Source organism: Pseudomonas sp. LAIL14HWK12:I10, assembly GCF_900184205.1.
In the GTDB taxonomy this organism is placed as follows: domain Bacteria; phylum Pseudomonadota; class Gammaproteobacteria; order Pseudomonadales; family Pseudomonadaceae; genus Aquipseudomonas; species Aquipseudomonas kermanshahensis.
Map to the genome: position 1 here is coordinate 228,388 of NZ_FXWU01000005.1, position 57,671 is coordinate 286,058.

General features: G+C 61.3%; 49 protein-coding genes and 1 pseudogene (2 of these 50 only partly in view). 28 read left to right on the forward strand and 22 right to left on the reverse strand.

Annotated elements, in window-relative coordinates:
* The 7 genes from QOS90_RS13560 to QOS90_RS13590 all read right to left on the reverse strand — a co-directional run.
* On the reverse strand, positions 1-109 hold the start of the coding sequence (locus QOS90_RS13560) for an HpcH/HpaI aldolase/citrate lyase family protein (RefSeq protein WP_085272896.1). It extends 722 nt beyond the left edge of the window; only the first 109 of its 831 coding nucleotides appear in the window; the start codon lies at positions 107-109; its stop codon lies off the left edge, out of view.
* On the reverse strand, positions 106-948 hold the full coding sequence (locus QOS90_RS13565) for an HTD2 family dehydratase (protein WP_085272895.1): 843 nt from the start codon (positions 946-948) through the stop codon (positions 106-108). The genes QOS90_RS13560 and QOS90_RS13565 overlap by 4 nt, the downstream gene beginning before the upstream one ends.
* A gap of 40 nt (positions 949-988) precedes the next feature.
* Positions 989-2,191, reverse strand: a complete 1,203-nt coding sequence (locus QOS90_RS13570) for a CaiB/BaiF CoA transferase family protein (protein WP_027593334.1) — start codon at positions 2,189-2,191, stop codon at positions 989-991.
* 63 nt (positions 2,192-2,254) lie between these two features.
* Positions 2,255-3,418 carry an acyl-CoA dehydrogenase family protein gene (locus tag QOS90_RS13575; protein WP_085272894.1) on the reverse strand — a complete coding sequence of 388 codons (1,164 nt, stop codon included), beginning with the start codon at positions 3,416-3,418 and terminating at the stop codon, positions 2,255-2,257.
* 69 nt (positions 3,419-3,487) lie between these two features.
* Complete coding sequence (locus QOS90_RS13580; protein WP_085272893.1) at positions 3,488-4,084, reverse strand: thiamine pyrophosphate-dependent enzyme; 597 nt, start codon at positions 4,082-4,084, stop codon at positions 3,488-3,490.
* On the reverse strand, positions 4,072-4,602 hold the full coding sequence (locus QOS90_RS13585; RefSeq protein ID WP_027593331.1) for a thiamine pyrophosphate-binding protein: 531 nt from the start codon (positions 4,600-4,602) through the stop codon (positions 4,072-4,074). Before QOS90_RS13585 ends, QOS90_RS13580 begins: the two co-directional genes overlap by 13 nt.
* A 201-nt stretch (positions 4,603-4,803) precedes the next feature.
* Positions 4,804-6,171, reverse strand: coding sequence for an MFS family transporter (locus QOS90_RS13590; RefSeq protein ID WP_027593330.1), 1,368 nt, complete (start codon positions 6,169-6,171; stop codon positions 4,804-4,806).
* A 190-nt stretch (positions 6,172-6,361) separates the two neighbouring features.
* Between QOS90_RS13590 and QOS90_RS13595 the strand changes: the two genes are divergently transcribed.
* Positions 6,362-7,285, forward strand: coding sequence for a LysR family transcriptional regulator (locus QOS90_RS13595; protein ID WP_027593329.1), 924 nt, complete (start codon positions 6,362-6,364; stop codon positions 7,283-7,285).
* On the opposite strand, the gene QOS90_RS13600 is transcribed toward QOS90_RS13595, so the two are convergent.
* On the reverse strand, positions 7,282-8,481 hold the full coding sequence (locus QOS90_RS13600; protein ID WP_085272892.1) for an MFS transporter: 1,200 nt from the start codon (positions 8,479-8,481) through the stop codon (positions 7,282-7,284). The genes QOS90_RS13595 and QOS90_RS13600 overlap by 4 nt on opposite strands.
* Before the next feature lie 92 nt (positions 8,482-8,573).
* A complete protein-coding gene (locus tag QOS90_RS13605) occupies positions 8,574-9,509 on the reverse strand; it encodes a LysR family transcriptional regulator (RefSeq protein WP_027593327.1) in 936 nt (311 codons plus the stop codon).
* A gap of 106 nt (positions 9,510-9,615) precedes the next feature.
* Here QOS90_RS13605 and QOS90_RS13610 point away from each other — a divergent pair.
* Positions 9,616-9,888: pseudogene (locus QOS90_RS13610) on the forward strand (PepSY domain-containing protein).
* Positions 9,889-9,895: 7 nt separating this feature from the next.
* On the opposite strand, the gene QOS90_RS13615 reads toward QOS90_RS13610, so the two are convergent.
* Positions 9,896-10,819, reverse strand: coding sequence for a LysR family transcriptional regulator (locus QOS90_RS13615; protein ID WP_085272891.1), 924 nt, complete (start codon positions 10,817-10,819; stop codon positions 9,896-9,898).
* A 102-nt stretch (positions 10,820-10,921) separates the two neighbouring features.
* Between QOS90_RS13615 and QOS90_RS13620 the strand changes: the two genes are divergently transcribed.
* Positions 10,922-11,674 carry an SDR family NAD(P)-dependent oxidoreductase gene (locus QOS90_RS13620; protein ID WP_085272890.1) on the forward strand — a complete coding sequence of 251 codons (753 nt, stop codon included), beginning with the start codon at positions 10,922-10,924 and terminating at the stop codon, positions 11,672-11,674.
* A 50-nt stretch (positions 11,675-11,724) separates the two neighbouring features.
* On the opposite strand, the gene QOS90_RS13625 is transcribed toward QOS90_RS13620, so the two are convergent.
* Both QOS90_RS13625 and QOS90_RS13630 read right to left on the reverse strand, forming a co-directional pair.
* Entirely contained in the window at positions 11,725-14,271 is a 2,547-nt protein-coding gene (locus QOS90_RS13625) for an HWE histidine kinase domain-containing protein (protein ID WP_085272889.1), read from the reverse strand.
* Positions 14,272-14,457: 186 nt separating this feature from the next.
* Positions 14,458-15,465, reverse strand: a complete 1,008-nt coding sequence (locus tag QOS90_RS13630) for a zinc-binding alcohol dehydrogenase family protein (protein WP_085272888.1) — start codon at positions 15,463-15,465, stop codon at positions 14,458-14,460.
* A gap of 234 nt (positions 15,466-15,699) precedes the next feature.
* Between QOS90_RS13630 and QOS90_RS13635 the strand changes: the two genes are divergently transcribed.
* Positions 15,700-16,644 carry a GlxA family transcriptional regulator gene (locus QOS90_RS13635; protein WP_085272887.1) on the forward strand — a complete coding sequence of 315 codons (945 nt, stop codon included), beginning with the start codon at positions 15,700-15,702 and terminating at the stop codon, positions 16,642-16,644.
* A gap of 392 nt (positions 16,645-17,036) precedes the next feature.
* Here the strand turns inward: QOS90_RS13635 and QOS90_RS13640 are convergent, their stop codons facing one another.
* The 4 genes from QOS90_RS13640 to QOS90_RS13655 all read right to left on the reverse strand — a co-directional run bounded on the left by QOS90_RS13640 (position 17,037) and on the right by QOS90_RS13655 (position 22,036).
* The gene (locus QOS90_RS13640; RefSeq protein ID WP_027593320.1) at positions 17,037-18,413 is read right to left on the reverse strand and encodes an amino acid permease; all 1,377 of its coding nucleotides are present in this window, start codon (positions 18,411-18,413) and stop codon (positions 17,037-17,039) included.
* A 331-nt stretch (positions 18,414-18,744) separates the two neighbouring features.
* Entirely contained in the window at positions 18,745-20,133 is a 1,389-nt protein-coding gene (locus tag QOS90_RS13645) for a tripartite tricarboxylate transporter permease (RefSeq protein WP_085272886.1), read from the reverse strand.
* Positions 20,130-20,606, reverse strand: coding sequence for a hypothetical protein (locus tag QOS90_RS13650; protein WP_085272885.1), 477 nt, complete (start codon positions 20,604-20,606; stop codon positions 20,130-20,132). Before QOS90_RS13650 ends, QOS90_RS13645 begins: the two co-directional genes overlap by 4 nt.
* A 143-nt stretch (positions 20,607-20,749) precedes the next feature.
* Positions 20,750-22,036: a hydroxymethylglutaryl-CoA reductase, degradative gene (locus QOS90_RS13655; protein WP_085272884.1), complete on the reverse strand. Its 1,287-nt coding sequence runs from the start codon at positions 22,034-22,036 to the stop codon at positions 20,750-20,752.
* A gap of 138 nt (positions 22,037-22,174) precedes the next feature.
* On the opposite strand from QOS90_RS13655, the gene QOS90_RS13660 reads away from it, so the two are divergent.
* The 4 genes from QOS90_RS13660 (at position 22,175) to QOS90_RS13675 (ending at position 27,863) form a co-directional block, all read left to right on the forward strand.
* On the forward strand, positions 22,175-23,554 hold the full coding sequence (locus QOS90_RS13660) for an aminotransferase-like domain-containing protein (RefSeq protein ID WP_085272883.1): 1,380 nt from the start codon (positions 22,175-22,177) through the stop codon (positions 23,552-23,554).
* A gap of 85 nt (positions 23,555-23,639) precedes the next feature.
* Entirely contained in the window at positions 23,640-24,062 is a 423-nt protein-coding gene (locus QOS90_RS13665; RefSeq protein WP_085272882.1) for a PA0061/PA0062 family lipoprotein, read from the forward strand.
* A 14-nt stretch (positions 24,063-24,076) separates the two neighbouring features.
* Positions 24,077-24,694, forward strand: coding sequence for a dTMP kinase (locus QOS90_RS13670; RefSeq protein ID WP_085272881.1), 618 nt, complete (start codon positions 24,077-24,079; stop codon positions 24,692-24,694).
* A 319-nt stretch (positions 24,695-25,013) separates the two neighbouring features.
* A complete protein-coding gene (locus QOS90_RS13675) occupies positions 25,014-27,863 on the forward strand; it encodes an HD domain-containing phosphohydrolase (RefSeq protein ID WP_085272880.1) in 2,850 nt (949 codons plus the stop codon).
* A gap of 109 nt (positions 27,864-27,972) precedes the next feature.
* On the opposite strand, the gene QOS90_RS13680 is transcribed toward QOS90_RS13675, so the two are convergent.
* From QOS90_RS13680 to QOS90_RS13690, 3 genes are all read right to left on the reverse strand, one after another.
* On the reverse strand, positions 27,973-28,614 hold the full coding sequence (locus tag QOS90_RS13680; protein WP_027593312.1) for a 3-oxoacid CoA-transferase subunit B: 642 nt from the start codon (positions 28,612-28,614) through the stop codon (positions 27,973-27,975).
* A gap of 8 nt (positions 28,615-28,622) precedes the next feature.
* On the reverse strand, positions 28,623-29,318 hold the full coding sequence (locus QOS90_RS13685; RefSeq protein WP_027593311.1) for a 3-oxoacid CoA-transferase subunit A: 696 nt from the start codon (positions 29,316-29,318) through the stop codon (positions 28,623-28,625).
* 246 nt (positions 29,319-29,564) lie between these two features.
* The gene (locus QOS90_RS13690) at positions 29,565-30,470 is read right to left on the reverse strand and encodes a LysR family transcriptional regulator (protein ID WP_371097316.1); all 906 of its coding nucleotides are present in this window, start codon (positions 30,468-30,470) and stop codon (positions 29,565-29,567) included.
* Positions 30,471-30,584: 114 nt separating this feature from the next.
* Here QOS90_RS13690 and QOS90_RS13695 point away from each other — a divergent pair, with 114 nt between their 5' ends.
* The 6 genes from QOS90_RS13695 to QOS90_RS13720 all read left to right on the forward strand — a co-directional run bounded on the left by QOS90_RS13695 (position 30,585) and on the right by QOS90_RS13720 (position 37,775).
* Entirely contained in the window at positions 30,585-31,775 is a 1,191-nt protein-coding gene (locus tag QOS90_RS13695; RefSeq protein WP_027593309.1) for a CaiB/BaiF CoA transferase family protein, read from the forward strand.
* 16 nt (positions 31,776-31,791) lie between these two features.
* Positions 31,792-32,757, forward strand: a complete 966-nt coding sequence (locus QOS90_RS13700; protein WP_085272879.1) for a hydroxymethylglutaryl-CoA lyase — start codon at positions 31,792-31,794, stop codon at positions 32,755-32,757.
* A complete protein-coding gene (locus QOS90_RS13705) occupies positions 32,754-33,131 on the forward strand; it encodes a VOC family protein (RefSeq protein WP_027593307.1) in 378 nt (125 codons plus the stop codon). Before QOS90_RS13700 ends, QOS90_RS13705 begins: the two co-directional genes overlap by 4 nt.
* A 38-nt stretch (positions 33,132-33,169) precedes the next feature.
* Positions 33,170-34,111 (forward strand): D-2-hydroxyacid dehydrogenase, encoded by a 942-nt coding sequence (locus tag QOS90_RS13710; RefSeq protein WP_027593306.1) that lies wholly within the window; start codon positions 33,170-33,172, stop codon positions 34,109-34,111.
* 37 nt (positions 34,112-34,148) lie between these two features.
* On the forward strand, positions 34,149-35,447 hold the full coding sequence (gene dctA / locus QOS90_RS13715; RefSeq protein ID WP_027593305.1) for a C4-dicarboxylate transporter DctA: 1,299 nt from the start codon (positions 34,149-34,151) through the stop codon (positions 35,445-35,447).
* A gap of 258 nt (positions 35,448-35,705) precedes the next feature.
* The gene (locus QOS90_RS13720; protein WP_085272878.1) at positions 35,706-37,775 is read left to right on the forward strand and encodes a hybrid sensor histidine kinase/response regulator; all 2,070 of its coding nucleotides are present in this window, start codon (positions 35,706-35,708) and stop codon (positions 37,773-37,775) included.
* 47 nt (positions 37,776-37,822) lie between these two features.
* Here QOS90_RS13720 and QOS90_RS13725 read toward each other — a convergent pair whose 3' ends face one another.
* Complete coding sequence (locus QOS90_RS13725) at positions 37,823-38,770, reverse strand: AraC family transcriptional regulator (protein WP_027593303.1); 948 nt, start codon at positions 38,768-38,770, stop codon at positions 37,823-37,825.
* Between the two features lie 192 nt (positions 38,771-38,962).
* Here QOS90_RS13725 and QOS90_RS13730 point away from each other — a divergent pair, with 192 nt between their 5' ends.
* Both QOS90_RS13730 and arfB read left to right on the forward strand, forming a co-directional pair.
* Positions 38,963-40,156: an MFS transporter gene (locus QOS90_RS13730; RefSeq protein WP_027593302.1), complete on the forward strand. Its 1,194-nt coding sequence runs from the start codon at positions 38,963-38,965 to the stop codon at positions 40,154-40,156.
* Positions 40,157-40,183: 27 nt separating this feature from the next.
* On the forward strand, positions 40,184-40,597 hold the full coding sequence (gene arfB / locus QOS90_RS13735) for an alternative ribosome rescue aminoacyl-tRNA hydrolase ArfB (RefSeq protein ID WP_085272877.1): 414 nt from the start codon (positions 40,184-40,186) through the stop codon (positions 40,595-40,597).
* A 344-nt stretch (positions 40,598-40,941) separates the two neighbouring features.
* Here arfB and QOS90_RS13740 read toward each other — a convergent pair whose 3' ends face one another.
* A complete protein-coding gene (locus QOS90_RS13740) occupies positions 40,942-42,018 on the reverse strand; it encodes a Rieske 2Fe-2S domain-containing protein (protein WP_085272876.1) in 1,077 nt (358 codons plus the stop codon).
* Positions 42,019-42,054: 36 nt separating this feature from the next.
* Positions 42,055-43,008 (reverse strand): PDR/VanB family oxidoreductase, encoded by a 954-nt coding sequence (locus QOS90_RS13745; protein ID WP_085272875.1) that lies wholly within the window; start codon positions 43,006-43,008, stop codon positions 42,055-42,057.
* Positions 43,009-43,293: 285 nt separating this feature from the next.
* On the opposite strand from QOS90_RS13745, the gene QOS90_RS13750 reads away from it, so the two are divergent.
* The 12 genes from QOS90_RS13750 to QOS90_RS13805 form a co-directional block, all read left to right on the forward strand.
* Complete coding sequence (locus tag QOS90_RS13750; RefSeq protein ID WP_027593298.1) at positions 43,294-43,764, forward strand: MarR family winged helix-turn-helix transcriptional regulator; 471 nt, start codon at positions 43,294-43,296, stop codon at positions 43,762-43,764.
* Positions 43,765-44,133: 369 nt separating this feature from the next.
* Complete coding sequence (locus tag QOS90_RS13755) at positions 44,134-45,813, forward strand: DUF1302 domain-containing protein (RefSeq protein ID WP_085272874.1); 1,680 nt, start codon at positions 44,134-44,136, stop codon at positions 45,811-45,813.
* 12 nt (positions 45,814-45,825) lie between these two features.
* Positions 45,826-47,190 carry a DUF1329 domain-containing protein gene (locus QOS90_RS13760; RefSeq protein WP_085272873.1) on the forward strand — a complete coding sequence of 455 codons (1,365 nt, stop codon included), beginning with the start codon at positions 45,826-45,828 and terminating at the stop codon, positions 47,188-47,190.
* A 58-nt stretch (positions 47,191-47,248) separates the two neighbouring features.
* Positions 47,249-48,337 (forward strand): WD40/YVTN/BNR-like repeat-containing protein, encoded by a 1,089-nt coding sequence (locus QOS90_RS13765; RefSeq protein WP_027593295.1) that lies wholly within the window; start codon positions 47,249-47,251, stop codon positions 48,335-48,337.
* Between the two features lie 4 nt (positions 48,338-48,341).
* A complete protein-coding gene (locus tag QOS90_RS13770) occupies positions 48,342-50,807 on the forward strand; it encodes an efflux RND transporter permease subunit (protein WP_085272872.1) in 2,466 nt (821 codons plus the stop codon).
* 112 nt (positions 50,808-50,919) lie between these two features.
* On the forward strand, positions 50,920-52,125 hold the full coding sequence (locus tag QOS90_RS13775; RefSeq protein WP_085272871.1) for an MFS transporter: 1,206 nt from the start codon (positions 50,920-50,922) through the stop codon (positions 52,123-52,125).
* Positions 52,126-52,171: 46 nt separating this feature from the next.
* Entirely contained in the window at positions 52,172-52,744 is a 573-nt protein-coding gene (locus QOS90_RS13780; RefSeq protein ID WP_085272870.1) for a cupin domain-containing protein, read from the forward strand.
* Positions 52,741-53,733: a fumarylacetoacetate hydrolase family protein gene (locus tag QOS90_RS13785; protein ID WP_085272869.1), complete on the forward strand. Its 993-nt coding sequence runs from the start codon at positions 52,741-52,743 to the stop codon at positions 53,731-53,733. The genes QOS90_RS13780 and QOS90_RS13785 overlap by 4 nt, the downstream gene beginning before the upstream one ends.
* Positions 53,724-54,704, forward strand: coding sequence for an NAD-dependent epimerase/dehydratase family protein (locus tag QOS90_RS13790; protein WP_027593290.1), 981 nt, complete (start codon positions 53,724-53,726; stop codon positions 54,702-54,704). The genes QOS90_RS13785 and QOS90_RS13790 overlap by 10 nt, the downstream gene beginning before the upstream one ends.
* An 11-nt stretch (positions 54,705-54,715) precedes the next feature.
* Positions 54,716-55,504, forward strand: coding sequence for a cyclase family protein (locus QOS90_RS13795; RefSeq protein ID WP_027593289.1), 789 nt, complete (start codon positions 54,716-54,718; stop codon positions 55,502-55,504).
* Positions 55,505-55,522: 18 nt separating this feature from the next.
* Positions 55,523-57,160 (forward strand): arylsulfatase, encoded by a 1,638-nt coding sequence (locus QOS90_RS13800; RefSeq protein WP_085272868.1) that lies wholly within the window; start codon positions 55,523-55,525, stop codon positions 57,158-57,160.
* Positions 57,157-57,671: the 5' portion of a formylglycine-generating enzyme family protein gene (locus QOS90_RS13805; RefSeq protein ID WP_085272867.1), read on the forward strand. Its footprint extends 493 nt past the window's final position; only the first 515 of its 1,008 coding nucleotides appear in the window; its start codon is at positions 57,157-57,159; the stop codon falls past the right edge of the window. The genes QOS90_RS13800 and QOS90_RS13805 overlap by 4 nt, the downstream gene beginning before the upstream one ends.

Sequence of the window (57,671 nt, forward strand, 5' to 3'; positions counted from 1 at the left end):
CTTCCAAATCCACAATCACCCGATCAGCGCCGCTGGCCAGCGCCTTGGCGATACGTTCCGGGCGGCTGGCGGGGACGAACAGGGCAGAGCGCACGATGGCCTGGCTCATTGGCTGGCCTCCAGGCTGAATTCGACTTCTGCGGTTTGCGCCATGCCCGCTTCGGCGGTTGCCCAAAGCTGCGCCTTGCCGCGTTCGAGCAGGCGCCCACCCACCTCGAAGGTGTTCGGCGAAATCAACGGCCGCAAGCCGCGGAAGCTGAATCGGCGTATCTGGGCGGCGGGGTTGGCACGGGCAAAGGCGCGCAGATTGAGCGTCGCAATCAAGGGCCCGTGCACCACCAGCCCCGGGTAGCCTTCGGTGTCAGTGACATAGGGCCAGTCATAGTGGATGCGATGGCCATTGAAGGTGACGGCCGAGTAGCGGAACAACAGGGTTGCGTCGGGCGTCACGGTCTCCTGCCAAGCGCCGGCGGGTGCCGGCTCGGTACCGCCAAGCTTGGGTGGGGTGGGCTCGCGGTAGACGATGTCCTGTTCTTCAATCAGCGCTTCATGGCCATCCTGGACATACACGTGCCTGACGGTGACAAACAGCAGCGACCCGGTGCGGCCCTGTTTTTCTTCGACGTTGAGAATCGTCGAGTGGCGTGCTACCTGCGCTTCCACCTGTAAAGGGCTGATGAAGGTCAGGCGGCTGCCGGCCCACATCCGGTTGCGGTTGTCTGCTGGCGGCAAGAAACCGCCGCGCGCGGGGTGGCCATCAGCGCCCAGCCCGGTGGCCTCGACGGGGTCCTGGAAGAACGCCCAGTGCCAGAGCAGGGGCAGGGGTTCTCCCGCCGAGGGTGCAGGCTCGCTAAGGGTCGCCGCGAGGCGCTTGACCAGGTTGTGGGTGATGCGATCGTGGCTGGTTTCGCTACGGCCAATCCAGCGGCTGAGGTCGTGTGTTGTCATTGTCGTGGTCCTCGATCATTCAACGCTGTGCCTGAAGCGGTCAGATGACCCCATCGCGGCGCAGTTCCTGTATACGTTCGGCAGACAGCCCTAGCTGGGCGAGGATGCATTCGCTGTGCTCCCCCAAGGCTGGCACCGGGTCCATGCGTGGGCGGTAGGCATTGCTGCTGGCCGGGGGCAGCAGGCTGGGTATGCTGCCGTTTGCCGTGGCTACCTGGCGCCAACGGTCGCGGGCTTGTAACTGCGGGTGCTGCCACACCCCCTGCATGTCGTTGACCCGTGCGTTGGCAATGCTGGCGCTATCAAGGCGCGCAACCACCGTGTCCAAGTCCAGGGCGGCGAACGCCTCGATGATCAGTGCACGCAAAGCCTCACGGTTGGCCACCCGCAGGTAGTTGGCAGAGAACCGCGCATCGTCGGCCAGCGCGGGTTGTAGCAGCACCTGCTCACAGAACAGGCGCCATTCGCGCTCGTTCTGCAAACCGAGCATCACAGTATTGCCATCGCCGGTGGGGAAGGGGCCGTACGGGTAGATGGTCGCGTGCGCCGCGCCGGCGCGTGGCGGCGGGGTCGCGCCTTCGTAGGCGTAGTACAGCGGGTAGTTCATCCACTCCACCAGGCTTTCCAGCATCGACACCTCCACATGGCTGCCTTCGCCGGTGCGGCCACGCAGCAGCAGGGCCGACAACACGCCGGTGTAGGCGTACATGCCGGCCGCGATGTCGGCAATCGAGTTGCCCGCCTTGGCCATCTGCTCGTCACCCGGGCCGCCGGTCACCGATAAAAAGCCGCCTTCGCTCTGAATCAGCAAGTCGTAGGCCTTTTTCTGTTCAAAAGGGCCGCCCGCGCCGTAGCCCGAAATGTCGCAGACGATCAGCGTGGGGAACCGCGCATGCAGCGCCTCGAACGACAGCCCCAGGCGCGCAGCGGCGCCCGGCGCCAGGTTTTGCACCAACACGTCGGCCTGCTCCAGAAGCTGGTCGAGAATGTCGCCGGCGATGTCCTGCTTGAGGTCCAGAGCGAGGCTTTCTTTCGAGCGGTTGGTCCAGACGAAGTGCGAAGCCAGGCCGTTGACCCGTTGATCGTAGCCCCGCGCAAAGTCACCGACCCCCGGCCGTTCGACCTTGATCACGCGGGCGCCAAGGTCCGCCAGTTGACGGGTGCAGAAGGGCGCAGCAATGGCATGTTCGAGGCTGATGACGGTGATGCCGTCTAGCGGGCGGATTGCCGTAGGCTGGCTCATGATGGTTATCTCTCTTGTCATGGCAGGGCCCCTTGGCGCCTTGGCGACCAGGGGCGGCATCGGTCAGAACGAGCGTGGCAATTCCAGCAGGTGCTCGGCGACGTACGACAGGATCAGGTTGGTCGAGATCGGGGCCACCTGGTACAGGCGCGTCTCACGGAACTTGCGCTCGACGTCATATTCGTTGGCAAAGCCGAAACCGCCGTGGGTTTGCAGGCAGGCGTTGGCGGCTTCCCAACTGGCCTTCGCCGCCAGGTACTTGGCCATGTTGGCCGCGGCGCCGGCGTTCTTGCCGCTGTCGTATTCGGCACAGGCACGCCAGCGCATCAGGTCGGCTGCTTCGATCTCGATGTGCGCCTCGGCGATCGGGAACTGCACGCCCTGGTTCTGCCCAATCGGGCGGCCGAACACCACGCGGTCGCGGGCGTACTGGCTGGACTTTTCGATGAACCAGCGGCCATCGCCGATGCACTCGGCGGCGATCAGCGTGCGCTCGGCGTTGAGGCCGTCGAGGATATAGCGGAAGCCTTTGCCTTCTTCGCCAATCAGGCTGCTGGCAGGGATTTCCAGGTTGTCGAAGAACAGCTCGTTGGTCTCATGGTTGACCATGTTGGCGATGGGCTGCACGGTCAGGCCGTTGCCGATGGCTTCGCGCAGGTCGACGAGGAAAATCGACATGCCTTCGGATTTTTTCTTCACCTCTGCCAGCGGTGTGGTACGGGCCAGCAGGATCATCAGGTCGGAGTGCTGGACGCGCGAGATCCAGACCTTCTGGCCGTTGATGACGTACTTGTCGCCCTTGCGCACGGCCGTGGTCTTGATCTTGGTGGTGTCGGTGCCGGTGGTGGGCTCGGTGACCCCCATCGACTGCAGGCGCAGTTCGCCACTGGCGAGTTTTGGCAGGTAATAGCCTTTTTGTTCTTCGCTGCCGTTACGCAGCAGTGTGAACATGTTGTACATCTGGCCGTGAATGGTGCCGGAGTTACCCCCGCAACGGTTGACTTCCTCAAGAATCACCGAGGCCTCGGCCAGGCCCAGGCCGGAGCCACCGTACTCTTCCGGGATCATCGCCGAAAGCCAGCCCGCATCGGTCATGGCCTTGACGAAGGCCTCCGGAAAGGCCTTTTCTTCGTCGATCTTGCGCCAGTATTCGGCAGGGAAATCACCACACAGGGCACGCACGCCCTCGCGGATGGCGTTGAGTGCTTCGTTGTCGTAGTCGCTCATTATTGTTCTCCAGGCGGCGCAGGCTGGCAGCCTTGTCGTGGCTCGGTTGCCAACCTGCGCCTGACACGGTCAAAGAGGCTGGAAGCCCAGGGCAGCGCGGAAGCGGTTCTTGATGTAGTGGCCGTCACGCGGCGGCAGCACGCGCGGTGGGTTCTCGGCCTTGATCTTGACGGTAGCCAGCTTCACACCTTCGCGGCTGGCGAAGCGTTCGCGCAGGTCATGCACGCCTTCCATGTCGCGAATCTCGCGGGTCCAGCTGAAACCGCAGGTCTGGGCAACCTGGTCGAGCTTGATGCCGAAACCGGCGTGGCTGACCTGCATGCCGGTCTCGCCGAAGTGGCCGTTGTCCAGCACCACAATGGTCAAATTGGCAGGCTTCTGCAGGGCGACAGTCGCCAGCGCGCCGAAGCCCATCAGCAACTCGCCGTCACCAGTGATGACCACCACCGACTTGTCGGGTTGCGCGTTGGCCAGGCCCAGGCCTACGGTGATGGCGCTGCCCATGGCCGCCCAGAGGTAATAGTTGCCATCGTGGTCACCGGCAGCCATGACGTCGTAAGACGCCGAACCCAGGCCGGTCACGACCAGTACATCCTGGCGATCAGCGAGCAGGGTACGCACCACCTCACGGCGGCACAGCGTGTGGTTGGCGCTTACTTGACCCATTTCTTTTCTCCGATCAGGCGCTGGCCGAGCAGCAAGGCAGTGGCGGAATCACCATTGAAGGCCATGGTGGCGGCGCCATGCAGCAGTGGCGCAACGTCTTCTGGCACATCGGCACGCCAGGTCATGACCTTCATCAGTTGCAGCGAGGCCTCGGTGGCCTGGCCCATGGGGTTTTGCCAAGCGTTGAACTCGGCCCAGTCACCGCGCATGGTCACCACCATCAGCAGGGGGAAACCCGCGCAGTTCTGCAGGGCCAGGGTGTTGATGCAGTTACCGACGCCGCTGGACTGCATCAACAGTGCACCGCGTTCGCCGCCCAGCCAGGCGCCGGCCAGATAACCAATGCCTTCTTCTTCGGTGGTGAGGACGACGGCCTTGATATCAGGGTCCTGGTACGACATGCGGATCGCGGCCGAATGGCCGGCGTCCGGAACGAACACGACATGCTTGACGTCGTGGGCCTTGAGGACGCGGAAAACGTCTTCTTGCCAGCTTTGTTCAGCTTCTTGCGATGACATGGTTGTCTCCAGTGCTGCTCTTGTTTTGCCTCATCATGCAGGCAACGCGGGGTACCGACGACTACCGTTTTTCTCTTTGAGATATGCCGGCATGGCATAGCTCGCAGAGTGGCCGGCCAGGCAAAACGAAGCGGCCCTGGTGGCTTTCTTGGGGAAGCCATCAGGGCCGCGCGGGTCAATAAAGGGGCAATGTTGGCGAGGTCAGGCCTTGGCGGTCTGCACCTTGCTGGCCGGCATGCCGGTATTCTCCTCGACCCTGCCATCGCCACTGATGTACCCATGCCGCGTCAGGTTGGGCATTAGCATCGATGCGATGAAGGTCACGCACAGGACGGCGGCCACGTAGAAGAAGAAGTAGTCCTCGGCCCCTTCGGCCCTGAACGACAGCGCGACATATTCAGCGGTCCCGCCAAACGCCGCATTACCTATGGCATACGGGAACCCGACCCCCAGCGCACGCACTGCGGGGGGGAACAATTCGGCTTTGACGATGCCCGCGATCGGGGTGTAGAGCGAGGCGATGACCAGCCCGCCGAAGACCAGCGCAAAGGCCATGAAGGGGTTGTGGGTATGCTTGATGGCGAACAGCAGCGGGATCACCAGCAACACGCCCAGGCTCGAGAACATCAGCATGTGCGTTCTGATCCCGAGCCGGTCTGCCATCAGGCCGAACAGCGGCTGGCAAAGCATGAAGCCGATCAGCGCCGAGGTCATGATGAAACTCACCGTGGCCGCGTCGAAGCCTGCCGATATCACCAGAAACTTCTGCATGTAGGTGGTGAAGGTATAGAAGTACAGCGACCCACCGATGGTAAAGGCGATCACCAGCCCGACGGCACGCTTGTGCTTGAACATGCCGCGCAACGACCCGGCACCCTCGCGGTGCATGTCCTTTTTCGAGGCGGTTTCGTGCATCGAGCGGCGCAGGTACACGACAACCACGGCGCTGATGGCGCCAATGAAAAACGGAATGCGCCAGCCCCATTCACGCAACTGCTCATCGCTGAGGGTCTGCTGCAGGATGACTACGGTGAACAGGGCCAGCAATTGCCCGGCGATGATCGTGAAGTACTGGAACGAGCCATAGAAGCAACGCCGGCCTGGTGTCGCGATTTCGCTGATGTAGGTTGCGCCGGTGCCGTACTCGGCACCCACCGAAAGACCCTGGATCAGCCGTGCCACGACTAGCATGATCGGTGCGGCGATACCTACCGTTTCATAGGTCGGCATCACCGCGATCAGCAGTGACCCGGCGCACATCATGAACACCGAGATAATCATCGACACCTTGCGCCCACGGGTATCGGCCAGCCAGCCGAAAATCCACCCACCCAGGGGCCGCATGAAGAAACCGACGGCGAACACACCCGCAGTGGCCAGCAACTGCGTGGTGGTATCGCCTTTGGGGAAGAACGACGCCGCGAAGTAGATTGCCGTATAGGCGTAGATGAAAAAGTCATACCACTCGACCAGGTTGCCGGAGCAGGCCCCCATGATCGCTCTGACACGATTGGGTTGGCGGGCGGGGGCATCTTCAACGAGGGTGGTGCTGGAGCGGGGAGTTGGCATGGTAGTCAGCCTCTGGTCTTATTCTTGTAGCGGGCGTCCGATCGGTGATCGACCCTGTTTTCACGCTACTCCAGAGTGGGCCCGTCAATAAGGGGACTAGCTGACTAACTGATATGCTGAAATTCTATAGCTGCTGACAGGTGTGCTGTTTAGACTGCCAGTTACCTTCTGCCTCGACACGGGCCTGCCGATGGACGTCGTTCAACTCAAAACCCTGATCCATGTTGCCGAGCTTGGCAGCCTCAGCAAGGCGTCCGACCGGCTGCACATTGCACAGCCCGCCTTGAGCCGGCAGATCCGGCAACTGGAGAAGGAGCTTGGGGTCTACCTGTTCGAGCGCCATGGCCGCGGCATGATCATCACCGACGCCGGCAGCGAAGTGCTGCAGCACGCCACGCGGATCATGGATGAACTGGAGGCCATTCGCAGTTCGGTAGTGGGCGGGCATGCATCGTTTCGCGGGGCCGTGGCGATCGGCACCACACCGACCATCGCGGAAATCGTCACCGTGCCCCTGGTGACCCGGATCCGCGAAGCCCACCCGGACTTGTCGATCCGTTTCTCGTCGGCCTTCAGCGGTTACCTGGTGGACTGGATTCAGCGTGGCGAACTGGAGCTGGCGATCTCTTATGACCTGGAGCCGCTGCACACTTTGCGCATCGTGCCGGTGATGATGGAGAACCTGGTATTGGTCGGGCCGCCCAGCGCAGGCTTGGCGTGGGACAACCCGGTAAACTTCGCAACCCTGGCCCAGCAGCAGTTGGTGCTGCCCAGCCCGCGCCATGGCTTGCGCAAGATCATGGACCACTGCGCCGCGGACGTCGGCTTCAAGATTGCCGCCAATGTCGAGGCCGATTCGTTCGGGGCGATGATCGACCTGGTGCGTCATGGCTTCGGCTTGACCGCGCTGCCCTTGGCCTCGATCTACACCCACCTGCAGAATGGCACCTTGTGTGCAGCGCCACTGATCGAGCCGACTCCGATGCGCAAGCTGGTCATGGTGTCGCCTGCGGACAGGCATGTCAGCCCAGCCACGCGCTATGTGGGTGAAACCTTCGTCGAGCTTGCTTCAGAGCTGGTAGCGCAGGGCATCTGGGCGGGGCACATGCTTTAAGCGCTGGGTGCCTGACGCTGCAGCCGCGCCACGGCGGGCACACACAGCAACGCCAACAGCGCCACCCCGGCGGCCACATAGCCCAGCGTCGACACCCCGAATGTCGGGATGACCAGCCCACCCAACAGCGCACCCAAGCCAATACCGGCATTGGCGGCAGACACGTTGGTGGTGCCAGCCAGAGCCTGAGAGTGCGCCACCGAATGCATCACGCGCACCTGGCAGATGGGGTAGAGCGCCGTATTGGCGATGCCCCACAGTGCCAGTGCGCCCCAGAGCGTTACAGGCGCAGCGGCCAGCGGGCTGAAGGCCGCCATACCCATCGCCAGCAACACAAGAAACAGCGCAGTGGCCTTGATCGGCGAATGCCTGACAGCTCGCCCCCCCAGCCAGTTGCCCAGCAAACCAATGGCACCGAAGCCCATCAGCCACCAGCCGACATCCGCAGTTGCAACACCTGCGGTACGCTCGAGCATGTCGGCCAGGTAGGTGTAGGCAATGAACATGGCGGTGAACACCATGATCGACAGCGCCACATTGGCGAGGAAGTTCGGTTCACGGAAGATCCGCGCCTGGTGGCGCAAGTCAACCCTGGGCAGGCGCGCAACCACTGGCATCCAGGTGAGCACGGCAAAGGCCATGGCCGCCGAAGCAGCAGACAATATCCAGAAAGCGCCGCGCCAGCCTATGGCGTCAGCCGCCAACGTCCCTAATGGAATGCCCAGCAACAGCGCAGCTGAGATGCCGAGGTAGACCCGCGCGACGGCCTGCCCTTGGCGATCGGGGCTGACCATGCTGGCGGCCGTTTCGCTGGCTGTACCCCAAAAAACAGGCAGTGCCAGGGCGGGCAGGAAACGCGCCACTGCCAAGACCCCGATGTTTGGCGCAAGGGCCGCCAGCGCATTGGACGCCGCGAATAAGGCGAGGATGGCTGCGAACAGCTTGCGCCTGTCCAGGTGGGCAAGTGCTGCCGTCAACGGCGGGCCCGCCAGCATCACGGTGAAGGCAAACAGCGTGATCAACTGCCCGGCAGTCGAAATCGAGACATCAAGGTCGCGTGCCAGCCCGGGCAGCAGGCCGACCATCAAGAACTCGGTAGTGACAATCAAAAAGGCGGAGGCGGCGAGGACCAAAGTCCCCAAGGTCGCGCGTCGGTCGGTCGCCAAGCCCACGGGTGGGCGTTCAACAGCAGTCATGCAGGCAGTTCCTCAATCAGGGGCTGCCATTGTATTGATTCTTAAAAAGCCTATTACGGGCAATATTTCAGATGGCACGCGAATTATATTCACTAATCGCAGGGTGCGAGGCGGTGGCCGTCTGTTCGCAGTGCGTTCAGCAGCACATCCAGCAGCGCCCTGACGCGGGGAAGGGCCTCACGTTTTTTGAGCCACACTACGTTCATCGGCAGCCCATCTGTTGCCAAGTGCGGCAACACTTCAATCAACGCGCCACTTTCCAGCTGTTGATTGACCAGCCAGGTGGGCACCTGAGTGACCCCCAAACCCTGTACGACTGCCTGTACCACCCCTTCGCCATCGCCGATGGCAAGCCGCGCCGGCATGAAGCGCCGCTCCATTTCACCCGGTTGCATACCGGTCATGTGCCAGGGGCTGCCCACCCCGTCGGGCTGCCCGTAAACCACACAGTCATGGGCTTGCAGGTCCGCCTCATCGAGCGGTGTGCCACGGGCTTGCAAGTAGCCCGGTGAGGCACAGAAGATGAACCGTTGAGCACCGATGAACTGGTGCCCCAGGTCCTCCGGCCAAACGTCCGGGCCGCCGATACGTACCACGATATCGATACCCTGCTCGGTCGGGTTGACGAAGCTGTCGGTAAAGGACACGTGTGGCTGCAACTGGGGATGGCGTTTGAGGTAGTCGAGAATGACCGGCAAGACGTGCAGCCGCCCATACGCTGCGGGCAGGTCGATGCGCACCCGGCCCCGTGGCTCGAAGTAGTCTTCATGCAGGGCCAATTCCGATGCTTCGAGGTCGGCCAGCACGCGTGAGCAGGTCTTGTAGAACGTTTGCCCCGCATCGGTCAGGGCAAGCCGACGCGTCGTGCGCTCGAACAGGCGTAAGCCCAGGCGAGCTTCCAGCCGCGCGACACCTTTGCTGACAGCCGAGCTGGTCAGGTTCAGGCGCTGCGCCGCCGCGGCAAAACTGCCGAGGTCTGCCACGCAGACAAAAACGTCAATGCCCTTCAAACGTTCGGAGGAGTGCACCGTCAACCCTTTGTGTAATGAACGTGGCTGCAAGCGTAACGATGATTGAACCGAAACGACAGCGCCCAGGTCGCATCCTTTAACTCAGACAAAAAGGATGTTGACGATGAAAACCATGACGCGCGTATTGACGGGGTTGGCACTGGTTGGCGCACTGGGCGCTAGTGCCGCGTGGGCTGACCAACCAGGTGCCGACTGGAAGGTGAACTAAGACCAGGCCGAGACGGTGCTTAAAGGCGCCGGCTACACCCAGATCACCAAGATCGAAGCGGATGACGGCCACTGGGAAGGCGAGGGCATCAAGGCCGATGGCAAGCAGTACGAATTCCACGTTGACCCACACTCCGGCAACATCACCAAGGATGAACTGGATAATTGAGCCACCGTCAGGTCACGTTTGGCGTCAGCCATTGTGACCCGGCCAGCCGCTCAATGAAAAAATCAGCCAAGGCCTGGACCTTTCTCGGCCGGCTTCGGGCTGAAGGTGTGACGAAATACAAGCCGCCTTGGGTCATGCTCCACGTGGGTAGCAGGTGCTCAAGGCGGCCGTCCGCCAAGTATTCGGAGGCGATGAAATCCGGTAATTCGGCGATCGCCAAGCCCTCCAGCAAGGGCGCCACCAACGCATCCGAATTGGTCACACGCAGGGGCCCCCGCGGCACGACGTCTTGTTCGGTGCCGTCACTGTGGGTGAACCGCCAAACCTGGCTGCGGGCGCGGTAGGCGTAGCTCATGCAGGCATGGTCAACCAGGTCGCGCGGGTGCTCAGGGCGCCCATGACGCGCAAGGTATGACGGCGCGGCTACCAGGTATTGGGTGACCGCGCAGATACGTCTCGCCACCAAGGACGAATCCGGCAGTGCTGCAATACGCAGTGCTGCATCGAACCCCTCGGCAACCAGATCGACTGTCGAATCTGACAAGTGAAGGTCGAGTTCCAACTGGGGGTACCTGGCCATCAACGCGGGCAGCAGCGGCGCTACCCAGCGCAAGCCGAATGACATAGGCACCGCCAGGCGCACCAAGCCCCGTGGCTGCACCGACATCTCCTGGGCGGCGCTTTCCATCTCTTCTGCCTGGCGGTACAACGCGCTGGCCTGTTCGACCATGCGCTGGCCGAACTCGGTGACGCAAAGCTGGCGTGACGTGCGATTGAACAGACGACCGCCCAAGCGTGCCTCCAGACGCGCCACCGCACGCGATACCGTCGGTACCGACACGCCCATGGCGCGCGCCGCCGCTGCGTAGGAACCTTCTTCCGCCACTTTGGCGAACATTGCCAGCCCTTCGAAATCGGGGATTCTTGCCATTTCAATTCTGCAATGATGAGTTTCAAATGATTCTATTTTGAAAATAACGGTGCGTCGATAAGCTTCTCCCACAGCCAATCACTACCCCACGGGAGAAACACCATGAGCAACAAACTTGAAGGCAAGATCGCACTGGTAACCGGCGGCACCACCGGTATCGGCCTGGCCACCGCCAAACGTTTTGCAGAGGAGGGCGCCCATGTGTACATCACCGGCCGCCGCCAGAGCGAGCTGGACAAGGCCGTAGCGCTGGTCGGTAACGCCACCGGCATCGCCGTCGATTCGACCCGGCTTGACCAGTTGGACGCGCTGTATGCCCAAATCGGCCAGCAACAGGGGCGTCTGGATGTGCTGTTCTCCAACGCGGGTGGCGGCTCGATGCTCCCTTTGGGAGACATCACCGAAGCCCACTACGACGATACGTTCGACCGCAACGTCAAAGGTGTGCTGTTCACAGTGCAGAAAGCGTTGCCGTTGCTGGCGCCGAACGCCTCCATCATTCTTACGGGCTCTACCGCCGGTAGCTCCGGGACTGCGGCATTCAGCGTGTACTCGGCGTCCAAGGCCGCCGTTCGGGCATTCGCACGCAGCTGGATCCTCGACTTGAAGGACCGCGGGGTCAGGGTCAACACCCTCAGCCCAGGTGCCACGCGAACCCCAGGCCTGGTTGACCTGGCGGGCCCCGATGCAGAGCAACAGCAGGGGTTGCTCGACTACCTGGCCGCCCAGGTGCCGCTGGGACGTGTGGGTGAGCCTGTGGAAATTGCCAATGCCGCCGTCTTCCTGGCGAGCGATGACTCAAGTTTCGTCAATGGCGCCGAGCTGTTTGTCGATGGCGGTCAGGCTCAGATCTAGAGCGTGAGCCTGGGCAGGGTAGGCAGCGGGCGATCGTTTGCTCCCGCAGCCTACTGCCCACTGTCGATCAGGCTTTCCAGATTCGTCAGAATCGTCAGGGCATCGTAGGGCTTGCGCACAACAGGGACGTGCTTCAAATGCGCAGGAATGCTGATGCTGTCGCCATAGCCGGTGGCGAACAGGAAGGGAATGTTTTTGCGCGTGAGTTCTTCGGCGACGGCAATCGACGTGCCCGTCCCCAGGTTGATATCCAGCACCGCGACATCTGGCCTGCGGCTGGCGAGCAGCTTCATCGTCTCGGCTTCGGAGCTTGCGGTGATCACGTCTTCGACCAGCGCATCGGCCAGAATCTGTTCGAGGCCTACTGCAATAACCAGTTGGTCCTCGAGAATCAGCACGCAGGATTTGACCAGGCCCGAGCCGCTGACATGAGGCGCAGCCGGTGGCGCCATTGGCGCAACGGCATCGACCGTTTCGACCTGGGTCAGGTGTTTGGCAGGGATCTTGAAATACCCCTGCAGCCCTTCTGGCCTGTATTCGAGCGTGCTGGTGCCGCCGAGGTCGAAGGGGATGCTGCGTTCGATCAGCACCGAACCGAAACCACTTCGGCTGGGTGGGCGAACCGTTGGCCCACCGCTTTCGCGCCACGTGATGTCGCACGCCCCACTCACATCGACCTGCCAACTCACGGCCAGCTTGCCACCTGCCCGAGACAGCGCGCCGTACTTGGCGGCGTTGGTCGCCAGTTCGTGGAGCACCAAGGCCAGCACCGAGTAGGCGCGGGCATCAAGCAGCAGGCTGGGGCCGTTCAGCTCGATGACATCGGCCGAGGTGCGGTAGGGCGACAGCTCGGCTTCCAGAAGCGTGGAGAAGCGCCCACCGCCATCACCTCGCACGACCTGGTCATGCGCCAGGGAAAGCGCCTGAATGCGGCCTTTGAGCGTTGCCACGTAGCTGTTGAGGGTCTGGTTTTCGGCGGTGGGGTGGGCCACCAGCGCACCGATCAGCGAAAGAATGTTCTTCACCCGGTGGTTGAGCTCTTCGTTGAGCATCCGTTGGCGGACGTCCGCCTTGGAGCGCTCGTCGGCCATGAGCTCACTGTTATGCAGCACCACCTCGACTATCGCGGCGCGGATGGCCTCGCCAAACGGGCGGTCTTGCTCGGACCAAGGCTGTGAGTGGTGGTGAACGGTCTGTTTCCACACCGCGAAGCTCTTGCGTGGCGTCAGGCGTTCACCTAACGGGCCGCTGTCGTAGGTTTTGTTGGGGTCGCCGGCCCAATCCAGGGTCTCGATCACTTCTTTGCGAAACAGCATCAGGTAATCCCGGGGCTGCTGTGACATCGGAATGACCAACACGCCTGAAACGTCGACGGCGTAATCCTGGGCAGGTGGGTGCGCCATCGAGAGGCAGTTCGAAGCCCAGGTACGGCCCTCGGCGACACCTTCGGCGAATCTCAACAAGCTGGGTAACGCCACGTTTGGCGGTGTCAGTGCCTCAGCGGTCCAGCGGCCTTGCAGCGACATGCCGATGCCGTCGCAGGGGATGAGCGCCTTGAAGTCCGTCATGCGAGCACGCAGCAGTTCCTCGAAGTCGGCGGTGCGGTGTGCATCACGCAGCAGGTTGTCGAGCACTTCGCGTGCGTAGGCGGCGGCCTCCAGGCTTTGCTTGGCGCGCAGAGTCTGGATATGCAACGAGAAAAATTCGCCGAACATTTCTGCCGCGACGCGTTGGCCCATGGACAACGTGCGGGGTGCGTAATGGTGGCAGGCAATCAGCCCCCAGAGCGCGCCGTCGACGATGATCGAAATGGACATGGACGCGCCTACGCCCATATTGCTCAGGTATTCGCAGTGAATGGGCGAGACGCTGCGCAGGTGCGCGTAGGACAGGTCGAGCGGTTCACCATTCAGGTCCAGCACAGGGGTGATGGGCACGGTCTTGAACTGGGCATCGGAAATGATGCGGACCGGATTGCGCAGGTACAGGGCGCGCGCCTGCTGCGGAATGTCGGACGCGGGGAAGTACTGCCCCAAAAAGCTTTCCAGGCCGCTGCGCTTGGCCTCGGCAATCACCTTGCCAGCGCCGTCAACGCCAAGCTGGTAGATCATCACCCGGTCGTAGCCCAGCAGTGCTCGCACACGTCGGGCAGTGTCGGCGAATAGCTTCTCGGAGCGGTCGATCTCGCGCAGTTGGGCGATGACGGTGCGGACCAGCTCAATCGGCTCGGCGATGCTTGCACCGCAGGGCTCGAACTCGAGGATGGCGGTGCCTTTGTAAATATGCGCGGCAATATCGAACGCCTGACCGGACGGCAGGCTCACGGCAAACGACAGTGCTGGGCGAGTGCCCTCTTTGACCCGTGCCAGTGCGTTGCGAAGGGTATGCGCAGCCTCGGTGCCGATGATTGCTTCGAGGCGTTGACCGTTGATGTCCCCGGCAACGCCCAGCATGCCTGGGGTATTGGCGGAGTGACGCAGCACCACGCTTGCTGCCGCATTGCAGGCCAACAGGCAACCGTGCGGCTGGATGCTGCCCGGAATCTGGATGGGTTCGCGATCGCAGTTGGTCAGATTGACGGGAGGTTGCAAAGTCATAGGCGGCCCCTGCCGGTTTACCAGACACCGGCTGCCTGCATGACCGCCGAACAGTTTCAGGCAAACGAAGTGTTTACGGTCACATTCAGCGTTTGATTCTAGCGGGCGCGTTACGCTTCGTCATCAGGGGCGCAAGAGGGCCAGCGCAAAGTTGGCCCTCTTGGAAGTTGCAACAGTGTGCCGGGATCAGAAACCTTCCAAAACAATCTTGCCCCGGGCCTGGCCACGCTCTATGAGGGCATGGGCACGCTTGAGGTTTTCCGCGTTGATGGTGCCGAAGTGCTCGCCGACGGTGGTCTTGAGTACACCTTCGTCGATAAGCGCTGATACCTTCTCGAGTAGCTGGTGTTGTTTGATCATGTCTTCGGTGTGGTAAAGCGAGCGCGTGAACATGAGTTCCCAGTGCAGCGACAGCGATTTGCGCTTGAGTGGCATGACGTCCAACTGCGCGGGGTCATCGATGAGTGCGAGTTTGCCTTGTGGGCGAAGCACCTCCACAAGCTGCGGCAGGTAGGTATCGGTATGCGTCAGGCTGATCACATAATCAACGGGATTGCCCCCAAGTGCTTCCAGTTGCAAGGCGATCGAAGCCGAATGGTCGATGACATGGTGGGCACCCAGTTCGCTGACCCATTGCTGGGTTTCGGCCCGGGAGGCGGTGCCGATGACCGTGAGTTGCGTGAGCTGCCGGGCCAGTTGCACCAGGATTGAGCCGACGCCGCCACCAGCCCCGATCACCAACAGGCTTTGCCCCACGCCACCGTTCGGTGCGATACCCAGTCGATCAAACAACAGTTCCCAGGCAGTGATGGAGGTCAATGGCAACGCGGCGGCACTGGCATCGTCGAGGCTACGCGGTTTGTGCCCGACAATGCGTTCGTCGACCAGGTGATATTCGCTGTAGCTGCCCGGGCGATCGATGGCGCCGGCATAGAAAACCTCGTCGCCTGGCTGGAACAACGTGACCTCGGCGCCTACTTCGCGCACGATCCCCACCGCGTCCCACCCCAATACCTGCGGCTGGCCGGTCTGGCGTGAGGCGCGCACTTTGGTATCGACCGGGTTGACGGCAATGGCCTTGACCTCGACCAGCAGGTCTCGGGCGCCGGGTGTTGGCTTGGGCAGGTCTGTTTCGAACAGCGAATGTGGGTCTTGAATCGGCAAACCGGCTTGGGTGTATACGACGGCCTTCATTGGCATTACCTCAGTGGAATGGGAAGTTGGGCGCAGGCTATCCGCTTGGGTTTAGTCCAGAAACCCGCTGAATGAAGTAAGACTTTCACGCTGGGGGTGAAAATGGCGGAGCGAACGCTTTGGGTCATGGTGCAGCTCCGCGGGTAGGGACTGGCGCCATGATGCTCAAGATTGCCTGCGGCTTAAATGACGCATAAAGTACTGATTCAGGACATGGCATTAAGGAGCACAGCAATGCATCGAGTCGGCTATCTGATCACGGAGGGCTTCCAGGTCATGTCCCTGGCAACGCAGACCGTGTTCGAGTTCGCCAACCTTGTGGCGGGCAAAGAGGTCTACAGGATTCAGAACTACTCAATCGGCGGGGGGACTGTGCGTTCTTCTTTAGGGATGCACATCGATACGTTGCCCTTAGGGGCGCCGGGCCTTGCTGACAGCTGGATGGTCACCGGTACACTGACCCCGTTGACGCCGCCTTCCGACGACGTGCTGAAAAGCGTGCGGGGGTTTGTCGACGGCGCGCGTCGCACTGCTGGGTTGTGCACCGGTACATTCGTGCTTGCCCAAGCGGGTGTACTGGAGGGCCGTCGCGCCACCACGCACTGGGCCTACGCCAAAGCCTTGCAGCGCATGCACCCGCGAATCACGGTCGAGGACGACCGCATCTTCATCGTTGACGGCCCTGTGTGGACCTCTGCGGGGATGACCGCCGCGCTGGACATGGCGCTGGCGATGGTGGAAAAGGACTTGGGGGCTGAGCTTGCCCGTTCTATTGCGCACAAGCTGGTGATGCATCAACGCCGCTCTGGTGGCCAGTCGCAGCATTCGGAATTGCTGTCGCTGGCGCCCAAGTCAGACCGCATCCAGAGCGCGCTGGACTATGCGCGCAAGCACCTTAACCGCCCGCTCAGTGTTGAGGAACTGGCTGATGTAGTGCACCTCAGCCCCCGGCAATTCACCCGTGTGTTTACTGCGGAGACGGGGCAATCACCGGCCAAGGCGGTGGAAAGCCTGCGCCTGGAGGCCGCCCGGTTGATGATCGAGCAAAGCCGCCACAGCCTGGATACGGTGGCGAGGGAAACGGGGTTCAGGGATCGCCGCCATATGCGTGAGGTGTTCATGCGCGGCTTTGGCGTGCCGCCGCAGGCCGTGCGCAGGGATGCACGGCGGGTTGTGTAGTGACTCTCCAGAGAACAACACATAGCTCATTGATTTAGCAAGGGATGTGGGAGCTGGCTTGCCGGCGATCACCGGCAAGCCGGTGCCATGCACCGCGGCGCTTGCATCGCCGGCAAGCCGGCTCCCACCCGAGCTGTGTAGCCTCCAAGGCTAGCGCCGCACCTGTGTGAGCAACTCTCTTGTTCAAATTTTTGGGGGCATTCCATCCTCTGGGAAATCACCCAGCCCTTTGGACCGCGTTGTCGAGCAGAGAACAAAGTTCGTAAGCGAGTTGCTGACCCTGTGGGAGCTGGCTTGCCAGCGATGAGGCCGGAACAAGCACCACAAGACAGTTGCTCCCACAGCGGTCATGTTGCACCTGGAGCCTGAGATGTACTTTCAGGCCTAGCCAATCAGCTACCTACATAGCCAATTGTCTTCCCCGCCAGCCGATTACGCATCACCCAGTACGCCCCCAGCACAACCAGTGAGGTCACCGAGGTGAACCAGAACTGGAACCGCGAGGCCGGGTCGAATGCCTGGGTGACAATCACCGCCAGCAGTGCGAACAGCGCAACAATATTGGCGTAAGGGAAGAACCATGCACGGAACGCCGTAGGGTCGACCGCTTCATGCCGGGTTTTCCAGCGCATGGCGAAGTGGGCGACGATGATGAAGATCCACACGATCATCACGAACGTGCCGCTGCTCTTGGCCAGGGTCATGAACAGGTCGCCGCCGCTGACAAAGTGCACGGTCAGGATCAACAGGCAGATGCTCAGGCTCAGCAGCAGCGCATTGAGCGGTACCCCTTTGGACGTGGTGCGAGAGAACAGCTTCGGCGCATGCCCACGCTGGCTCAGCGAGAACAGCATGCGCGAGTTGGAGAACATGAAGGAGTTCATCACCGACATGAACGAGATGAACAACACGATCTTCATGGCCACTGCGGCGCCACTGAACCCAGCCAGGCTGAACAACGACACATACGGGGACGCCAGGTTTTCCGTGTCTGTCCACGGCAGGCAGAGGATCAGGATCGACACCGAACCGACATAGAACAACATCACCCGCAGAATGACGCTTTTGATGGCCCGAATGACGTTCTTGCGAGGGTTCTCTGATTCGCCGGCGGCAACGGCAGCGATTTCACTCCCGCCCAGCGAGAAGATCACCACCACCACACCCGCCATGACCGGCGACAGGCCATTGGGCATGAAACCATCGTGCGCGGTCAGGTTGACCCAGCCAGGGGAAGGGATGTTGCTGTGCAGGCCGAGCAGAATCGAAAGCCCCAGCACCATGAAGATCAGAATGGTGGCGACCTTCATCGCGGCCAGCCAGTACTCCACTTCAGCGAAGGATTTGACCGAGTAGGCGTTGCTTGCCATCAATGTCACCAGCATGATGAACGCGCCGGCCCAGATGGGCAGCCAAGGCAGAAAATCGTTGAGGATGGCGCCCAGCAGTACCGCCTCCAAGGTGATGGTCAGCATCGACTTTAGCCAGTACAGCCAGCCGACGGTAAACCCTGCCCATTCGCCGAGGTAGCTGTTGGCATAGGTTGAAAACGAGCCTGCATCCGGGTTGCGGCAGGCCATCTCGCCGAGCATGAACATCACCAGGGTGACCACAATGCCGCCGATGAAATACGACAGGATCGCGGCAGGCCCTGCCGAGGCAATCAACTTGCCCGACCCCATGAACAGCCCCGCGCCGATCACCCCGCCCAGCGCAATCATGGTGATGTGCCGTTGTTTCAGGCTTTGCTTCAGACTGTTGGATTGCATTTCCTTGTCCTCTCTTATTATCTGGGAGGCGTCGGCAATGATGCTGCAGTGCAAGGTTTGCCACTGCAGACATTGTCGCCCCACCCACAGGCATCGTCGTGCGCCTGCGTCCACGCCCTGCAGCCTTTTATTCAGGCAATAGCTGTCAGGCTGGCCACCATGGGCAAAGCGGCCGTGCATCTCAAGCGAATTCTGCGCACAACATCCTGCGTTTTTTTCCTATGGGCGCAATGATGGGCAGGATTGGCTGTGATTTGCTGGCTGGGGAATTGGGTGAAATGGGTTGGGGAAATGGTGCGTAGATCGAGCGCCGCGCGGGCGGCGCTCGATCTTATACCCCCAACAGGGCAATCATCGCCGGCACGGTCAACACCGCGGTGTAGTACCCCATGAACTGCACGCCGATGTTGAAACCGAGAAAGCGTGAGAGAAAACCACCCAGCAGGCCAATGGTGACAATCACCAGCAACCCCAACAGGCCGCCTTCCCAGATGCCAATCACCAGGATCAGGCCGACAAAGGTCGCGATCACCGCTTCGTGGCTGATCTTGCGCGACACATAGGCAGCAGCTCGGTGCGCGTAATTCATGGTGAAGGGGTAGGCGATCAGGATCGCGACCACCACCGCCAGCATGCCGTAGCCCAGAAACTCCCAGGTACTGAGCAACGAATGCAGGTTATTCACCTCACCGCTTGCAGCATCGACGCTGAAGCGTGGCGGGGCGTTGAACAGCGGTGCGGCGGGGCCAGCAGCGACCGGGCTCAGCGGCAGGCCGAAGGCGATCAGCGGAATCAAGGCTTCGGCCAGGTAAGTCGATTCGGTGACGCCGTTGCGCGCGGTGATGACCGTGGTCAGGCGATGGTAGACGTGCTTGATCCGTGAACCGACGGCCTCGCCCATGATTACGGTCATCGCTACCGGGCTGAACACGAATGTGGCGCTGGAGACAACGGCAGTGATCGCCGTCCACAGGGTTTGCTTGCTGTCCAGTACGCGCAGCGGGTTGGGGAAGAACCCACCCCAGCGCTTCACATCGGGCGACAACGAGAACGTGCGCACCTGCTGGCGGCGCATGCTGGCGCGTTCGGCGGGCGCGAGCAGGCAGAACAGCGCCGCAATCAACGGGCCGATAGCGATGCCGAGGAAGTAACTGACGCTGAGCTTGACGCCGTACTGCGCGGTCAGGCTTTGCAGGCCGACAATCACCATGACGAACGGGATCAAGGTCAGCACCGCTGCCAGGCGGCCCTTGGAGAACCAGGCGATGGCCACTGCCGCCAGCAGGAAGACCCAGGGCGCGGCCTGTTTGATCATGTCGCCGAACGGCGCCAGCATCACGGCGAATAGCACTGCCATCGGTACCGCGATCAACGCTGCGATCACAGCCCCGGAAATCATCTTGCGCAGGGCAATGTGCGGCACGCCCAGGTTGCGCAGGAAGTTGGCTTCGCGCATCAGTGGCGTTGCCATGGTATCGCCGGGGATACCCAACAGCGCGGTCGGTACCGCGTGGGTCATGTGCTTGGCCACGGCACCGGCCAGGAAGAACGTCAGCACACCGGCCGCCGGCACGCCCAGCAGCACCACCAGCAGGGTCAAGGGGGCGAGGGTAGTGGTTTCGTCGCTGCCGGAAATCAGGCCGATGCCGGCAAAGATCACCGCACCGAGGACGCCCATGCCCAGGGCTATGAGGAACTGATCCATCACCAAGGCGATCATGGCCGGCCTCCGTGGGCAGGGGCGGCCTGTACAGGCACGGTAGCGGGGGCGCTCGGGTCGTTCTGCAGCGCAGGCAGGCCTTTTTCGTACTCGGCGAACAGGTCGTACAGGTCCATTTCCTTCAGCTCTGCAAGGGTCGCCGCAGGCAGGTCGGCGAGGCTGCCCAGCGGGCCGAACTCGTTCTGCAATTCGACCAGGATCTTGGCCCGCCAGGCAGGGTCGGCCAGGTGCTCGACGACATTGCGCTTGGGCTTGAACAGCGCGGCACTGATGCCGCCACCGACCAGGCAGCCGATAATGCCGATCAGCATTGCGTAGGCCCGTGCCAATTGCGCCGACGCCACCCAACCCACCAGCAGCTGTTGCGCGGTAAAGAACGCGCCGAGGCTGACCACGGCGCCAAGGGCGATAGCGTAGACCAGGTGGCGACCGTCTACGGTGTCGCCCCAGACTTCGTACAGTTCGGACTTCATGAAGAATCTCCCACTGCCCTTGCGGGCTTTTATTGTTATGAACGTGAAGAGAGGACGTTTAAGCCATTGTGCGCTGGGCGAGCAGGGCGCGCGCTACCCCAGGCCGTCCCGCGCACCCACCTCGACCAGCCGTACCGCCTCCATTACGGCGCCCGCTTGTGCTTGAGCAGTTCTGCCGCTTTGTCAGCACGCACGTCGCGGGCCTCAACCATCTGCTTGACCAGCCAGTTCAGCTCGTCGCCGCGTGCCCCCGCCGACAGCGCAATGTTGCGCGCGTGCAAGGCCATATGGCCGCGCTGGATGCCTTCGGTCGACAGTGCCCGTAGCGCGCCAAGGTTTTGTGCAAGGCCGACGGCAACCGCGATTTCGGCCAGCTCCTGGGCGGTTTTAACCCCCAGGATGCGCAGTGACAGCTGCGCCAGGGGGTGCGTCTTGGTGGCGCCGCCGACCAGGCCGACCGGCATGGGCATCTCCAGGGTGCCGACCAGATGGCCCTGGCTGTCCTTCTCCCAGGTGGTCAGCGAACCGTAGTGTCCATTGCGGCATGCATAGGCATGGGCGCCGGCCTCGACCGCACGCCAGTCATTTCCGGTGGCGACGATCAACGGGTCGATGCCATTCATGATGCCCTTGTTGTGGGTGGCGGCGCGGTACGGGTCAACCACGGCAAAGTTGTAGGCATCGAGGATGCCTTCGATGACCTCTTCACCTGTGTAGGCGCCGGTACTTAGCAGCTCTGGGGCAATACGCACCTGCGCGCGGGCCAAGCGCAGGTCGGCCAGGTTGGAGAGGATACGCAGGCGGACCTTGCCGCCGGTAATTTCTTCCAGCAAGGGCGCCACGGCCTCGGCCATGGTATTGACCGTGTTGGCGCCCATGGCATCGCGTACGTCGACGATCAGGTGGGCCACCAGCATCGGCCCGCGCGGGCTATGGGCGAAGGTATGCACCTCGATGTCACGGCAACCGCCCCCTAGGCTGTTGAGCAGCTGGTCCTTGCGGTTGGCCAGCTCGATGATTTCATCTTTGTGGCGCAACAGGCTCAAGCGTGCATTGAAGGGGTCGGCGACCTCGACGATCTGTACCTGGGCACGCATCAATGGCAGCGAACTCGACGTCTTGAAGCCGCCGGCCTCGCGTGCCAGCTTGGCCATGAAGGACGCCGCAGCGACCACCGAAGGCTCTTCCACCACCAACGGCACGATCACGTCGCGGCCGTTGATCTGGAAGTTGCTGGCCACCGCGTAGGGCAGCTCGAAGGTGCCGATCACGTTCTCGATCATGCCGTCGGCGATGTCCAACGGCAAGGCGCCGGCGTCTCGCAGCAGGGCGACGTCTGCCTGGGGCAGTTCGAGTGCGTCCTGCAAGTGGCTTAGGCGCTCAGCGGGTGACATGGCGCGGAACATGGGCAGGCGGGAGTCGATGCTCATGGGGAGGGGTACCTTGCAGTTATTGTTGTGAGTTGGCGCCACCGTAGTCCGATCTGTCTGGTGAAAGAAGGTACAGTTTGGCCAGACAGTACCTAAGCTGTACCCTTTGTTCAGACAAGGTATTCGGGACACCTGGCGATGGCGCGGCAGACACTCGCAGAGCAACTGGCAGCATCCTTGGCAGTGCAGATCGGCAACGGCACGTACCGCATTGGCGAACGCCTGCCGTCCCTGCGCGAGTGCATGCGTTTGTTCGGCCATTCGAAAAACACCGTGATCAATGCCTATGAGTCGCTGGCCTCGCAAGGCCTGGTCGAAGCGCGCCACGGGCAAGGTTTTTTCGTCAAGCAGGGCGCGCCACGCAGCCACGAGCCAGAGGAGCCACTGCCCTACACCCGGGCGATGGACACCATTTGGCTAATGCGTCAGCAGTTCGTCCGCGAGCCTGGCCATTCGCCGTTGGGCGAGGGCTTTCCGCCGGTGGAGTGGTTGATGGACATGCGCCTGGACAAGTTCACCCGGCAAATCATGCGCACAGGCGTCACCACGCTGTTTCGTTATGGCAACCGCCTGGGCAACGCCAGCTTGCGTCAACACCTGGTGCAAAAGCTCGCCAGCTATGCAATCACCGCCAGCCCCAGGCAAATCGTCACCACCCACGGCGCCAACCATGCGCTGGACCTGATCATTCGCCGCTTCATCGCCCCAGGCGACAGCGTGCTGGTGGAAGACCCTGGCTACTACCCGCTGTTTGGCAAGTTACAGTTGCAAGGCGCACGCATGCTCTCGGTACCTCGGCTCGCAGATGGGCCGGACATCGAGGTGCTGGAGCAGCACCTGCGCCTGCATAAACCCAAGCTGTTCTTCATTCAGTCTGTCGGCCACAACCCGACGGGGTCTGATATTTCCCCCAGCAAGGCGCATCGGTTGGTGCAATTGGCTGAAGAACACAACTTCCTGCTGGTGGACGATGATGCAATGGCCGATTTCAAACCGGCCGCGGCAATCAAGGTGTCGGCATTGGACCAATTGCAGCGCTCACTGTATGTCGGCAGCTTCTCCAAGTCGGTGTCTGCGGCCTTGAGAGTGGGCTTTATCGCCGGCAGCAAAGAGGTGATCGATGAACTGGGCGACCTGAAGATGCTGCTGCACACCAGCACCTCGGAGCTGTGCGAGCGCACGGTCGACGTCATCCTCACCGAAGGGCACTTCCTGCGCCACGTGATCCGCCTTCAAGAGCGCTTGAAAGCCGCTACCAGCGCGGGCTTGCAGATGCTCGACGGGATCGGCGCCGAGGTATTCGCGCGGCCCGAGCAAAGCCTGTACCTGTGGGCCAGGTTTGCCCATGTCGACGACGCCAGGGAGCTGACCCGGCAATTACTGCCCAAGGGCTTCATGATTGCCCCGGGGCATATCTTTGCGCCGGAGCAGGCGCAGGTTAACCCTTGGACGCGCTTGAACGTGGCCTATTTGAATGATGCGTTGCTCAAGGCGGTGTTGGGGCGTGAGGCAGGCTAGGGTGCCCTGTCAGCGCAGCCAACGGCGTAGCGCGTATTGCCGTAAACTGGTTATCAAGGGTTTACCTGTGCAGGAGGCCTTCGTCATGCGCAGATTCATGCTGTTGCTCGCTATCACAGCAATCGCAGGTTGCCAGGCGCCCATGCCGGCCGCCAACCCGCAGATGGCCTGGGTCGATTTCTCGGTGCCGTTTCCCAACGACAGGGTGCTGATGGCCGAACGTCTCGACAATCAGCGCCTGCGCGACGGTCGCTTTTTTCAGGTCAGCCCTGGCAGCCATGAGCTGATTGTTCGTTTCGACTTCGAGGCCAGCGGTGGCTCAGGCATGAGCATGATGGGGGGCAGCACCGTTCGCGAATGCTACCTGACCCTCAACTACCCGCACTTCAAGGCGGGCCAGCGCTACGTGCTGGAGGCGCGCTCGATGGCCTTGACGCCGGAGGCGCGGTTGTACGATGCCCAGGGGCAGAAGGTTGCAGAGTTGAGCGAGTTCTATTGTCTTATGTGAGTGATACCTGCCGTATGAATCGTCCGCTGTTCGTTTCTCTGGATGGGCCCAAAGGCACTGGCAAGACCACCTTGCTGGAGGCCATTACGAAAGTATTGAGGGCAGGCAACAACAAGGTAATCCGGCTTTGCGAGCGCAATAACGACCCCAACAGGGGTGAAACCATGGCCTTGGTCAACCAACTTGCCAGAAACCCCTGCCGGGAACTGGAATTGGGGGTTTGTGAGCGCTTGGCCGATAGCCGAAGCTGGATTTCACAGCATGTGCTGCCTAAGCAGCCGCCTGGCAGCATCATCCTGATCGATCGCTGGTACCCCTCCGATGCTGCGTTTCGGCGGACAGTGCCGTTTGCGGAGATTCTGCGGTTGAACATCGAGCGAAACGTGCGCGTGCCAGACCTGCATGTCGGCGTGGTCACCGACCCTGAGGTTTCATGGGCGAGGGCCGCGGCGCGCTCGCGTGGGTTGGGGAGCACGGTGATGTTCAACCTGGGGGAACAGGTGGCCAGTACCGAGGCATTCGAGCGGGCGGTGGCGGAGCAGGGGTGGGTGTTGTGCCGGAATGAAGGGACGGTGGAAGAGGCGACGATGCAGGTGGTTTCGCAGATTTACAGGGTGTTGGGATGCCAGTAAACGCTGCTTGATCCACGTGGCGCGTGAAGAGATCCATGGTGGAGCACAAATGTACTCCCAGCTGCCGATTTCGAACCTAGATGACAGTATCAAGGGCCGGGGTGTTACCCGGCCGGGTACGGTCTATGCTCGAACCGTGAATCATGCATTGCCCTTCTACAGCCTACCTGTTCGTCCTGGCTGATTACACTGTTCGCATCGCCACACATGGAGTACCCGGGATGGACTGCATGTTGATCGCTCGTGCTGCTCTGAACCCAGGTGGCCTAGGGCGTGTGCTTATTGCTACCGCGCCTTCGGGCGGCAGAGGGCCGCAGCCATGAGCAATCCAGGGCGCGGCTATTCCTTGCAATGGCTGGTGGCGTTGGCCATTGTGCTGGGCATGTCGCTGCTGGGCGCGGGGCTTGCCTGGCAGGGCTATCGTGGTGTCCAGCAGACGCTGGTGGCTGCCGCCGGCGACACTGCCCGGCAGTTCGGCAAGACCATCGATGAACGCGCCCGTCGCATGGTTGACCCCGTGCAAAGCAGCATCCGCCTGCTGGCCTTCAACCCGACGGCCAGCACCCTCGCGCAGCGCCTGGAGCGGTTGCCGCAACTGGTCGAAAGCCTCAACGCCAACAAGATGCTGAGCGCCGCTTATATGGGGTACCCCACTGGCGAGTTCTTGCTGGTGCGCAGGCTCAAAGACCCGCAACTGCTCCAGCGTTACGCCGCACCGGCGGCAACCGCGTTTCTGGTGCAGAGCGTCAGCAAGGGCGACGACGGCACGCTGTTGGGGGAGTGGCGGTTCTACGACACGGCGCTGACGCTACTCCAGTCCGAGGCCAAGCCGAACTACCGCTATGATCCCCGCGTACGCCCCTGGTTCGTCGAAGCATCCGGGCAATCTACTACTGTCTTTACCCATCCCTACGTGTTCTTCACCACCCGCGAGATCGGCATGACCATGGCCCAGCGCAGCGTCGACGGGGGCTCGGTGGTCGGCATGGACGTCTCGGTCGACGACCTGGCCAGCGAAACCCGCGACATGCGCATGACCGCAGGCACCGAGATCGCCGTGGTAGACGGGAAGGGCAGTGTGGTGGCGTACCCGGACCTGGCGCGGGTCATCGTGCATGAAGGGGAGGCGGTGCGCCTGTCCCGTATCACCGAGCTGGGCATCCCGAGCCTGGCACAGCTCTACGCGCGCTTGCCCCAGGGCAGCCAGCCTGAAGCGTTCCAGGTGGACGGTGAAACCTGGTACGGCATGCTCGAGCAACTGACGACCCTGGCCGGGCAAGACTTGCAGGTGCTGATTGCCGTGCCGGCCCACGAACTGCTGGCCGACGCACGCAAGGTGCTGGTCGAGCAGTTGCTCTGGGCCGCAGTGCTGATGGGGGTGTTGCTGCCGCTCGGTGGCTTGCTGGGCCGGCGAATCGGCCGCCCGCTGCGCCTTCTGGCCGATCAGGTGCGTGGCCTGGCCAGCTTCGATTTCAGCCGTGAGGTGGGGGTTGAGTCGCAGGTGACCGAGGTGCGGGAGTTGAGCCGGGTGCTTGGTCGCATGTCCGGGACCATCCGCAATTTCCAGGCGATCACCCTGACGCTCAGCCGTGAAAGCCAGTTGGAACACATGCTCGACGGGGTGCTCACCCCTCTGGTGGACGCCGCCGGGGCCAGTGCTGGCGCGGTGTACCTGTTCGATGCCGAGCGCGACGAGCTGCGCCTGGCCGCCGCCTGCCGAGGCGAGGGCTACCCGGAGGCGTTGCCGATTGGCGAGCACGCCCCTGAGAAGCTGGCGAACGCTGTGACACAGGCCCTGGCACTACAGGGCCGCGGTCACGCGGTGGTGCTCAATGATCGTGGTCATGCGTTGCTCGGCATCCTGGTGCTGCAGCTGGCAAGTGAGCAGGCGCTTGATGGAATGGGCGAACCGTTCCAACGCTTTGTCGAGGAACTGTCCGGCGCTGCTGCCGTGGCAATCGAGACCCGCCAGCTGGTCGAGGACCAGCAGCGCCTGCTCGATGCCATGATCAAGCTGCTGGCCGATGCCATCGATGCCAAGAGTGCCTACACCGGAGGCCACTGCGAACGTGTGCCGCAACTGGCGCAGATGCTGTTGGACAAGGCTGTGGCGGCCGACAGTGGCCCCTACGCCGGTTTCACCATGAGCGAGGCCGAGCGTTATGAGTTTCGGGTAGCGGCCTGGTTGCATGATTGCGGCAAGGTCACCAGCCCCGAATATGTGGTGGACAAGGCCACCAAGCTGGAGACCCTGTACAACCGCATCCACGAGGTGCGCATGCGCTTCGAGGTGCTCTGGCGCGACGCCGAGCTGGTGTACTGGCAAGGCGTGGCCAGCGGCGCGGATCGGCAGGTGCTGCAACGTACGCTTGAACAGAACAAGGTTGAACTACAGGAGGCGTTCGCCTTCGTCGCCAAGGCCAATATTGGCGGCGAGTGCATGCAAGACGAAGACGTCGAGCGTTTGCGCCGCATCGGCGAGCGGCGCTGGCAGCGCCATTTCGACAACCGCCTGGGCATCTCCCGCGACGAAGCGGCGCGCTTTGCCGGTGCGCCGCCTGTGCAACTGCCGGTGGACGAACCGCTATTGGCCGACCGCAGCGAACACCGGGTGCCCTGGGGGCCGCGCAAACCACCGGTGGCCAAAGGCGACCCGCGCAATGTCTGGGGGTTCGACATGCGCCTGCCGGCCAATGCCAGCGATTACGGCGAGTTGTACAACCTATCAATCCGCCGCGGCACGCTGAACGACGAGGAGCGCTTCAAGATCAACGAACACATCGTGCAGACCATCATCATGCTCAGTTCGCTGCCGTTTCCGCGTCAGATGCGGCGTGTGCCCGATATCGCCGGCAACCATCATGAAAAAATGGACGGCACTGGCTACCCGCGGCGGTTGGGCAAGGCAGACCTGGGTATCGCCGAACGGGTGATGGCGATCGCCGATATCTTCGAGGCACTGACGGCGGCGGATCGGCCGTACAAGGCGCCGAAGACCCTGTCCGAATCGGTGAAGATTCTGGTGTTCATGGCACGGGACAACCATGTGGATGGTGAACTGCTGCGCTTGTTCCTGAGCAGTGGCGTGTATCGGGAATATGGCGAGCGGTTCTTGCGGGCCGAGCAGATGGATGAGGTGGATGTGGGGTATTGGTTACAGCAGATCTAGGGGACCCGTAGCTCGAAATTGCGAACGCGCACTGTAGAATCCGCCTTGGCGGCGATGCGACCGTTTCAGGTCCATTCGCCGGCAGGCGGATACCTACGCTTTGCGCGGATTACTTGATCAGCGGTACGCCACTGAGCTTCTGCAACTCGTCGAAGTCGATGTCGGCGCAGATCTCGACCACTTTCAGCCCGTCGGACGTCACGTCCAGCACGGCCAGGTCGGTGTAGATGCGGCTGACGCACCCAATGCCAGTCAGCGGATAAGTGCACTCGGGCACGATCTTGCTTTCGCCGGACTTGGTCAGGTGGTCCATCATCACGAACACCTGGCGGGCGCCGGTGGCGAGGTCCATCGCGCCGCCTACGGCCGGGATCGAGCCTTCGGCGCCGGTGTGCCAGTTGGCTAGGTCACCTTTGGCCGACACTTGGAAGGCGCCCAGTACGGCGATGTCCAGGTGGCCGCCACGCATCATCGAGAACGAGTCGGCGTGGTGGAAGAAGGCACCCCCGGTGAGCAGGGTCACGTGCTGCTTGCCGGCGTTGATCAGGTCATCGTCTTCTTCGCCCGGCGCGGGGCTTGGGCCCATGCCCAGCAGGCCGTTCTCGCTGTGCAGGAACACTTCCTTGTCGCCCAGGTAGTTGGCCACCATGGTCGGTGCGCCGATGCCCAGGTTGACGTAGGCGCCTTCCTGAATGTCTGCGGCCACGCGCTGGGCCATCTCGGTGCGGGAGAGCTTTTTGGTGATGGTCATGGCAGGCCTCAGACAGCGTTGGCGATCGAAGAAGCGGCAGCGCCGGTGACGGCGACCACGCGCTGGACGAAGATACCCGGGGTGATGATGTGTTCCGGGTCCAGTTCACCGAGTTCGACAATCTGGTCGACCTGGGCAATGGCGGTCTTGGCGGCCATGGCCATGATCGGGCCGAAGTTGCGAGCGGCCTTGCGATAAACCAGGTTGCCCCAACGGTCACCCTTGTGCGCCTTGATCAGCGCGAAGTCAGCGTGCAGCGGCATTTCCAGGACGTATTGGCGGCCGTCGATCTCACGGGTTTCTTTACCTTCGGCCAGCAGGGTGCCGTAGCCGGTCGGCGAGAAGAACGCACCGATGCCCGAGCCCGCAGCGCGGATACGCTCGGCCAGGTTGCCTTGTGGTACCACTTCGAGTTCGATCTTGCCGGCCCGGAACAGTTCGTCGAAGACATAGGAGTCGGACTGGCGCGGGAACGAGCAGACCACCTTGCGCACACTGCCCGCCTTGAGCAGCGCGGCCAGGCCGACCTCACCGTTGCCGGCGTTGTTGCTGATGATGGTCAGGTCGCGGGTACCGGTGGCGATCAGAGCATCAATCAGCTCAGACGGCATACCAGCAGTGCCGAAGCCACCGACCATGATGGTCGAACCGTCGGTGATGCCTTCCACCGCGCTGGCGATGGACTCAAACGTTTTATTGATCAAAGCGAGCTCCTGGTTTTTCCTGGAGTAGGGATTGTCGACCTGGCCGGCGCGCTTCGAAGCGACTGGGCCAGTCAGCGCCTAGGAAATGTTTGCTGACTGCCGATAGCGTGCCGCAAGATTGGGCACAAGTAGAGAGAGGGGAGCGGATTTTGTGCGATTATCGAACTATTGTGCGGTTCGCGAGTATTGTTGATGGGCATCTCACCCCAGGTTTTTCTTTGAATCGTGCGGGCGTCATTGCGCAAATTACAGGTCGTTTTCTCTACCCGCGAGATACTCGAACAGCTTGGCCGCCTCAGGCGATAGCTGGGTCTCACCTGCAACCCCTACATACAGCGTTCGCATGGCCCAGTCATCGGTGAGCCTGATGGCTTGGATCTGCGTCCCTAGCAGCTCTTTCCTCACTGATGCCAGTGGCAGAACGCCCACGCCAAGGCCGGCCTCGATCATCCTGCAGATCCCATCGAAGCTGCTGACCTGAATGCGAACCTTCAGCATCTTTCCGTTCGCTACTGCTGCGTCAGTCAAGCGCCGCAGCAGCGAACTGCCTTGGTTGAGTGCCACGAAATCGTAGTCTAGCGCGTCCGCCAGCGCTATCTCGCTCGATGCAGTCAGTGGGTGATCAGTGGGCACCAGCAGCACCAGTTGATCACGCCGGTAGACCCTCTTCAACAGCCCCTCAGACGCGACGTTGTCAGCAAAAATCCCGATGTCAGCTCGGCCATTGAAAACAGCGTCCACAATGTCGTCGCTGAGCGCTTCGTCCATCCCTATGCGGACATGCGGGTTATCGGCAAGGTAGCTCGCCAGATCCTGGGGTAGAAATTGCACGACAGCAGACGTGTTGGCGGTCAGCCGAACGTGACCGCGCACGCCCATGGCAAAGTCATTTGCATCGCAAGCCATGCGGTTGACGCTCTCGAGTATATGCCGAGCGTGATCAGCGATGCCTCGACCCGCTGCAGTCAATTCCACCCCGCGTGGCAAGCGGACGAACAGTGCGCAGTCGGTAATTCGCTCTAGCTCAGACAGGCGCTTGCTCGCGGTAGAGAGCGTCATGTTTGCGCGATGGGCCGCTTGGGTCAGATTGAGCGTTTCTGCCGCGAAGACCAGGAGGCGTAGGGATACCAAATCCACATGTAGAAGGCTCATCAACGGCTCCTAGCCTTTCGATTTTGGAAAGGGTACTGGATAATTTCGCAATTTTCATCATGCACAATGAGAGGGATCATCCTGCCATAACAACCCACAAGAGCGGATGACGCCATGACCCTCCCATTACAAGGCATCAAGGTCATCGAAATGGGGCAGCTGATTGCTGGCCCGTTTGCTGCCAAGATGCTCGCCGAGTTCGGTGCCGACGTTATCAAGATCGAACCACCAGTGACCGGCGACCCTCTGCGCAAATGGCGCATGCTCCACAACGGAACGTCCGTATGGTGGGCGTCTCAATCGCGCAACAAGCGCTCTATTACGCTGGATCTGCGTCAGGCCGAAGCCCATGATGTGGTCAAACGGCTGGTTGCAGACGTTGATATCCTCATCGAAAACTTCCGCCCCGGCACGCTTGAAAAGTGGGGCCTGGGGTGGGACGTCCTGCGCGAAATCAACCCACGCTTGGTCATGCTGCGCGTGTCTGGCTATGGGCAGAGCGGCCCGTACCGTGACTTGCCGGGCTTTGGTGTCATTGGGGAGGCCATGGGTGGCTTACGCCATCTTTCCGGTGAGCCAGGGCGTACGCCTGTGCGGGTTGGGGTGTCGATCGGTGACTCTCTTTCTGCGCTTCATGGGGTGATTGGCGTTCTTCTGGCTTTGCGCCATAGAGAGCAGAACAACGGCGAGGGGCAGCAGGTTGATGTCGCGCTGTACGAGTCTGTGTTCAACATGATGGAAAGCCTGATCCCTGAGTACTCGGTATTCGAGTCCATTCGCCAACCGGCTGGCAGCAGCCTGCCTGGGATCGCACCCACAAACGCATACCGTTGCAAGGATGGAAAGTATGCGCTGATCGCGGGTAATGGGGACAGCATCTATCGCCGTCTGATGGAGAAGATTGATCGCCTCGATCTCGCCAATGATCCTGAGCTTGAGCAGAACGATGGCCGCGTTCGACACGTGGCCCGCATCGACGCTGCGATCTCGACCTGGACGGCCGAGCGCTCGCTTGAAGAAGTCCTGGATGCGCTGAACGATGCGCGCATTCCTGCCGGTAAGATCTACGACGCCGCCGATATCGCAGCCGACCCCCATTACCAGGCTCGAGACATGTTGCTGGCGAGCACGCTGGACGATGGAACACCGGTCACTCTGCCAGGCATCGTGCCCAAGCTCCTTTCCACGCCAGGGCAGTTGCGATCAAGGGCACCGACCCTCGGCGAGCACACCGACCATGTCTTGAATGCGTACGGCATCGATGCGCAAACCCGTGAACAGTGGCGCGCACGCGGCATTATTTGAAGTACGGAGTAACCTGATGAAACGCCTATTTATGCAAGAAGTCGCAACCCGTGACGGCTTCCAGAACGAAGCAACCTTCATCGAGACGGCTGACAAGATTTCGATGATCGACACGCTTAGCCAGTGCGGCTTCGCCAAAATTGAGGTGACCTCGTTTACCTCGCCCAAGGCGATTCCGGCGCTGCGTGACGCAGAAGCCGTGATGCATGGCATCAAACGCCAGCCCGGGGTCGAGTATACGGTGCTCGTTCCCAATGTCCGGGGTGCCGAGCGCGCTTTGGGTTGCGGAATCGACGAGGCCAACCTGGTCATGTCGGTGAGCGAACCCCACAACAGGTCCAATCTGCGCATGACCCGTGAAGACTCCTTTGCTCAATTGAAGGAAGTAGTCTCGGTTATTGGCCAAGGCCCCGTTGCCGTGAACGTGTCGCTCTCTACGGTATTCGGTTGTCCGATGCAGGGCGATGTGGCGTTTTCAGAGGTAATGAGCTGGGTTGCCCGCTTCGCAGATTTGGGTGTGCGTGGGGTTACGCTGTGTGACACCACAGGCATGGCGTTCCCTTCGCAGGTGCAGGCCTTGTCAACTGAGGTGCTCAAACGCTTCCCTGAACTGCAGGTGACGCTGCATTTCCACAACACCCGCGGCATGGCCCTGGCCAACACGTTGGCCGCACTCGAGGCCGGGGTCGATCGGTTTGACGCTTCACTCGGTGGGCTGGGCGGCTGTCCCTACGCACCGGGCGCGAGTGGCAATGTGTGTACTGAAGACCTCGTTCATATGCTCGACCTGATCGGATACGACACCGGCGTCGACTTGGACAAAATCCTCCTGGCCTCAGCACGCCTACCGGGGTTGATCGCGCACTCAACGCCCAGCCAGATCCTCAAGGCGGGTAAGCGCCTGAACCTGCATCCCATCCCTGATCACGTCCACAACATGACCAAGCAAGTCGTGTCGGCGATACCGGAGGTGGCGAAATGATTGACCACCTGGACCATCTGGTACTTACCACCATTGATGTCGAGGCGTGCAAAGACTTTTATGTCCGCGTCATGGGCATGCGCCTCGAGACCTTCGGGGCAGGGCGCCTGGCGTTCTGTTTTGGCAATCAGAAGATCAATGTCCACGTCCGCGGCCAAGAGTTTGAGCCGAAGGCCCATCTGCCCGTTCCCGGCGCATTGGACTTGTGCTTCATCGCCAGCGTCGGTCTAGAACAGGTGATTGCACATCTGCAGGCCCAGGCTTGGCCGATCGTTGAAGGGCCCATTCAGCGAACGGGCGCCACTGGGCCTATCCGTTCAGTCTACGTGCGCGACCCAGATCTCAACCTGATCGAGATTTCCGAGCCGCTGTGAACGCGCTCGCGACCTGACAAAATAACAAGAGGTACTTCATGAATATCGTATTCCTGGACGGCGCCAGCCTGCCGTCTGCCATGCCGCGCCCCGCATTTGCTAACAGCTGGACTGTCCGCGAGCGCACTGGCCCTGACGAGGTGGTCGCTGCGCTTGCAGATGCCCAGGTTGCCATTACCAACAAGGTGAAATTGGGGCGGGTGCAGCTTGAACAACTCCCTGGGTTGAAGCTGATCTGCGTCGCAGCGACCGGTTATGATTGCATCGACATCGCAGCGTGCAGGGATTTGGGCGTTACCGTTTGCAATGCACCGGCTTACTCAGCGGTAAGCGTTGCTGAAGCAGTTGTCGCCTCCCTGTTCGCACTCCGCAGGCGCCTCTTCGAATACCGTGAGGCCGCGTCACGTCACTGGCCCACCTCCAATCACTTCTGCGTGCACGGTACGCCGATCCTCGACATCCGGGGCGCCACCCTGGGTATTGTGGGGCGCGGTGATATCGGGAGTAGGGTGGCCCGGTTGGCTTCAGCGCTCGAGATGAAGGTGATCTTCGCCGAGCATCGCGGCGCGGCCACTGTCCGTGACGGTTATGTCTCGTTCGAAGGCATGCTGCAGCAGTCGGACGCCATTACGCTGCACTGCCCGCTGACCGCGCAAACCCAGCATCTGATCGGCGCACCGCAGCTTGCTCAGATGAAGCCCGGAGCCCTGTTGATCAACACTGCTCGAGGGCCGCTCATTGACGAACACGCACTGCTCGAAGCCTTGCAGTCCGGTCACCTCGGTGGCGTTGCGCTTGATGTGCTGGATGGAGAGCCACCGCGCGCTGATCACCCATTACTGAACTGCCAACTTCAAAATCTCATCATGACCCCTCACGTCGGCTGGGCAAGCCAGAGCAGCGTATCCCGCCTCAAGGACATCTTGCTTTCGAACATCCAAGCCTTCGCCGCAGGGAAGCCGATCAACGTGGTCTGCTGACCGCACTAGCACTTACAACTTGAACAGGTAGAGCGCCATGACAAAAACAATCAGCTCTTCATCCGATATTCCTGACGCCCCGGTGATCAAACGCAAGCCGTTTTATCACCACCTCTACGTGCAGGTTTTAGCGGCCATCTTGCTGGGTATCCTGCTGGGGCACATAAGCCCAGGTCTGGGTGAGCAGATGAAGCCGCTAGGTGATACGTTCATCAAGATGATCAAGATGCTGATCGCGCCGATCATCTTCTGCACCGTCGTGAGCGGCATCGCCAGCATGCAGAACCTTAAGAAGATCGGTCGTATTGGCTTCAAGTCTCTCGTGTATTTCGAAGTCTTGACTACCTTGGCACTGATTGTTGGCTTGATAGGTGTAAACCTGTTCAAGCCTGGGGTAGGGATGCACATTGATCCCGCTACGCTGGATGCATCCGCTATTGCTGGCTACACCAAGGCGGCACACGATCAAAGCGTTGTTGGCTTCCTGACACACATCATTCCCACCACCGTGTTTGGCGCCTTCGCTGACGGCGAGATCCTTCAGGTACTGTTTATCTCTGTGTTGTTCGCCTTTGGGCTCCAGCTGCTAGGGCCTATCGGCAAACCGCTGTTGGCGACGATTGATCTGGTTGCTCAAGCGTTCTTCCGGATGCTCAAAATCGTCATGTACGTGGCACCGCTGGGCGCTTTCGGTGGCATGGCATTCACGGTGGGCAAGTACGGTATCGGATCGCTCGCGGCCTATGGAAACCTGCTGATCTGCTACTACGTGACCGGCCTTGTGTTCGTGTTCGTGATCTTGAACCTTGCCGCTCGGCTGGCTGGTTTCAGCCTCTGGAAGTTTTTGAAGTACATCAGGGAAGAGCTGTTTCTGGTGCTCGGCACATCGTCCTCTGAGTCCGCGCTGCCGCGACTCATGACCAAGCTTGAGAAGCTTGGCTGCGAGAAGTCCACGGTGGGCCTGGTGGTGCCGTCAGGCTATTGCTTCAACCTGGACGGTAGCTGCATCAACATGACGGTGCTGGCCATCTTTATCGCCCAAGCCCTGGATATCGATGTATCGCTCTATCACCAGATAACGCTGCTGCTCATCCTGCTGCTGACTTCCAAGGGGGCAGCGAGCGTGACCGGGGGCGCGTTTATCACGCTGGCTGCGACGCTTGGCTCCATCGACGTCATTCCCGCTGCCGGCCTGGTGTTGGTGCTGGGCGTCTACCGGTTCATCTCTGAAGGCGGTGCACTGATCAATGTGATTGGTAACGGTGTCGCCGCACTGTTTGTGGCTCGCTGGGAAGGTGTTCTCGATCAAGAACAACTCAAACGCGAGCTGGGCTAGGTTTACGTGCTGGCCTTCCTGATGCCTGCCACGCACAGGTAACAGGCGGGCTGGCGCGTGACTTTTCAGGTTTGAGGCAAGCATGCCTCAGCCGTTCCGGTGTAAGCGCTAAATGAGATATTTCGCGTGGAGTACAAATGTACTCCGCGCGAGTTCGCTTCCAAAAAGGCGAAGCGCTGTGCTCGCTATCGCTCGGCATCACGCTTTAGAATCGCCTCCAGTGGCAAGTCGCTCATAAGCGTAAGAAAGAGGCAATTTATGGATCGCGAAGGCGCCGGCTCTTCAGGAGACTTGGATGCTCCCGCATCACCCCATCAGGAGTCCGCGTTTCCGACGAGCGTTTTGGAGCGCCTGCAGTTGGCGCTCGATGCTGGCGCGATCGTTGGAACGTGGGTGTGGAACATCCTCGACAACCAAGTGACTGCGGATGAGCGATTCTCGCGATCTTTTGGACTTCCAGCAGATAAATGCATGGCAGGTATCCCGATTGAGGAAGCCTTCGCCTCTATTCACCCTGACGATCGTGAACGTGTCTCTGCCGACATCGAAGAGGCGATGACCCGCGGTGGGGCCTACCGGTGTGAATACCGCGTCAGACAGCATGATGGCAACTACCGTTGGATTGAGGCTAATGGTAGAGCTGAGCTTGACGATGAAGGTCGCGCTGTTCGGTTCCCTGGCGTTCTCATGGACATTGAGTCACGCCGCTCAGCAGAGGCTGAGCGCGACAGGATGTCAGCGTTGCTTCGTACCTTCACTGCTGCCGTTCCGGGTGTTGTCTACGCAAAAGATCTAGCGGGGCGGCTGATCGTTGCCAACGATGGTGTCACCCAACTGGTTGGCAAGCCACCGGAGCTCTACCTGGGCAAAACCGACTTGGAGTTTTTGGAAGACAAAGCCCAAGCACGCCAGATAATGGAAACCGATCGGCACATCATGCAGGGCGGGCAGGCCGTTCAGATCGAAGAGCGTGTCGACATGCCGGATGGCACAGCCACCTACTGGCTTTCGGTCAAAGCGCCACTGTGCGACGAAGCAGGCGAGGTCATCGGGCTGATCGGCTCGTCAATCGATGTAACCGCGCGAAGAAATGCTGAGGCGGAACTGCTTGAACTCAACCGCACCTTGGAAGCGAGGGTTGCAGAAGCCGTGGCCGAGCGAGAAGCGGCGCAAGCAGCGCTGCGTCAATCGCAAAAAATGGAAGCGGTCGGTCAATTGACCGGCGGCATCGCACACGACTTCAACAATCTGCTGGCGGGCATCACGGGGAGCCTTGATTTGATCAAGCTCCGCTTGAAGCAGGGACGCATAGCTGATGTAGAGCGCTACCTGACAGTAGCCCACGGTGCGGCGCATAGGGCGGCCTCACTCACTCACCGGCTGCTAGCGTTCTCTCGCCGCCAGACACTGATGCCTGTTCATACCAATGTGAACACGCTCATCAGCGATATGGAGGAGCTAATAAGTCGGACAGTAGGGCCAGCCATTCAACTCAAGGTGGAGCTCCATGCGGCATCGAGTACCTGCCTGGTCGACCCGGCCCAAGTGGAGAACGCGCTGCTGAACTTGTGCATCAACGCGCGTGACGCGTTGAAAGGCGGAGGGTCAATCGCCATCAAGACCTACAACGAGGAACTGGTGCAAGGGGCCGAGCTGGATCCGGAATTGGAGCCTGGAACCTACTTCACAATCTGTGTCGCCGACGACGGTCTCGGCATGAGTACTGAAACGCTCACTCGAGTATTTGAGCCGTTCTTCACGACCAAACCCGTAGGGGCGGGCACCGGGCTTGGGCTGTCCATGATTTATGGCTTTGCCAAACAATCGGGCGGGCAGGTCAGGATCAAGTCGGAAGAGGGGCGAGGAACCCGGGTATTCCTTCAATTACCCAGCCTTGCAGCCAGCGTCGAAGCTGCACCTCGCGCAGAGTCCTTGCCTGAATCGCCAATGGCCTTGCCAGGCGAGACGGTACTGGTCGTCGATGATGAGCCCTCCGTCCGCATGTTTGTGAGTGAAGCGCTGGGGAACTGCGGCTATATCGTCATTGAGGCCGCCGACAGTTTGGCTGGCCTTCAATTACTGCGTTCGGATACCCGCATCGATTTGCTGGTGACCGACATTGGCCTCCCAGGAGGCATTGACGGCAGGCAGATGGCCGATGCCGGCCGCTGCACTCGGTCGGGGCTTCCGGTCTTGTTCATGACGGGGTATGCGCAGCCGCACGTTTTGGACAATGCCCAGCTAGAGCCCAACACGGCTGTGCTGACGAAACCGTTCACGCTTGAAGCGTTGACGTTGAACGTTAATGCTTTGCTCAAGCGTAGCTAATCGGTACTTGTAGTATCGCAGCTTGGGCGGTTATCCCGCGTCGGGGTTCACGCCACGATAGGCGTGGAGATAGCTGTTCTCTCCGCGCTTAGGCGCAGCTCTGCGATATCACGTTTGGGCGGCATGCCGAACTGGCGCCCGTACTCGCGGCTGAACTGCGAGGGGCTCTCGTAGCCGACCTTGAAGGCAGCGGTGGCAGCATCCAGGTCTTCGTTGAGCATCAACCGTTTCGCCTCGTTCAACCTCAGCCATTTCTGGTACTGCAGCGGGCTCATGGCAGTGAGCTGACGGAAATGCTGATGGAAGGTGGAGAGCCCCATCTGCACCTGGGAGGCCAGCTCGTCCACTCGCAAAGGCGCGGCGTAGTTCAGCTTCATCCAGTCGATGGCTTTGGCAATTCGATGGCCCTTGCTGCCTACGGAAGCGATATAGCGCAGTAGAGGGGCCTGGTTACTCAACAGCAAACGATAGTGGATCTCTCGTTGAATTAGGGGCCAGAGCACCGGTATCGCATCCGGCTCCTCTAGCAGCTGAATCAGACGGGCGAAGCTCTCCAACAATTTCGGGCTCAGTTCACCCACGCCAGCGCTGGTATGGAAGGACTGACCGTTCACAGGAAGACGACCATCGTGCGCGATCAGCTCCGCCAGCGTGCGCAGGTCGAGCTTGAATACCAGGCCGAGACAGGGCGCTGCATCGCTGGCCATCGTCACCGCTGAGTTGGCGGGTATGTTCAGCGAGGTGACCAGGAAGCGAGTCGTATCGTAGGGGAACACGTCGCTGCCGATGACCATTTCCTTGGCGCCCTGCACGACCAGCACGATGCTCGGCTCGACGATGCAGGTGATCGGGGGGGCTGGGGTGTTACGTCGGTAGACGCTCAGGTCTGCAATGCTTGTCGCGAAATCGCCCGCACTGGGCGCGTGGGCGCCGATGACCCTGCACAGCGTGGCCATTGGGTTCGTGCTTGAAGGCGTTAATGCGTGGGTGGCCATGGCGTGGGTTCCGATCATCGTATGGCAAAACATTACTTTCATGTCACTTCACCTGTCCATGTCCGGTGACCAGGGGCTGGACATTTAGGCAAGAAAACTACCCGTTTGCTCTACTGGTGTGCTGGTTTATGCGAGGAATATTGGCGGCAGTTGAGGCCCGTGCACTTTGAGATTGATACAACGAGAACCGCTATGAACAGCCCAGTAATACCCCTTCAACACTCAAGCCGTCACGTCTGGGGCGCTGTCCTGGCGATGTCACTATGTGCTTTTGCCCTGGTGGCTTCAGAGTTCCTGCCGGTGAGCTTGCTCACGCCGATCGCGTCCGAGTTGTCACTGACTGAAGGCCAAGCCGGGCAGGCCATTTCCATCTCGGGTTTCTTTGCTGTCATCACCAGCCTGTTGCTGGCAGCCGTGACCCAGGGGATCGACCGCAAACCGGTGCTGTTGGCCACTACTGCGCTCATGCTGGTTTCCGGCGCGATGGTGGCGTTTGCCCCGAACTACCTGACATTGATGGTAGGGCGCGCCGTGCTTGGGATTGCCATTGGTGGTTACTGGTCGATGTCCACTGCAGTGATGATGCGCATCGCGCCAGAGGCACTTATTGCGCGGGCTATTGCCGTGATGCAGGGCGGTACTGCGTTGGCCACGGCCATCGCGGCGCCCGTTGGGAGCTACCTGGGCGGCTTGATTGGCTGGAGAGGGGCGTTCTTTTGCGTCGTGCCGTTGGCTGCATTGGCGTTGATCTGGCAGGCCTTCACGCTGCCGGCTATGCCGAGCCAGCGCACTCAGGTATCGGCCTTCGGCCCCCTGCGCTTGCTGGGGGACTGGAAGATCGCACTTGGCATGAGTGCAGTAGCATTCCTCTTCATGGGACAGTTCACACTCTTCACGTATCTGCGGCCTTTCCTGGAGAAGGTCACGCTTGTCGACCTGCCCACGCTCTCGCTCCTGCTGTTGGTCATTGGTGCCGCAGGTTTGCTAGGCACCCTGTTGGTGGGCGCGCTTGTTAACCGAAACCTGAACAGGATTTTGGTGGGAATACCGCTGATCATGAGCGCTATCGCATTCGCCGTGATCGCAGTGGGTACCTGGGTGGTTCCAGTTGCGGTTTTGCTCGGCCTTTGGGGACTGATCGCCACGTGTGCGCCCGTGGGGTGGTTCACCTGGTTGGCCAAGGCGCTGCCGCACAATGCAGAAGCCGGTGGTGGCTTGATGGTTGCGGTGATTCAGTTGGCGATCACAGCTGGTGCCACAGTGGGCGGCTTGCTGTACGACGGGGCCGGTTACCGGGCTACCTTTATGGCCAGTGGCGTATTCTTGCTCATCGCAGCCACGCTGAGTGTTATCACAAACGCTATGGGAGATCGGCGCAGGCGGTGATAATGGGGGCAACTACAAGGGCCAGTCATGCTAACCATCTCCAATAACGTGCATCTGCCGGATGCCGAAATCGAACTGACATACATCCGCGCGCAAGGCGCGGGTGGGCAGAATGTCAACAAGGTGTCCAGCGCCGTGCACCTGCGCTTCGACATCCGTGCCTCATCGTTGCCCGAGTTCTACAAGGAGCGGCTGCTGGCGCTGCGTGACAGCCGCATCACCGGTGACGGCGTGTTGATCATCAAGGGCCAGCAGTATCGCACCCAGGAGCAGAACCGTGCTGACGCACTGGCGCGTCTTGCCGAGTTGATCATCAGTGCCGGCAAGACCGAGAAGAAACGCCGCCCCACCAAGCCGACCCTCGGCTCGAAGACCCGCCGCCTCGAAGGAAAAGCCAGGCGGAGTACGGTCAAGGCGGGTCGGGGTAGGGTGGACTTCTAGTGCGGGTAGGCCAGCACCTCAGGGTCAATGCTGTGATTGCGCCTGCAGGTTGTGAGTTGGAGCCGAAGCGGCAAGGGCGGCAGGCCTGGATGACAGGGCTGCGATTGCTGCTATCAAGGCGAGGCCACCAATGAAGCACGCGACCGGGACCCAATCGCTACCGTTGGACATGAGTGCGTAGCACAGACTGGGTGAGAAACCGGCAATGGTGTGCTCAAGTGCAACCCCAAAACTGAGTGACTGGATGGGCCTCAATATCGACTGACCTGCAGCAGGTGGTGATGGGGGCGATCCCGCTCGCCCCCGGTAGCCTGATACCCGCACGATATAAACGCACTGGGCATTCAGCGGGTTGAGTGACAAAGCCTTTCTATGATCCGGCGGGCCCTGTTGGCACCGACGTCAACATGAATATCAATCATCTGCCGTTCACCGAATCGACACAGGTTCTTGTATTGAGATTCGATAACAACTTTGTCCTCATCAAATGTCATTATGGTTTGCTCAACTACTTTCGCTTTGACTTCTTCGTGATTGCTTTCCGGGTTGGTGGCGATGGTCCAGAAGTAATGGCTAGTGGTTTCGGTTTCCGGGGTCACGCCATGGAAGCCGCGCATGTGGAAGCCGCCCCGCTGCGGATTGTCCAGGGGCTCGGTTCCGGCATCTACAGCGCCGGTCCAAATACGCAAGTGGCTGATATGAAACTCAATTTCCTGCCAGCGATCGACAGTGCCCTTGAATGGGTAGGCGGCGACATAGGTCGGAGGTGGGACGGAGTCAGGCATGTGTCGAACAACGCGAACCGAATGGTCGTCACTTTCTACCGTCATTTGGGCATTCATGTGAACGCTGGCGTTGCCGCCAATGGTGCGTAGGTGGACATAGCCCAAATGGCTCAGATCCATCAAGTTGTCGTGTATGAGCTGATAGGGCGCGTCGTAGTGATACACGTCACCCTCAAAAAGATAATGCTCATTCGTGTGAACATCGTAGGCAGGAGGTTCATCGATAGGCTCTGGGTGTTCGGGGCTGCCAAACCAGATCCAAACGATCTGGTCTTTTTCAACCACGTGAAAGGCTGCCACTTTTGCTTTGCTAGGTATTTTTTCCTGGCCGGGGATCTCAATGCATTTACCGGCTTCATTGAACAAGAGACCGTGATAGCCGCAGCGAAGGCCGCTGGCTTCAAGTGTTCCATCAGACAGTGGTAGTGCCCTGTGACAGCATCGGTCTTCGAGTGCCGCCACCTTGCCATCCGCTGTGCGGAACATCACGACTGATGTGTTCAGCAAGGTTCGGCCCACGGGACGATCCTTGAGTTCCCAGCCCAACGCAGCCACATACCATTGATTGAGCGGGAATGTGGAAGGCTTGGCGGGTGCAATATCCTGGGCGAGTGACTGAAGGGGAGAGGCAGTCATAGGAGTCTCCGTTGCAGTGAATGTGTTGGTTAGAGATCAGAGGTCAAGTACGAGTCGAGGTGACTTTGCCCGGGAGCAGCACGGCGTGAAGCAATCATTCCTGGCGTGTTCATCGGCGGTCATGAATTGATCCCTGTGATCCGGGATACCCTCCAGCACGCGTGTCACGCATGTCCCACACACACCTTGTTCGCAGGATGTTTGAACTTCAATTCCCGCGTCGTCCAACACCTCGAATACGCTGCGGTCGACTGGAATTTCAAAGGTTCTGCCACTCCTGGCGAGCACTACCTCGAAGGGCGTGTTCGAACCCTGGTCACTGATCTGGCCCGCAAAGAACTCCCGATGCATGCGCGCTTGCGGCCAGCCGGCAGCCTCGCCGGTTTCCAGAATGTGGTTCATGAAGCCGGTGGGGCCGCACACATACAGATGGCAACCTTGATCGACCGTATCGAGAATGGCGGCGGCATTTAGTTTTTGCTGCTGCACGCCGCTGTCATCATGGAAAGTGATGCGGTCCGCGAACGGCGCATGAGCAAGTGCGTTGACGAATGCTGCACGGTCGCTGGAGCGGAAGCAGTAATGAAGCTCGAACTCCAGGCTGCGATGCGAAAGCTCATAAGCCATGGCCAGGATTGGGGTAATACCAATGCCCCCGGCAAACAGCAGGTGGCGCTTTGCGCGGTGGTCGAGCTGGAACAGATTGCGTGGCGCACTGATCGTCAGCGTTTGACCTTGCTCTACAGCTGAGTGCATTGCCTGCGAGCCGCCGCGGGAGCTAGGCTCCCTCAGAACACTGATGAGATAGCGATTACGCTCTCGTGGGTCATTGCACAGCGAGTACTGGCGAATGAACCCGCCTGGTACATGAACGTCGATGTGGGCACCGGCTTCAAAGGGCGGAAGTGATCCGCCATCCAAGGGGCTCAATTCAAAGCTGCAAACACCTTCTGCTTCGATTGCCTTGCGGCTGACGTTGACTTCAAACATGACTCATCCCTCCACATTCAAGTGGCTACTGAAAAATCACAGGTAAAAGATCGACCGGGAGGAGGTCAGCCTGGCGCGAAGGGCGGCAGCTCTGGCTTGCAGCCAGGCACGCGGGAAGTGACTAGGTGACGGGTGTTCATGGCATTACCTGATAATTATTTTTGTGAGGTGCTGTGACGGCATATCATGCTGGGCTGGCCCCAGCTATCGGTTGAGTAAATCCTCGGATCAATTGGTTGCGGTGTCAACTAATTTTCTCCAAGGCCAATTGAAGGTGTGCTCTCTATGTCCACGGCCCCCCAGCTAGACCTCGCCCGCTATGTGCCCGCGCTGCTGAATTTTCTGTCGAACAAACTCTCCTCAGGGGCTTCGCAGTGCTATCGAAAACACTTCGGGATTGGCGTTGTGGAGTGGAGGATGCTGTCCATGCTGGCAGTGGAAAGCGGGATAACGGCGAATCGTATCTGCCAGGTGATCGGCCTCGACAAAAGTGCTGTTAGCCGCTCTCTACAGGCGCTGGAGGTGGCAGGGCGAGTTCGTACGGAAGTAGATCCTGCTGACGGAAGGCGCTACACCGTTTCGCTTACCGAGAGCGGTGTGCAGTTGTACAACCGGGTCTTGATGGTTGCGCTTGAACGAGAGCGTCGCTTGCTGAGTGGCCTCTCGTCAGCCGAAGTCGATACCTTGATCAACTTGCTTGGACGCTTGAACAGCCAGGTCTCTCACGTCAACGACTACGATCCAGAGAACCCCTGAGCGTGGTGACCATGATCTTCATCCGTTCGACGACCAAGCTGAACCTGAGATAACACTACCGGCTACCGGCGGCCCCTTCCGGTATCAACCTTCCAGTCTGCCTTCGCACCTTTGCGCGGGCATACCCCCCTCGGACCATCGCAACCGCACGATTCAATGCTTGGCCACAAGTATCGCGATTGCCGATAGGTCACATCCCAACAAGCGATTAGTCAGAGCCCTGCACTGAGGTCAACCTGTTCCCGTCGTCTGGTCTATCCCGCCAGCTGACTTCACCTCGGCAGGTCGATCGCATCGATCCCGTTCGCCTCGTCCGGCCGTGGTGGCAAAGAAAATTGCCAACAAAAACAATAAAAGAGGGTTCGTTCGATGGCTATTCGCTCCATCGCCGCAGCGCGGCGTGCGCCTTTCACTCTGACGCTCGCCACTGCCTTGGTCTGCGGTCTTCCATGTGCCCAGGCGTTTGAAGTGCAGACCGACAACCCTGACCTCAGTCTGCGGTGGGACAACACGCTCAAGTACAGCTCTGCCTGGCGCCTGAAGGACCAAAGCAGCAAGCTCAGCAGCGGCTCGGTGGCGTTGAACCAGGACGATGGCGACCGCAACTTTGACAAGGGCCTGATCTCCAACCGCCTGGATGTACTTTCTGAACTGGACATTGGCTACCGCGAATACGGCGCGCGGATCAGTGGCGCGGGCTGGTTCGATACCGAATACCAGAAAGACAACGACAACAATGACCCGACGCGGGCCAACCAGCGTTCGGTTGCCTACGACGAATTCACCGACGATACCCGCCACTTGCACGGCGGCGACGGCGAGCTACTGGATGCCTTTGTCTACTGGAACGGTGATCTGGCCGACCGCGCGCTCTCGGTACGTCTGGGCCGCCACGGGCTGATCTGGGGTGAAAGCCTGTTCTTCGGCGCCAACGGTATCGCTGGCGGCATGGCACCGGTAGACGTGGTCAAGGCAGTGTCGGTACCCAACACCCAGTTCAAGGAAATCACCCGGCCGGTCAGCCAGCTGTCGACCACCTATCAACTGACCGATGCATTGTCAGTCGGCGCTTACTACCAGTTCGAATGGGAAGAAACCCGTTTGCCGGGGGCAGGCAGCTATTTTTCGGTGAGCGACACCATTGGCGAAGGTAACGAGCGACTGATTGTCGGCGCACCGTTCCCGCCATTTCTGGGCGGCAACCCCGGCAGCCCGGCAGCCTTTTTCCACGGCAACGACAAAGAAGCCAAGAGCTCGGGGCAGGGCGGCCTGCAGTTGCGCTACACCGCCGACACCGTTGAGTACGGCCTTTACGCCATCCAGTACCACGACAAATCCCCCAAGCTGTACTTGAAACCAAGCGCTACCGGACCGAACTTCGCCACTGGCCAGATCGGCGAATACTACTGGGTCTATCCCGAAGAGATCCGTGCACTGGGCGCAAGCTTTGCCACCACGCTGAATGAATACAGCTTCGCCGGTGAAGCCTCCATGCGCTGGAATATGCCGCTGGTTTCCAACGGCCAGACCGTTACGCCGGGCATGGTTGCCGACAATGACGACCATCCGCTTTATGCCGTGGGCCGCACGGCGCACCTGAACCTCAACATGCTGGCGTCGCTGGGCCCCTCGTTCATCGCCAATGAGGCAAGCCTGGTCGGCGAAATCGCTTGGAACCGCTTGCTCAGTGTCACCAAGAACCGTGCTGCGCTTGACCCGAGCGCTACCGACGACGGCGTTGGCATCAAGCTGGTGTACAGCCCGACATATCGGCAGATTTTCCCTGGCATCGACCTCAGTGTGCCAGTGGGCGTCAGTTACTTCCCCATGGGCAAATCGGCGGTGATCAGCAGCTTCGGCCCGGACCGCGGTGGCGATTTCAACATCGGCCTGAATGCCACCTACCTGGACCGAGTCACCTTCGGCCTGACCTACACCCACTACTACGGCCCAGAGGACACCAACCTCAACGCCGCCAGCCAGTTTACGTTCAAACAATCACTGAAAGACCGGGACTACCTGGCCTTCTCGGTCAAAACAACATTCTGAGGGGACGCGTGCATGAACATTCCTTTCTCACTCAAGCACTTTTGTGTGGCCCTGCTCGGCGCTGCCGCGCTCAGTTTGCAACCCGTGCAAGCCGCTGGCCCGGATGATCTGGGCAAGCAACTGACGCCGCTGGGCGCTGAGCGCGCCGGTAACGCCGACGGCAGCATTCCGGCCTGGGACGGCGGCTACACCAAGGTGGACCCCGCGTTCAAAGAGGGTGGCAAGCGCGGCGATCCGTTTGCCGCTGACAAACCGCTGTTCAGCATCACTAGCAAGAACATGGACCAGTACGCGGCCAAACTCAGCGATGGCACCAAAGCCATGTTCAAGCGTTACCCGGACACCTATCGCATCGACGTTTATCCAACCCGGCGCAGCGCTGCAGCTCCGCAATGGGTGTACGACAACACCCTGAACAATGCCAAGCACGCCAAGCTGGTGCAAAGCAGTGCAGGCCTTGTGCCTGAAGGTGCCTACGGCGGTATTCCGTTCCCGATCCCGAAAGACGGCACAGAGGCGATGTGGAACCACATCCTCAACTGGCGCGGCACGTCACTGGCGATGGATTTCCGGCATTACCTGATCACCGCCGATGGCGCCCAAGTACTGACTACTGACGGCAAAGCGGTGCAGGAGATGCCGTATTACTACAAGGATGGTAACGCCGCCAGCTTCGACGGTGACTATTGGCTGTTCCGCCTGCTCAACGTTGGCCCGCCATTGCGGGCAGGCGAACAAATCATGGGACGTACCAACCTCAATGGCGACAAGTCAGAGGCCCACGTCTACCTGACCGGTCAGCGACGAGTGCGCAAGCTGCCCAACGCCTGCTGCGACACCCCTACGCCGGCGACTGCAGGGGTGATGTCGTTCGATGAGCTGAGTGTGTTCCAAGGTCGGCTGGACCGCTTCAACTGGAAGTTGGTGGGCAAGCAAGAGATGTACATCCCCTACAACACCAATAAGGTCCAGGATGCCGGCAAGCCTGAAGACCTGTTCGACAAACATCATCTGAACCCCGACCAAGTGCGCTGGGAGCTCCATCGCGTGTGGGTGGTAGACGCCGAACTTGCACCCGGCAAGCGTCACCAGTTGCCCAAAGGGCGGTACTACCTCGACGAGGACACATGGCAAGCCATGCTCGGTGATCGCTGGGACGCCAATGGCCAGTTGGCCAAGACCCTGTGGTCGCTGCCTGCGGTGATGCCAGACCTGCCGGCGGTGGCCCAGTTGTCTTCGGGTTTCTACGACCTGGTGTCCGGTGCCTGGTTCATCCAGAACGTTTACACCGGCAAAGCTCAGCAGTACGCCTTGGTTGAACGTTACAAACCTGCTGAATTCTCACCTGCCGCAATGGCCGGGCGCGGCGTGCGCTGACGATGTTCAGGGGAGGGTGCACAGCGCCTTCCCCTCCTGCGACAGAATCGAGGTAGATATGAACACACTGCGTCAGTTGAGTGGCCTGTTGTTGGCCCTCCTTATGCCTTTTGCGCCTTATTGCCTGGCTCAAGGGCTGGTGGTCGGCGACGTACTACAGAGCCCGGCGGCCAAGGTTGCCAACCCTCAGCGCGGGGTTTTCACTGCCCTGGCCTTGGCGGGCCAGCGCCTGGTGGCGGTAGGTGAACGCGGTCTGATCCTGCTATCCGATGACAACGGCGAGCATTGGCGTCAAGCCAGCGTGCCGGTGTCGGTGGGGCTCACCGCAGTGCAGTTTGCCGATGCCAATGTCGGCTGGGCCGTGGGCCATGGCGGTGTGGTACTGGGGACGGGCGACGGTGGCGAAAGCTGGCGACTTCAGCTCGATGGACTGCGTGCAGCGCAGCTTGAATTGCAGGCAGCGCAAAGCGTGCTGTCGAACCAGGCGGATGACGAAGTGGCGCAAGTACGCGTACAAACCGCCGAACGCCTGCTTGCTGAAGGGCCCGACAAACCACTCCTGGCGCTATCAGCCCGTGACACCAAGCATGTGCTGGTGGTCGGTGCCTACGGCCTGGCTTTGCGCAGCGATGACGGCGGCGCTAGCTGGCATTCAGCGATGGGCCAGATCGATAACCCAATGGGCCTGCACCTGTATGCCGTGGCGTACCAAGGTAATGACTTGGTGCTGGCCGGCGAGCAGGGCTACTTAGCGCGGGCGCTGGACGGAGAACACTTCCAACAGATAAGCAGCCCCTATGCCGGCACGCTGTTCACCTTGGCAGCGCGCGGCGACGGTGCACTGCTCATTGGCGGGCTCAAAGGCCACGCGTTTGTCCTGGCGCCCGGGACCGAGCGCGCCGAAGCGTTGCCGACCCTGGCGCCGGTGTCCTTCAGTGATGCCCGTGTTTTAAACGATGGTCGCGTGCTGCTGGCCAATCAAGCGGGCGGATTGTTTGCAAGCGCTCCCTCGGGATTCACCCCGGTCTCCGAATCATTGCGCAAACCGGTCTCAGGCATCGTCCAGGCCGCCGATGGCAGCCTCGTTGCCGCGGGGTTCTCCGGGCTTTCGCGCCTGCCACAGCCCACCGTTTCCGCTCCGGAGTGAGTCAATGAATTCCGCTCGCCAAACCCTGTCATCCGCGTCCGATAACTTCGATCCTCGCTCTGGATCGCTGATCGAACGCGCACTGTTCAATCACCGCCATTGGGTGCTGTTGCTGTGCTTGCTGACCACCGTGCTGCTCGGCTGGCAGTCGGGCCGCCTGGAGCTCAATGCCAGCTTCGAGAAGATGATCCCCACCGGGCACCCCTACATCGCCAACTACCTGGACAACCAGAAGGAGTTGTCCGGCATCGGCAATGCGGTGCGTATCGCCGTCACCAACCGCCACGGTGATATCTACGACGCCGATTACCTGCGTACCCTGCAGGCGCTGAGCGACCAGATCTACCTGTTGCCGGGTGTTGACCGCGCCTTCATGAAATCGCTGTGGACGCCTGCCACCCGTTGGGTTTCGGTGACCGAAGAAGGCCTGGACGGCGGCCCGGTGATTCCTGATGAATACGATGGCAGCCTGTCATCGCTGGGCGAACTGCGGCGCAACGTGCAATTGTCCAACGAGATCGGTCAATTGGTAGCCTTCGACCAGCGCTCCAGCATCATCTACGTGCCGCTGATGGCGCGCACGCCCGATGGCAAGCCGTTGGACTACCGGGTGTTGTCCGATCAGTTGGAGACCCTGCGGGCGAAGTACCAGAGCGACAGCGTCGATATCCACATCACCGGTTTCGCCAAGAAAGTGGGTGACCTGATCGAAGGCCTGGAGCAGATCCTGCTGTTCTTCGCTGTTGCCATCCTGATCACCACGGTGGTGCTCTACGGCTACACGCGTTGTGTGCGCAGTACCTTGCTGGTGGTGTTCTGCTCGCTGGTGGCGGTTGTCTGGCAGCTTGGCCTGCTGCCCCTGCTGGGCTACGAACTGGACCCCTATTCGGTGCTGGTGCCGTTCCTGGTGTTCGCCATTGGCATGAGCCACGGCGCGCAGAAAATGAACGGCATCATGCAGGACATCGGTCGCGGTATGCACCGCGTGGTGGCTGCGCGTTTCACCTTCCGCCGACTGTTCCTCGCAGGCCTCACTGCGCTGCTGTGCGATGCCGTGGGCTTTGCCGTTTTGATGCTTATCCAGATTCAGGTGATCCAGGACCTGGCGATCATCGCCAGCATCGGTGTGGCCGTGCTGATCTTCACCAACCTGATCCTGCTACCGGTGCTGCTCTCCTATATCGGCGTCAGTCCTCGCGCTGCTGCGTTGAGCCTTAGAAGCGAGCGGGCCGAGGAGGGGGGCCAGGTGCGTCATGCATTCTGGCGCTTCCTTGACCTGTTCACCCGCAAGCCCTGGGCCGCCGTCTGCGTGGTTGTCAGCCTGGTGATGGCAGTGCTCGGCTTCCTGGTCAGCTTGAACTTGGCCATCGGCGATCTTGACGCCGGGGCCCCGGAGTTGCGCGCTGACTCGCGCTACAACCTGGACGATGCCTTCATGACCCGCAGTTACGGGGCCAGCAGCGATCTTTTCGCGATCATGGTGCGTACACCAAACAGCGCCTGTGCACGCTACGACATCCTGCGCAAGGTCGATGAGTTGGACTGGCAACTGCGCAGCCTGCCGGGCGTGGACTCGACCAACTCGCTGGCGCTGCTCAACCGTCGGATGCTGGTGGGTCTCTCCGAAGGCAGCCCGAAGTGGTACGAACTGCAGAACAACCAGGCGATGCTCAACATGATCACCGCCAGCGCGCCGCGCGGGCTGTACAACGAGTCGTGCAACTTGCTCACGCTCTATGTCTACCTCTCCGACCACAAGGCGCAAACGCTGACCCGGCTGGTGGAGCACGTCGAAGCCTTCGCCGCTGCCAACGACACCGACGAAGTCAAATTCCAGTTGGCTGCCGGTAACGCCGGGATCGAGGCCGCTACCAACATCGTGGTCAAGGAAGCCAATCGCGAGATGCTGTTCTGGGTCTACGGCGCGGTGATCTTGCTGTGTCTGATCACCTTCCGCTCCTGGCGCGCCACCCTCTGTGCGGTGATTCCGCTGATGCTTACCTCCATTCTCTGCGAGGCGTTGATGGTCTGGCTGGGCATCGGCGTCAAGGTCGCCACCTTGCCGGTGATCGCCTTGGGCGTGGGCATTGGCGTCGACTACGCGCTGTATGTGATGAGCATCATGCTTGGCCACCTGCGCCAGGGCGCCAGCCTTTCCGAAGCCTATTACCGCGCGCTGGTCTCCACCGGCAAGGTGGTGATGCTCACTGGCGTGACCCTGGCCATCGGCGTCGGCACCTGGATCTTCTCGCCCATCAAGTTCCAGGCCGACATGGGCGTGCTATTGGCCTTCATGTTCGTCTGGAACATGGTCGGCGCACTGCTGCTGTTGCCAGCGCTCGCCTATTTCCTGCTACCAGCGACCCGCCGCAGCGATGCAGTCGTCGGCGCCGAGCCAGTCGCCGATAGGCAGCCCGGCAAGGCAGCCGCCACTGGTCGCCCGTTGTTGCTGGATACCGCCACCCGCTGACCTTCGCCCCAACAACAAGAGCACATGGGTATGACACCACTGATCGAGACCTTGCAAATCCTCTGGCTCGCACTCCCACGCGGCCTACGGACGGCCATGGAGGCGCACTGCAATGAGCACTGAGCGCCAGGCGGGTTTGCCGCAATCCCTGTTGCTACTGTTCGGCAGCTGTTTGCCGGTGCTGGGCGCGGTGCTGCTGGCACCGGTACTGCCGCGCATGCAGGCGCATTTTGCCGATACACCCGGCGCCGAAGTGCTGGTGCCTATCAGCCTGACCATTCCGGCGTTAGTGATCGCGCTGCTGGCGCCGTTTGCCGGTGTCATCGCCGACCGTCTGGGGCGCAAGCCGTTGTTGCTGGCCTCGATGATGCTTTACAGCCTCTGCGGGCTGCTGCCGCTGTGGCTTGAGTCGCTGCTGGGTATCGTCATCAGCCGTGCAGGCCTGGGCCTGGCGGAGGCTGGCATCATGACCTGCTGCACGACGCTGATGGGTGACTACTACCAGGGCGGGCGGCGCGAGCGCCTGTTCGCCCTGCAGATGGTCGCCACTTCGCTTTCGGCGGCAGTGTTCATCGCCTTGGGCGGCGCACTTGGGCAAAACGACTGGCGTCTGCCTTTCGTGCTGTACGGCGCCGGCCTGTTGCTCTTGCCGCTGATGGCAATGCTGCTCTGGGAGCCGAAGGTCGCTGAAGCCGCGGCGTTGTCTGGCAAGGCTGAAGACTTCCCGTGGCGCAGGCTCTTGCCGTTGTACCTGCTCACCGTACTGGCGGGCGTCAGCCTATTCATCGTGCCGGTGCAAGCCGGCTTCCTGCTCACTTTGCTGCACGTCGATTCGCCCCAGCAGATCGGCATGACCATGGGCGCCAACCAGCTCGGCGTGCTGGCCGGTGCACTGAGCTTCCGCCTGCTCAACGCCCAGCGCCGGCAACACCTGCTGCTGCTGGCTTTCGCAACAGCCGGGGGCGGTGGGCTGCTGATGGCCACCACCGACAACCCAGCGCTGGTGGTGGTTGCGGTGCTGATCAATGGCCTGGGCATCGGATTGATGCTGCCGACCCTGATCACCGGGGTGATGAGGCAGGTCGATTTCACCCAGCGCGGCCGCGCCACCGGAGGCTTCACCGCGGCCCTATTCGCCGGCGAGTTCATCAGCCCTCTGGTGGTGCTGGGCCTTAATGGCGGCGTGGTCGCCCAATTGCCTGGCGCCCTGACCGTGGTGGCTGTCGCCCAGTTGCTGCTGGCGCTCGCCTGCGTGGTGCTGGCGAAGTGTTTCCGTTCGCGCGGCGCTGGCGCTACCACCACGCCTGATCACATCTAGAGGTAGCCATGCCCCTCGTGACGGCAATTGATTGAAAGGAGTTTTCATGCAAGCACTTCCCCCATTCCAGCGCGTGGTCACCGGCCACGACAACGAGGGCCACGCCGTGGTCACCCTGGTAGGCCCTACGCCCAACAACTTCCCGCTCAAGGCGGTGCCCGGCACCCTGTTCTATGAGGTCTGGAACAGCAGCGTCAGCCCGGCGCTGCTGGACAATGGCGCCGACCCAACCGACAAGCCCCTGCAGCTTTCCCCCGGCGCCCAGGGCAGCGTGATCCGTGTGGTGGATATCCCGCCGGACAGCGTGCAGAACCAGGTCAGCGCCGAGGAGGCCGCCGCGGCCTTCGCCGAGATCGGCCAAGCCCATGCAGGCACTGGCAAGGCTGACTCCAGGCACAAGCTCATGCACCGCACCGAAACCCTCGACTACGGCCTCGTCACCGAGGGTGAGGTGTGGCTGGTGCTCGACGGCGAAGAAGTCCACCTCAAGCGCGGCGACATCGTGGTCCAGCGCGGCACCAACCATGCCTGGAGCAACCGCACCGAGAGCATGGCGCGGATGGTCTTCATCCTGCTTGACGGCCACTACGCCCCCGAACTCAAGGAGATGCTGCAATGAAGCTTGCCACACTCGACGACGGCAGCCGCGACGGCCGCCTGCTACTGGTTTCCTGTGACTTGAGCCGTGCGGTGGACGCCGCCGATATCGCCCCCACGTTGCAAGCGGCCGTGGATGACTGGCCGAACGTGGAGGCCGACTTGCGCGGCCGCTATGATGCCCTTAACAAAGGTGAACTCGCCGGTGCCTTCGACTTCGAACCCAACCGCGTGATGGCGCCGCTGCCGCGTGCCTGGCAATGGCTGGACGGCTCGTGCTTCCTCAGCCACGGCGAGCTGATGCAGCGCGCGTTCAACCTTGCGCCCATCGAAGGCGTAGAGTCCACGCCGCTGATGTACCAGGGCGCCGGCGACGACTTCCTTGGCGCGCGGCAGGACATTGCACTGCCCAGCGAGGCCCATGGCATCGACTTCGAAGGCGAGTTCGCCGTACTGGTGGACGAGGTGCCCATGGGCTGTACGGCCGAGCAGGCACTGGCGCATATTCGCTTGGTACTGCAGGTCAACGACGTCAGCCTGCGGGCGTTGGCGCCACGGGAAATGAAGACCGGCTTCGGCTTCGTCCAGGCCAAATCCTCCTCCAGCTTCGCCCCGGTCGCAATTACCCCAGACGAGCTGGGAGGTGCCTGGCGCGACGGTCGCGTGCACCTGCCGCTGAACGTGGAGTGGAACGGCCAGTGGTTTGGCCACCCGCATGGCGGCGCCATGCACTTCGGCTTCCATCAGTTGATCGCCCATGCCGCACTGACCCGTCGCCTTGGCGCCGGCAGCGTGATTGGCTCTGGCACCGTTTCCAATGCCGACCGCAGCGTGGGGTCGGCGTGTATTTCCGAGCGCCGCGCCATTGAAATGATTGAACACGGTGCGCCGCGCACCGGCTTTCTGCAATTCGGTCACCGCATTCGCATGGAGGCGCGCAACACGGATGGTTCACCGTTGTTCGGTGCCATCGACCAGCAGGTAGTCCAGGCAGCCCCGCCATGCGCGTGATGATTACCGGAGCTGCCGGTTTCCTTGGACGCTTGCTGGTGCAACGACTGCTGGACAAGGGCCAACTGCGCGGCCAGCCGTTGGAAGCGCTGGTGTTACTGGATCGGCAACTGGAGGGTTTTCCTTCCGACCCGCGCCTGCGCTTGCTCGCCGGCAGTATCGCAGAACCGACCCTGTTACGCCGCGCCCTGGCCGATGGCGTGGATGTCGTGTTCCATCTGGTGAGCGTCCCCGGCGGCGCAGCCGAGGAGCACTATGCATTGGGCCGGCAGGTGAATCTGCTGGCGACCCTGGAACTGCTCGATCAGTTGCGCAACGCTGCGCGGCCACCGGTGCTGGTCTACGCCAGCAGCGTGGCCGTGTACGGCGCGCAACTACCGGCACGCATGGACGAGCAGTGGATGCCGCGTCCGGCGCTGTCTTATGGCGCGCACAAGGTCATGGTGGAAACCCAGCTCAATGACCTCGCCCGCCGTGGCGAGGTAGATGGCCGCGCATTGCGGCTACCGGGCATCGTCGCAAGGCCCCGCGAGCCGAATGGCTTGCGTTCGGCCTTCATGAGCGACCTGATGCACGCCCTTGCCGCGGGAGAAAACTATTGCTGCCCGGTATCGCCGCAGGCCACCGCCTGGTGGATGTCGGCGCGTTGCTGCGTCGACAACCTGCTGCATGCCGCCGAACTGCAAAACCCCGGCCCTCAGCGGGTGTGGCAGTTGCCAGTGCTGCACCTGGCCATGGACCAAGTGGTCGAGGCTCTGGTCGAGGCCTTCGGCGACGACCGTCGGGCCTTGGTGAGCTACCAGCCGAACGTGGACCTGGAGGCCCTGTTCGGCCGCTATCCGCCTTTGCGTACCCCGCAATCGCGAGCCCTGGGATTTCATCACGATGGCTCTGCCCAAACCCTGGTGCGTAACGCCCTTAGCCTGAGCCAACGCCCGCGCCATGCGCGCGCGTCATTACAAACCCTTTGAGACCTGCTGCCATGACCCTTGCCCGTAAACGCCGCCTCGTCGATCTCTCGGTAACGCTGGACAACAACCCCTACACCGACCCGCCGCCGCTGCTGCCCAAGATCGACTACATGGACCACCAGCAGGGTTGGCCAGAAATGGCCGCGATGTTCCCTGGCCTGTCCCTGGACCAGATGCCGGGGCACGAGTCGTGGGCAGCAGAGCGCCTGTCGATCACCACCCACAGCGGCACCCACATGGATGCGCCTTGGCACTACGCCTCTACCACCGACGGCGGCAAGCCGGCGTTCGGTATCGATGAGCTGCCGCTGGAGTGGTGCCTGCAAGCGGGAGTGAAGCTGGACTTTCGCCACCTGCCCGATGGCCATGTGGTGACTGGCGCCGAGGTGCACGCTGAGCTTTCGCGTATCGGCCATGAGTTGCAGCCGCTGGACATCGTGCTGGTGAACACCCGTGCCGGCAGCCTGTTCGGCGAGCCGGGGTATCTGGAAGCAGGTGTCGGCATGGGCCGTGAAGCCACCCTCTACCTGCTGGAGCGCGGCGTGCGGGTCGTGGGTACCGACGCTTGGAGCTGGGACGCACCCTTCAAGTACACCCGCGAACGCTTCGCCGAGAGTGGCGATGCGTCGATCATCTGGGAAGGCCACAAGGCTGGGCGCGACATCGGCTACGGCCAGATGGAGAAACTGGCCAACCTTGATAGCCTGCCGGCCAGCGGCTTTTTGGTGTCTTGCTTCCCTTACAAGATCAAGCATGCCTCGGCCGGCTTCGTCCGCGCCGTGGCCATCTTCGAAGAATAAGAACAGGAGCAACTCCCCATGCGATTACGCGTACTGTTGGCGGCCTTAGCGTGCCTTGCGCCAGTGCTCGCCGATGCGGCCGAGCGCCCCAATATACTGCTGATCGTGGCCGATGACCTGGGCTACTCCGACCTCGGCGCCTTCGGTGGTGAAATTGCCACACCGAGCCTCGATCACCTGGCGGCCAGTGGTCTGCAGCTGACCAGCATGTACGCTGCGCCGACCTGTTCGCCGACCCGATCCATGCTGATGTCCGGCACCGACAACCACCTGGCCGGGCTGGGTACCATGGCCGAAGGGATGCAGCCATTCCAGCGAGGCAAGCCAGGCTATGAGGGCTACCTCAACCAACAGGCGCACTCCATCGCCGGCCTGTTGCGCGATGGTGGTTACCGTACCGCCATGGTCGGCAAGTGGCACTTGGGCCTGGCCCCGGAGCAGGGCCCGGACCGTCGTGGCTTCGAGCAGTCTTTCACCCTGCTCGAAGGGGGTGGGGTGCACTTCAAGCCCGCCCCTGGCTCGACCGCGAAGATCGAACAACTCTCTTACCGCGAGAATGGCAAGCCAGTGGAGCTTCCGGATGACTTCTACTCCACGGACTTCTATACCGACAAGTTACTGGCGTACCTGAGGGCGGGGCAGGGCAGTGGCAAACCCTTCTTCGCGTATGCGGCTTACACCTCGCCACACTGGCCGTTGCAAGCACCGCAGGCTTACCTGGATAAATACCGCGGTCGCTACGACGGCGGCTACGACGCGGTTCGCCAGGCGCGAATCGAGCGCATGAAAGAAAAAGGCCTGCTGCCTGCCGAATTCCAGAGCGCCGCGCCGCTCCCGGTCACCCCGCAGTTGCCTGGCTGGGACCAACTGGACCCCCAGCGCAAGCGCATCGAGGCGCGCAAGATGGAGATCTACGCCGCGATGGTGGACAACCTCGACCACAACGTCGGTCGCCTGCTGGAATACCTGCAGACCAGCGGCCAGATGGACAACACCTTGATCGTTTTCATGTCCGACAACGGCCCCGCTGGCGAACGCCACGAGCAGTACTACCCCGCCGGTCCGAATACCGACAACCGCCTGGAGAATCTCGGCCGACGCGGGTCGCAGATCGACTACGGGCTGCGCTGGGCAGAGGTGAGCGCGGCGCCACTGCGGCTGTTCAAAGGCAGCACCGCCGAAGGCGGTATCAGCGTGCCGGCCATCGTACAATTGCCGGCCAGCCTGCGTCGCCAGGGGCTGGAGCGTGGCGTGGCACGGGTGGATGACCTAGCGCCGACCTTCCTCGCTCTGGCGGGTCTGCCGGACCCGGGTGACCAGTACCAAGGCCAGCCCAAGCATCCCATCACCGGCAGCTCCATGCTGCCGATGCTCGAAGGCAAAGGCCGGGCTGAGCCGGTAATGGCCGGTGAGCTGTTTGGCAGCCGCTATTACCGTGAAGGTAACCTGAAACTCCTTGGCCTGGTGCCCTGGAGCATGCCGGGCCAGCCCCAGCCACCGTTGCGTTGGCAGTTGTTCGACTTGTCGCACGATCGCGGCGAGCAGCACGACCTCTCCGCCAGCCAGCCGGAAACGACGCAACGCTTGCAGCAGGCCTGGCAGGACTACGCCCGCCGTGTCGGAGTGGTCGCACCGCCTCTGGCCAAGGCCCCATGAGGCGCCAGCTCTTCGTCGTCGGTTGCTTGAGTGTGCTGGCCCTGGCGACGGTAGCTGCGCGGCCGCCCACCAGCCTGCCCTTGGGCAATGTCGCCGGTTGCGAGGCCTACGGTGGCTTGCCGGCGGGTTGGGGCAACGACCCGCTGGCCGGGATGGTCCGCGTCAGCGGCGGGCGCTTCACCCCCGGCACTGATGGGGGTTACCCGGATGAGCGACCGTTCGCCCCAGTGCACGTGGGCGACTTCTGGATCGATCGCACCGAAGTTACCCGCGCGCAGTTCGGCGCCTTTGTCGAGGCCACCCATTACATCACCGAGGCTGAGCGCTCCGGTGGCGCCGCGTTGTTCCACGTACCGCTGGACACGGCCAGCGGCGGGTCGGCGTTGCCTTGGTGGCGTTACGTAAGGGGTGCTGACTGGCGCCACCCATCGGGCCCGGACGGGCCGTTGGCCAACCTGGACCAGTACCCAGTGACCTTGGTCACCCTGGCGGACGCCCAGGCCTACGCACA

Coding starts and splice junctions, on each gene's coding strand:
- QOS90_RS13565 (WP_085272895.1), bottom strand. CDS start 948: ATGACAACACACGACCTCAGCCGCTGGATTGGCCGTAGCGAAACCAGC.
- QOS90_RS13570 (WP_027593334.1), bottom strand. CDS start 2,191: ATGAGCCAGCCTACGGCAATCCGCCCGCTAGACGGCATCACCGTCATC.
- QOS90_RS13575 (WP_085272894.1), bottom strand. CDS start 3,418: ATGAGCGACTACGACAACGAAGCACTCAACGCCATCCGCGAGGGCGTG.
- QOS90_RS13580 (WP_085272893.1), bottom strand. CDS start 4,084: ATGGGTCAAGTAAGCGCCAACCACACGCTGTGCCGCCGTGAGGTGGTG.
- QOS90_RS13585 (WP_027593331.1), bottom strand. CDS start 4,602: ATGTCATCGCAAGAAGCTGAACAAAGCTGGCAAGAAGACGTTTTCCGC.
- QOS90_RS13590 (WP_027593330.1), bottom strand. CDS start 6,171: ATGCCAACTCCCCGCTCCAGCACCACCCTCGTTGAAGATGCCCCCGCC.
- QOS90_RS13595 (WP_027593329.1), top strand. CDS start 6,362: ATGGACGTCGTTCAACTCAAAACCCTGATCCATGTTGCCGAGCTTGGC.
- QOS90_RS13600 (WP_085272892.1), bottom strand. CDS start 8,481: ATGACTGCTGTTGAACGCCCACCCGTGGGCTTGGCGACCGACCGACGC.
- QOS90_RS13615 (WP_085272891.1), bottom strand. CDS start 10,819: ATGGCAAGAATCCCCGATTTCGAAGGGCTGGCAATGTTCGCCAAAGTG.
- QOS90_RS13620 (WP_085272890.1), top strand. CDS start 10,922: ATGAGCAACAAACTTGAAGGCAAGATCGCACTGGTAACCGGCGGCACC.
- QOS90_RS13625 (WP_085272889.1), bottom strand. CDS start 14,271: ATGACTTTGCAACCTCCCGTCAATCTGACCAACTGCGATCGCGAACCC.
- QOS90_RS13630 (WP_085272888.1), bottom strand. CDS start 15,465: ATGAAGGCCGTCGTATACACCCAAGCCGGTTTGCCGATTCAAGACCCA.
- QOS90_RS13635 (WP_085272887.1), top strand. CDS start 15,700: ATGCATCGAGTCGGCTATCTGATCACGGAGGGCTTCCAGGTCATGTCC.
- QOS90_RS13640 (WP_027593320.1), bottom strand. CDS start 18,413: ATGCAATCCAACAGTCTGAAGCAAAGCCTGAAACAACGGCACATCACC.
- QOS90_RS13645 (WP_085272886.1), bottom strand. CDS start 20,133: ATGATCGCCTTGGTGATGGATCAGTTCCTCATAGCCCTGGGCATGGGC.
- QOS90_RS13650 (WP_085272885.1), bottom strand. CDS start 20,606: ATGAAGTCCGAACTGTACGAAGTCTGGGGCGACACCGTAGACGGTCGC.
- QOS90_RS13655 (WP_085272884.1), bottom strand. CDS start 22,036: ATGAGCATCGACTCCCGCCTGCCCATGTTCCGCGCCATGTCACCCGCT.
- QOS90_RS13660 (WP_085272883.1), top strand. CDS start 22,175: ATGGCGCGGCAGACACTCGCAGAGCAACTGGCAGCATCCTTGGCAGTG.
- QOS90_RS13665 (WP_085272882.1), top strand. CDS start 23,640: ATGCGCAGATTCATGCTGTTGCTCGCTATCACAGCAATCGCAGGTTGC.
- QOS90_RS13670 (WP_085272881.1), top strand. CDS start 24,077: ATGAATCGTCCGCTGTTCGTTTCTCTGGATGGGCCCAAAGGCACTGGC.
- QOS90_RS13675 (WP_085272880.1), top strand. CDS start 25,014: ATGAGCAATCCAGGGCGCGGCTATTCCTTGCAATGGCTGGTGGCGTTG.
- QOS90_RS13680 (WP_027593312.1), bottom strand. CDS start 28,614: ATGACCATCACCAAAAAGCTCTCCCGCACCGAGATGGCCCAGCGCGTG.
- QOS90_RS13690 (WP_371097316.1), bottom strand. CDS start 30,470: ATGAGCCTTCTACATGTGGATTTGGTATCCCTACGCCTCCTGGTCTTC.
- QOS90_RS13695 (WP_027593309.1), top strand. CDS start 30,585: ATGACCCTCCCATTACAAGGCATCAAGGTCATCGAAATGGGGCAGCTG.
- QOS90_RS13700 (WP_085272879.1), top strand. CDS start 31,792: ATGAAACGCCTATTTATGCAAGAAGTCGCAACCCGTGACGGCTTCCAG.
- QOS90_RS13705 (WP_027593307.1), top strand. CDS start 32,754: ATGATTGACCACCTGGACCATCTGGTACTTACCACCATTGATGTCGAG.
- QOS90_RS13710 (WP_027593306.1), top strand. CDS start 33,170: ATGAATATCGTATTCCTGGACGGCGCCAGCCTGCCGTCTGCCATGCCG.
- dctA (WP_027593305.1), top strand. CDS start 34,149: ATGACAAAAACAATCAGCTCTTCATCCGATATTCCTGACGCCCCGGTG.
- QOS90_RS13720 (WP_085272878.1), top strand. CDS start 35,706: ATGGATCGCGAAGGCGCCGGCTCTTCAGGAGACTTGGATGCTCCCGCA.
- QOS90_RS13725 (WP_027593303.1), bottom strand. CDS start 38,770: ATGGCCACCCACGCATTAACGCCTTCAAGCACGAACCCAATGGCCACG.
- QOS90_RS13730 (WP_027593302.1), top strand. CDS start 38,963: ATGAACAGCCCAGTAATACCCCTTCAACACTCAAGCCGTCACGTCTGG.
- arfB (WP_085272877.1), top strand. CDS start 40,184: ATGCTAACCATCTCCAATAACGTGCATCTGCCGGATGCCGAAATCGAA.
- QOS90_RS13740 (WP_085272876.1), bottom strand. CDS start 42,018: ATGACTGCCTCTCCCCTTCAGTCACTCGCCCAGGATATTGCACCCGCC.
- QOS90_RS13745 (WP_085272875.1), bottom strand. CDS start 43,008: ATGTTTGAAGTCAACGTCAGCCGCAAGGCAATCGAAGCAGAAGGTGTT.
- QOS90_RS13750 (WP_027593298.1), top strand. CDS start 43,294: ATGTCCACGGCCCCCCAGCTAGACCTCGCCCGCTATGTGCCCGCGCTG.
- QOS90_RS13755 (WP_085272874.1), top strand. CDS start 44,134: ATGGCTATTCGCTCCATCGCCGCAGCGCGGCGTGCGCCTTTCACTCTG.
- QOS90_RS13760 (WP_085272873.1), top strand. CDS start 45,826: ATGAACATTCCTTTCTCACTCAAGCACTTTTGTGTGGCCCTGCTCGGC.
- QOS90_RS13765 (WP_027593295.1), top strand. CDS start 47,249: ATGAACACACTGCGTCAGTTGAGTGGCCTGTTGTTGGCCCTCCTTATG.
- QOS90_RS13770 (WP_085272872.1), top strand. CDS start 48,342: ATGAATTCCGCTCGCCAAACCCTGTCATCCGCGTCCGATAACTTCGAT.
- QOS90_RS13775 (WP_085272871.1), top strand. CDS start 50,920: ATGAGCACTGAGCGCCAGGCGGGTTTGCCGCAATCCCTGTTGCTACTG.
- QOS90_RS13780 (WP_085272870.1), top strand. CDS start 52,172: ATGCAAGCACTTCCCCCATTCCAGCGCGTGGTCACCGGCCACGACAAC.
- QOS90_RS13785 (WP_085272869.1), top strand. CDS start 52,741: ATGAAGCTTGCCACACTCGACGACGGCAGCCGCGACGGCCGCCTGCTA.
- QOS90_RS13790 (WP_027593290.1), top strand. CDS start 53,724: ATGCGCGTGATGATTACCGGAGCTGCCGGTTTCCTTGGACGCTTGCTG.
- QOS90_RS13795 (WP_027593289.1), top strand. CDS start 54,716: ATGACCCTTGCCCGTAAACGCCGCCTCGTCGATCTCTCGGTAACGCTG.
- QOS90_RS13800 (WP_085272868.1), top strand. CDS start 55,523: ATGCGATTACGCGTACTGTTGGCGGCCTTAGCGTGCCTTGCGCCAGTG.